A 57,671-nucleotide genomic window follows, 5' to 3' on the forward strand; every position below is an offset into this window, starting at 1 on the left:
AGTCATGCGCAACAGAGTAGGGGGTGGCCCGGACCCGACTTCGGGGCAGGCCTAGAGCCAGCCGTGGCGGCGCAGCGCGCGGTGGATGGTGAAGCAGATGCCGACGATGGTGGCCATCACCATCGGGTAGCCGTACTTCCACTGGAGCTCGGGCATGTGCTCGAAGTTCATCCCGTAGACCCCGCAGATCATCGTCGGCACGGCGATGATCGCCGCCCACGAGGTGATCTTGCGCATGTCCTCGTTCTGCGCGACGGTCGCCTGCGCGAGGTTGGCCTGGAGGATCGAGTTCAGCAGCTCGTCGAAGCCGATGACCTGCTCGTGCACGCGCGCCAGGTGGTCGGCGACGTCACGGAAGTACTTCTGGATGTCCGGGTCCACCAGCCGCATCGGACGCTCGCTCAGCAGCTCCATCGGCCGCAGCAGCGGGGAGACGGCCCGCTTGAACTCCAGTACCTCGCGCTTGAGCTGGTAGATGCGGCCCGCGTCGCCGCCGCGCGCACCGCCCTTGGCGGGCGCCGCGAACACGGCGTTCTCCACCTCGTCGATGTCGTCCTGTACGGCAGCCGCGACCGCGATGTACCCGTCGACGACGTGGTCGGCGATGGAGTGCAGGACGGCCGAGGGGCCCTTGGCGAGCAGCTCGGGGTCGTCCTGGAGGCGGTGGCGCAGGGACCGCAGGGAGCCCTGGCCGCCGTGCCGGACCGTGATGACGAAGTCGGGGCCGGTGAAGCACATCACCTCGCCGGTCTCCACCACCTCGCTGGTGGCGGTCAGTTCGGCGTGCTCCACGTAGTGGATCGTCTTGAAGACGGTGAAGAGCGTGTCGTCGTAGCGCTCCAGCTTCGGCCGCTGGTGCGCGTGCACCGCGTCCTCCACGGCGAGCGGGTGCAGCCCGAAGGTCGCGGCGATCCCCGCGAACTCGGCCTCGGTCGGCTCGTGCAGGCCGATCCAGGCGAACCCGCCGCTCTCGCGGACGCGGGCCATGGCCTCACGCGGGGTCAGACAGGCCGATCCCAGGGCGCGTCGGCCGTCGCGGTACACGGCGCAGTCGACGACCGCGCTGCTCGCGGACGGGTCGCGGGTGGTGTCGTAGCCGGGCTGGGACGGGGTGGACCTGCGCAGGGCCGGACGTACGGCGGCACGCAGGTAGGGCAGCATCGACATGGCAGGCTCCTTCGCACGCACGGCTGCGGACCGTACGGGTGGGAGGTCCCTTCCGGGTGGCACGGCCGCGGCAGGCGGGCAGGCCCGGGGCGGACGGAAGGAACAGGACGGGAGGACAAAGTTCCGCCGTCGCTCTTCTACTGATCAGATGATCAAACGGGCGGGAACGTGTCCGCGGTGCCCGTACAGGAAGTGGAAGAGCGGTTGGTACTGCACGATCGACTTCGATCCATTGCAGCCCCACCTCCTCCGGCCGGTCCTCCGTGGAGGACGTCCTGTCGTCGGCTGCCCCGAAACAGCTCTTCAAGAGTGTGGCCCCGACCAGCGGTCAACATTATCAGCCGACGGATGGTCAAGACCCGCCCTTTACCCGCCTCATACGAGTTCTATGCTCGGTTCATGGCACAAATTCTGGCTCTCGTCGAAGCCCGGCTGCGCAGCGCGCTCGGCGAACCCGACGCCCGCGCCGCCGTCACCTTCCTCGGCACCGACCGCATCGAAGTGCTCCGCTTCGCCGAGGGGGACCTCGTGCGGTACGCGACCCTCGGCATGTCCGCGCATCCGATGACCGACCCGACCGCCGTGGTCGCCGACCCGCTGCGCGGGCCGCGCGCCGAGCTCGTGCTGACCGTACGGGCGGGACTCGCGCCCACCGACAAGCTGCTGCGGCCGCTCGCGGTGCTGGGGGCCGCGCCGCAGGTGGAGGGACTGGTCGTGGCCCCCGGCGCCTCGCTCGACGTGGGCGCGCCGCTGTGGGACGGGGCGCCGTTCACCTCCGTACTCGTCGCGGAGCCCGGCGGACTGGTGGAGGACCTGGAACTCGACGAGCCCATGGACCCGGTGCACTTCCTCCCGCTCCTGCCGATGACGGCGAACGAGGCCGCCTGGAAGCGGGTGCACGGCGCGGCGGCCCTCCAGGAACGCTGGCTGTCGCACGGCACGGATCTGCGGGATCCTCTTCGTACCGCTGTGCCGCTGGACTGAGACATCCGGACCGGGGCATCCGGACGGGTGATCGTGTCTTGACGGGGCGCCGGGCGGGGAGGAGCGTGGCTTCTTATGAGGGGCGAACCAACTTGCCCGAAGTGCGGTGGCCGGGTCAGGGCGCCCGGGCTCTTCTCCGATTCGTGGCAGTGCGCGGTGCATGGCACGGTGCACCCCTTGCAGCCCGTCATCCCGCCCAGCGTCGAAGGGCTGGGCGTGGTGGTGAACCGGGCGAAGGTGCCGGTGTGGATGCCGTGGCCGCTGCCGGTGGGGTGGCTGTTCACCGGAGTGGCGGCGGCCGGTGACGACCGCAGCGGGGGCCGGGCGACGGCGGTGGCCTGCTCGGGTCCCGGTCCGCTCGGCGGGATCGGCGAGCTGCTCCTGGTCGCGGAGGAGTTGGGGGTCGGCCTCGGCGCGCGGTACGCGGGCATCGACGGACCCGACCCCGGCACGTACATGGACGTCTCGACGCCGCCGCACGTGAAGGTCGTCGCGGCGGGCCGCCCGACACCGCTGTGGCACGTGAAGGGAGCCCCCGACGACCGGGCCGTGTTCGCCGGCGAGGCGCGCGGGCTGTGGCTGTGGGCCGTCGTCTGGCCGGAGCAGTCGGGCCTGCTGATGTACGACGAACTGGTGCTGACGGACCTGCGGGACGCGGGCTCCGAGGTCGAACTCCTGCCGTGCGGCGCGCTGAGCCCGCGCGTCCTCGGTCCGTAGCCGGATCCCCCCGACCCCCTCGCCCCGCGGGCCCGTGGCGGGGCCGGGCGGCGGGTGGCGTGGCGCCCGGACGGCGGGCGGGCGTTATCCTGGGGTGTCCCCCCGTACCCGCGAGACCCCTGGAGCACCGGCCGTGCGCATCGATCTGCACGCCCACTCCACGGCCTCCGACGGGACCGACACCCCGGCAGAGCTGGTCCGTAACGCGGCCGCCGCCGGGCTGGACGTGGTCGCGCTGACCGACCACGACACCGTCGGGGGATACGCCGAAGCCCTCGCCGCACTGCCGCAGGGGCTCACCCTCGTCACCGGCATGGAGCTCTCCTGCCGGCTCGACGGCATCGGGATGCACCTGCTCGCATACCTCTTCGACCCCGAGGAGCCCGAGCTCGCCCGTGAGCGGGAGCTCGTCCGCGACGACCGCACCCCGCGCGCCCACGCCATGATCGCCAAGCTCCGGGAGCTCGGCGTCGACGTCACCTGGGAGCAGGTGGCCCGGATCGCCGGCGAAGGCTCCGTCGGGCGGCCGCACATCGCCACCGCGCTCGTCGAGCTCGGCGTCGTCCCCACCGTGTCCGACGCGTTCACGAAGGACTGGATCGCCGACGGCGGCCGCGCGCACGCCGAGAAGCACGAGCTCGACCCCTTCGACGCCATCCGCCTGGTCAAGGCGGCCGGAGGGGTCACCGTCTTCGCCCACCCCGCCGCCGTCAAGCGCGGCCGGTGCGTCCCCGAGTCCGCGATAGCCGAGCTCGCGTCCGCCGGCCTGGACGGCATCGAGGTGGACCACATGGACCACGACACCGACACGCGCGGGCGGCTGCGCGCCCTGGCCGGCGAGCTCGGACTCCTCACGACCGGGTCCAGCGACTACCACGGCAGCCGCAAGACGTGCCGCCTCGGGGAGTACACGACCGACCCCGAGATCTACGGCGAGATCACGCGCCGCGCGACGGGGGCCTTCCCCGTTCCGGGCGCCGGCGGAGCGACCGGCGCGTAACGCGCCAACCGGCGCGCGAGCGCGCCTGCACGCCCCTTCTTCCTTTCTTCGAAACACCCCTCTCTCCTGCAAGGCATCACTGTGTTCGACTTCGCCGTCTTCGGATCCCTATTTCTCACGCTTTTCGTGATTATGGACCCCCCGGGGATCACGCCGATCTTCCTCGCCCTGACCTCGGGCCGACCCGCCAAGGTGCAGCGCCGCATGGCCTGGCAGGCCGTCTGCGTGGCCTTCGGCGTCATCGCCGTCTTCGGCATCTGCGGCCAGCAGATCCTGGACTACCTGCACGTCTCCGTCCCCGCGCTGATGATCGCGGGCGGTCTGCTGCTCCTGCTCATCGCGCTCGACCTGCTCACCGGCAAGAACGACGAGCCCAAGCAGACCAAGGACGTGAACGTCGCCCTCGTGCCGCTCGGCATGCCGCTGCTCGCCGGTCCCGGTGCGATCGTCTCCGTCATCCTCGCCGTGCAGAAGGCGGACGGGGTCAGCGGGCAGGTCTCGGTCTGGCTGGCGATCATCGCCATGCACCTCGTGCTGTGGACCGCCATGCGCTACTCGCTGGTGATCATCCGGGTCATCAAGGACGGCGGCGTCGTCCTCGTGACGCGCCTCGCCGGCATGATGCTCTCCGCGATCGCCGTCCAGCAGATCATCAACGGCGTGCTCCAGGTCATCCACACGGCCTGACCGCCGTCCGGCCTGCCCCCGCGCACGCGAACGCCCCCGCACCGGATCGGTGCGGGGGCGTCGACGTCTTTGTGCGGATGGTGCGGAAGCGTCAGGAGGACGCACTCTCGGCCGGTCGGATCAGAATGCGCTGGCCTACGGCGGCCGCCTGCTGCACGATCCGGTTGACGGAGGCCGCGTCCACGACGGTGCTGTCCACGGCAGATCCGTCGACATCGTCCAGGCGCAGAATCTCGAAGCGCATGGGGCTTCTCCCTTCGTCAGTGTTCTCCTTGCACTGTTCCAACGAAGTGTAAGAGGCAAACATTCCCTACGCTAAAGAAATTTTTTCACTCGCTAACTAACCTTGCGGGTGTGCGTCCCAGAACGAGGCCAGTGCACCCGCCGTGACCTGCGGATTCTCCGCATTGGGGGAGTGCTCGGTACCCGCCACGATCACCCGGGCCGCACCCAGTCGCCGTGTCATCTCGTCCATCAGCGGGACCGGCCACGCGTAGTCGACCTCGCCGGACAGCACCAGCTTCGGCAGCTCCACGGCGCTCAGCCCGTCCACCCGGTCCGGCTCGGAGACCAGGATCCGGCCCGTGGAGATCAGCTGCTCGGGCACCGTGGCCAGCCACCGCCCGCGCAGGAACTCGGCGAGCTCGGGGGAGTCGGGCACCGCGTCCTCGGGGTCGAAGGACCGCATCGCCGTCCAGACGCCGGGCATGTCCTCGCGCATCGCCTCCAACGCGGCGACCAGCAGCTTCGTACGCTCCTGCTGGTCCTCGGCGATCGCGGCCGGCCCGCTGCTCATCAGCGTGAGGGAGGCGAAGGGCGCCGAGTCGCGCATCACGGCGGCCCGCGCGATCAGCCCGCCCAGCGAGTGGCCGACCAGGTGGACCGGACCCCCGTCCACGGCGGCGGCCTGGGCGAGTACGTCCTGCGCGAGCTCCGCCAGCGCGTACGCCGACTCCTCGCGCGGGCCGGGGCTCTCGTGCTGCCCCCGCCCGTCGACCGCGAGCACCCGGTACCCGGCGGCGGCCAGCGGTTCCAGGAGGCCGATGAAGTCCTCCTTGCTGCCCGTGAACCCGGGGACCAGCAGGGCGGTGCCGCGGACCGGCTCGCCGGCCTCGTGCACGGCGAAATCGCCGCGGGCGGTGGACAGGAGGTACGCGCGGGCACCGGAGGGCAGCGTGAGGCGGGGCGGCTTGCTCATGGGCCAGAGGCTACCGGCCCGAGGTTACCGGCGCGTAGGGGCGGTGTGTACGGCCCGGACACGCCGGTGGCCCGGACCCCTCGGAAGGGGACCGGGCCACCGGACGGCGCAGCGGGGATCAGGCCTCCGTGGTCTCCGCGGCGGGAGCGACGGCCTTGCGGGTCCGCGTGCGCTTCGGCTTCGCGGGGGCCTCCTCGGCCACCGGCGCCGCCGGAGCCTCGACGACGGCAGCGGCGGCCTTGCGGGTCCGGGTGCGCTTCGGCTTGGCCGCGGCCTCCTCGGTCACCGCGACGGCCTCGGCGGCCGGAGCGGCCACCGCGGCCTTGCGGGTCCGCGTGGTGGGCGCGCTGCGGCGGACCTTGACCGGGGGCTCCACGGGCGGGGCCACCTGGAAGTCCGGCTCCGGGGCCGCGTCGACGACCTTGCGGGTCCGGGTCCGGCGGGCCTTGACCACGGTCTCCGCGGCCGGAGCCTCGGCGATCGGGGTCACCTGGGCGAGGACGGGCTTCTGGGTCGGGACCCGGCGGGCCCGGACCGGCTCGGTCTTGACCGGCTCGGCCTTGACGGGCTCGGCCTGCTGGAACTCCGGCTCCGCGAAGACCGGGGCCTCCGCGACCTTGCGGGTGCGGGTACGGCGGGCCTTGACCGGGGCCTCCTCGGCCGGAGCCTCGGCGACGGCGACGGCGACGGGGGCGGCCTCGACGACCGGAGCGACCGGGGCCGCCTCGGCCACGGCGGCGGCCGCGGCAGCAGCGGTGGTCACCGAACGCGTCCGGCGGCGCCGCGGCTTGCGGGCCTCGTCGCCGGCCGGGGCCTCGGGGGCCTCGGCCACCGGCGTCACGGCAGCGGCCTCGGCGCCGAGATCGGCACCGCCCCGCGTACGGCGGCGCTGGCGCGGGGTGCGCGTCCGGGCCTCACGCTCCTCGACCGGAGCGGCGGCGGCCGGACCGCGGTCACCGCGACCGCCACGGCCACCGCGGCCGCCGGTCTCGCCCAGGTCCTCGAGCTCCTCGGCCTTCAGGCCGGCCCGCACGCGCTCGGCGCGCGGCAGGATGCCCTTGGTGCCGGCCGGGATGTGCAGCTCCTCGAACAGGTGCGCAGACGTGGAGTACGTCTCGACCGGGTCGTGGAAGTCCAGCTCCAGCGCCTTGTTGATCAGCTGCCAGCGCGGGATGTCGTCCCAGTCGACCAGGGTGACGGCGGTGCCCTTGTTGCCCGCGCGGCCGGTGCGGCCCACGCGGTGCAGGAAGGTCTTCTCGTCTTCCGGCGTCTGGTAGTTGATGACGTGGGTGACACCCTCGACGTCGATGCCGCGCGCGGCGACGTCGGTGCACACCAGGACGTCGACCTTGCCGTTGCGGAACGCGCGCAGCGCCTGCTCGCGCGCACCCTGGCCCAGGTCGCCGTGGACGGCGCCGGACGCGAAGCCGCGCTTCTCCAGCTGCTCGGCGATGTCGGCCGCCGTGCGCTTGGTACGGCAGAAGATCATGGCCAGCCCGCGGCCCTCGGCCTGCAGGATGCGGGAGACCAGCTCCGGCTTGTCCATGTTGTGCGCACGGAAGACGTGCTGCTTGATGTTGGCGACGGTCACGCCCTCGCCCTCGGGCGAGGTGGCGCGGATGTGCGTCGGCTGCGTCATGTACCGGCGGGCCAGGCCGATGACCGCGCCCGGCATGGTCGCCGAGAACAGCATGGTCTGACGCTTCGGCGGCAGGTAGTTGATGATCTTCTCGACGTCGGGCAGGAAGCCCAGGTCGAGCATCTCGTCGGCCTCGTCCAGGACGAGGGCCTTGACGTGCGACAGGTCGAGCTTGCGCTGGCCGGCCAGGTCGAGCAGGCGGCCCGGGGTGCCGACGATCACGTCGACGCCCTTCTTGAGCGCCTCGACCTGCGGCTCGTACGCGCGGCCGCCGTATATGGCGAGGACGCGGACGTTGCGGACCTTGCCCGCGGTCAGCAGGTCGTTGGTGACCTGGGTGCACAGCTCGCGCGTCGGGACGACGACGAGGGCCTGCGGGGCGTCGGTCAGCTGCTCGGGCGTTGCCCGGCCGGCCTCGACGTCCGCGGGGACGACGACCCGCTCCAGCAGCGGAAGGCCGAAACCGAGCGTCTTGCCGGTTCCGGTCTTGGCCTGGCCGATGACGTCCGTGCCGGAAAGGGCGACGGGGAGGGTCATCTCCTGGATCGGGAAGGGGGACACAATGCCGACGGCCTCAAGGGCTTCGGCCGTCTCGGGAAAGATCCCGAGGTCTCGGAACGTAGTCAGGGTGCTGCCTCTTCTGTGAGACGCGGCGCGAGGCGGCGAGGGGGGTCGTACCGTGCCTGGCTTGCAGTACTGCGCCCTCCCAGAAATCGGGAGAGCCATTACGAAGCTGCGCGGGACCACTGGCCTTCGCTCAAGCGCTTGTGCCGCTGAGGGGGCCCCTCGTGGAGAGGTCGTACGCATGGACGTACGCATCACGCCGAGGGCGGTCGGGTGGAGCCGATCGGGCCACCGACCGGGCATCCTCATTCGGATGGCCCGCCGAGTATCCGGCAGGCGCATTACCACTGTACCCCGGAATCGCGCAGGTGTGTCGGGTGAATTCACCTGGTAGTCGCGTTTAGGCGGACCCGTAGTGACCTGATGCGGTGCCTTGAGCGGGGTTCCGGCGGGCTATTGTGCGGAGCATGTCGACCGTTGAAAACGCATCGCCCTCCGACGACAGCGCCGGCGCCGAGGCGACCGGGATCGCCGCCCAGGACTGGGTCACCGCCTCCGCCTCGCCGCAGTACCGGGCAGCCGTCGTGGACCTGCTGGGAGCGCTCGCGTACGGAGAGCTCGCGGCCTTCGAGCGCCTGGCGGAGGACGCGAAGCTCGCGCCCACCCTCGACGACAAGGCCGAGCTCGCGAAGATGGCCTCCGCGGAGTTCCACCACTTCGAGCGGCTGCGCGACCGCCTCGCGGCGATCGACGCCGAGCCCACCGCCGCCATGGAGCCCTTCGCCAAGGGCGTCGACGACTTCCACCGCCAGACCGCGCCCTCGGACTGGCTGGAGGGCCTGGTCAAGGCCTACGTCGGCGACTCCATCGCCAGCGACTTCTACCGCGAGGTCGCCACCCACCTGGACACCGACACCCGCGCCCTCGTCGTGAGCGTGCTCGACGACACCGGCCACGGCGGCTTCGCCGTCGAGAAGGTGCGCGCCGCCATCGAGGCCGACCCGCGCTGCGGCGGCCGGCTCGCGCTGTGGGCCCGCCGGCTGATGGGCGAGGCGCTCTCGCAGGCGCAGCGCGTGGTCGCCGAGCGCGACGCGCTCTCCACGATGCTGGTGGGCGGTGTGGACGGGATGGCGGCCGGCTTCGACCTGGCGGCCGTCGGCGAGATGTTCACCCGGATCACCAAGGCGCACACCAAGCGCATGGCCGCACTGGGCCTCGCCGCCTGATCGTTTTACCTGCCGGTCCTCACCTGCTCGTACGTCGGCCCCGGCGCGGAATCCCGCGCCGGGGCCGACGTACGAGGTGACGTAGTACGGGTGCGGCCGGGCGCACGGGCCCGGCCGGAGGGCCGGTCAGCCCTGCGAGGGGAGCGAAAACGGAGCCCTGCGGGATGAGCGCCGGGCTCCCGTGCCCGGGCGCAGCAGCAGCGACAGCACCACCGCGGACACCAGCACCGAGCCGACCAGGGTCGCGAAGAGCGTGTTGTGCCCCGGGCCGAGCGCGAACTGTGTCAGGTACGCCCCGAAGAGGGCGCCCAGGACCCCGCTGACCAGCACCATCCTCGGGGACGGCAGCCGCCGGGCCAGCACTCGCAGGGCCACTCCGGCAAGGGCGAGGCCCAGGAGGGCGGAGCCGAGCGCTTCCAACAGCAGCATGGGGGTCTCCCGCAGGTCAGGGGCAAACCGGTTCACTGCGGTCCTACCCGAAGCGGAGGAAAGGGAAACGGCCCGGTGGAATCAACCACCGGGCCGTTTCACCCAGTTCTTCCGAATGCCGGTCGCGATGCGTCAGAGCGCGCCGAATCCGACCTTGCGCACGCTCGGCTCGCCCAGGTCGACGTACGACAGGCGGTCGGCCGGCACCAGGACCTTGCGGCCCTTGTTGTCGGTGAGGCTCAGCAGCGGCTCCGAACCGGTCAGCGCGGCGGTGACGATGCGCTCCAGCTCCTCGGCGCTCAAGTCGCTCTCCAGCACGATCTCCCGGGGTGCGTGCTGCACGCCGATCTTGACCTCCACGGCTTTGTCCCTCCGATGGTCGGTTGTGCGCGATCAGCCGCGCCGTACCCGGACCACATTAGCCCGGAGAGGGGACCCGGATGCGGCGCTCCGGACACGCTCGCAGCGAACACCGGCGGGTCAGGCGCCCCCGGTCGTGCCGAGGTCAGGCCCGCGCCGCCCGGTCAGGCCCGCGCCGCCCGCGCGCCCGGTCAGGCCTGCGGTGCCTGGCCGCCCTCCGTGCCGTGCAGCGGGAAGCCGGCGATGCCGCGCCAGGCCAGCGAGGTCAGCAGGCCCACCGCCGTGTCCCGGGCGACCGGGCTCTCGCTGGAGAGCCAGTACCGGGCGACGACCTGCGAGACCCCGCCCAGGCCCACGGCCAGCAGCATCGACTCGTCCTTGGACAGGCCGGTGTCCTCGGCGATGACGTCGGAGATGGCCTCGGCGCACTGGAGCGAGACGCGGTCGACGCGCTCGCGCACCGCCGGCTCGTTCGTCAGGTCGGACTCGAAGACCAGCCGGAACGCGCCGCCCTCGTCCTCCACGTACGCGAAGTAGGCGTCCATGGTCGCGGCCACGCGCAGCTTGTTGTCCGTCGTCGACGCGAGCGCCGTGCGCACGGCGAGCAGCAGGGCCTCGCAGTGCTGGTCCAGCAGCGCCAGGTAGAGGTCGAGCTTGCCCGGGAAGTGCTGGTACAGCACGGGCTTGCTGACGCCGGCCCGCTCCGCGATGTCGTCCATCGCGGCCGCGTGGTAACCCTGCGCGACGAAGACCTCCTGGGCCGCGCCCAGGAGCTGATTGCGTCGGGCTCGGCGCGGCAGTCGCGTGCCCCGGGGACGCGCTGCCTCCGTCTGCTCGATGGCTGTCACGCCGCCTCCCACTTTCTCTCAGAACACAGTGCGCCATGCGCCGCGCGGCCATCGTACTTTTCGGTAACCGAATCTGTAGGGTCCAAGCCGAGTTTTCTCGCTGTGCGGACCGTGTACGGACTGCCCGGAGACGCTGGTCAGCGGTAGTCGTCCTCGTCCAGGGTCACCACCCGCGCCTGCTCGGCGGCGTCCCCGTCCGCGGCTTCGTCGCGGTCCACCCCGGTGACCCGGTCGTCGTCGTCCGGCTGCAACTCGGCCAGCTGTTCCGCCGCATCGGCCTCGGGCGCCTCGGCGTCGAGGGTCTCCGGGAAGCGCTCCTGGAAGGTTTCCGGCTCCGCGGGGTCGACGGTCATGTGGATCCCCTTCTTCCCTCGCCCCTCCTGGGCCTGCCTCGTCGGTGGCCTGCCTCATCTATGAGCGTAGGAGGATCGCGGATACCCCGCTACGCGGATCCCCAAGCATCTGTGACGCCGAACACAAGAGTCCGGACGTGATCGTCTCGTAACATTGGCCGCATGTCTTCGACCGAGCTGCCGGGTGTGCGATCCGCATCCGAAGCGTCCCCCCAGGTGGGAGCCGTCCACGTCGCCGAGGGGGAGCAACTGCGCACCGCGGTGCTGCCCGGACTGGAGCTCGCCGTCCGGTCCCGGCCCCCGCTGCGCACGGGTCTGCCGCCCGCGCTGTTCGTGCACGGACTCGGCGGTTCGTCGACGAACTGGACGGACCTCATGGCACAGCTGGAGGACAGCGTCGACGGCGAGGCCCTCGACCTGCCCGGCTTCGGCTGGTCCCCGCCGCCCGCCGACCGGGACTACTCGGTCACGGCGCTGGCCCGCGCTGTCATCCGGCACCTCGACGCCGCCGACCGCGGCCCCGTCCACCTCTTCGGGAACTCCCTCGGCGGCGCCGTCTCCACCCGCGTCGCGGCCGTCCGCCCCGACCTGGTGCGCACGCTCACGCTGATCTCGCCCGCGCTGCCCGAGCTGCGCGTGCAGAAGTCGGCCGTGCCGACCGCCCTGCTCGCCGTACCCGGGATGGCCTCGCTGGTCGGCCGGCTCACCCGCGGGCTGAGCGCCGAGGAGCGCACCCGCGGGGTGACGGCCCTCTGCTACGGGGACCCCTCCCGGGTGTCGCAGGAGGGCTTCGCGCACGCCGTCGCGGAGATGGAGCGGCGGATGGCCCTGCCGTACTTCTGGGACGCGATGACCCGCTCCTCGCGCGGCATCGTCGACGCGTACACCCTCGGCGGCCAGCACGGGCTGTGGCGCCAGGCGCAGCGGGTGCTCGCCCCGACCCTGCTGGTCTACGGTGGCCGGGACCAACTGGTCTCGTACCGTATGGCGCGCAAGGCGGCTGCGGCCTTCCGGGGTTCGCGGCTCCTGACCCTGCCCGAGGCCGGGCACGTGGCGATGATGGAGTACCCGGAGCTGGTGGCGCAGGCCTTCCGGGAGCTGCTGCACGACACCGACCCGGACACGTACGACACGCGTGACACGCGCGATACGCCGGGCATCCGGGACACCGAAGACGGCAGAGGCTGAGGACCGTGGGACGACATAGTCGCAAGGGGCCCGCTCCGGCCCCCGCCCCTGTCCGCCCGGAGCCGGCACCGGAGGCGGAGCCCGCGCAGGCGTTCCCGTACGAGGAGCGGGCCCCGTACGCGGAGCGCCTGCCGTACGAGGAGTACCCGCCGTACGAGGAGCAGGCCCGGTACGAGGAGCAGGCCCCGTACGCGGAGCAGTCGGTCTTCGAGGAGCGCCGCCCTTACGGGGAGCAGCGCGCGTACGGCAACGGGAACCGGCCGTACGAAGAGCAGTGGCCCTCCGGCGGGTACCCCGCGTACGAGGAGCCGCGCGGCGGCCACCCCGAGCAGCGCGAGCCCGGCGGCGCGTGGGGCGCGGGGTCCGACGCGGTGTACGGGGACTGGCGCGGCGTACCGCGGGCGCGGCAGTCCCCGTACAACGCGTCGGCCGCCACCGTGCTGGACAGTGACACCCCGGCCTTCGGCACCCCCGCGGTCGGCTTCCCGCAGGTGACCATCCCGCAGCCCGCGGCCGCGCCCGACCCCCTGACCTCCACCGGAGCGCAGCGCCTGGTGCCGGGGCCGCGTGCGCCGATGGCCGCGGCGGCCGCGGCCCCGGCCGCTCCCGCCGAGCCGCTCGCGCCGGCCGGGCCCACCGCTCCCACCGCTCCCGACGAGGAGCCGCCCGCCTCCGGGCGCGGGCGGAAGGCCCGTACGTACACCGGGATGGCCGCGGCGGCCCTCACCACCGCGCTCGCCGTCGTCGTCGCCGTGCAGATGGCCAGCGACGGCGACAGCACCTCCTCGCCCACCGCACGCTCCGCCGGCGACACCCAGAAGCGCGCCGAGCCCGGCAAGTCCGCCGCGTCCCGCTCCGACGGCCGGGCGACCCCGGCGGCGTCCGCCGCGCCGGCCGCGCCGGCGGTGGAGCTGTCGTACGAGCAGAAGATGGCCCAGCAACTGCCCATCGACGAGAAACTGAAGGGGCCCGGCACCTTCGACACCGTCCCCGGGGTGGCGCCGGCGCCCGGCAAGGGCAAGAAGATCCGCTACCGGGTCGACGTCGAGCAGGGGCTCGGCCTGGACGCGCAGCTGTTCGCCGAGGCCGTCCACCGCACCCTCAACGACGACCGCAGCTGGGGCCACGGCGGGACGAAGACCTTCGAGCGGGTGCCGGGCGGCGAGGCCGACTTCGTCATCACGCTGGCCAGCCCCGGCACCACCGGCGTGTGGTGCGCGAAGTCCGATCTGGACACCACCGTCGACAACGTCAGCTGCGACTCCGCGTCCACCGAACGGGTCATGATCAACGCGTTCCGCTGGGCGCAGGGCTCGGCGACGTACGGCGCGGACCAGATGTTCGCGTACCGGCAGATGCTCATCAACCACGAGGTCGGCCACCGGCTCGGGCACGGGCACGTGAACTGCCAGACCCCGGGAGCGCTCGCGCCGATCATGCAGCAGCAGACGAAGTCCCTCGACATCGGCGGGATCCAGTGCAAGCCCAACCCCTGGGTGTTCCCGGGGAGTTGACGGGAAAGGGTGGTGAATGGCGCGATACCGCGTTGACAACTTGTCCGATGATCGGTAATTGTTCTCCGCATGTCGCACCGCCACACCACCGCCGCGAGCGCCGCCATTGAGCTGGCGCTGCTTGGTGTGACCGCGCACAGCGTGGCCGACATCCTCTGTCGCTGACGCCCACCCGATCGCGCCGCGACTTCTCCTTTTCGCTTCCCTCGCCGCGCCCGGGTGCATCCATGCCCGCGGGCGCGGCTTTCTCATTCCACCGGCCACCGGCATGCAGCCATGCAGGCGTGCTGCCGGTTTCCGACTGCTGACCGCTGCCCCTCGCGTGGCTCTTTCCGTCATTCCATTCGGTGCCCAACGCCGAGCAATCCACGCCGAGAGGTCCCTTTTCCCATGCTCCGTCAGTCCCAGACATCGCGCCGCGTGGCCGCGGTCGCCGTCAGCCTCGTCCTGGCCGGAGGCGCCGCGGCGTGCGGGCCCAAGGACGCGGCGGACCAGTCCTCCGGCAAGGCGGGCGCCGCGGGCGGCGCCCCGCAGAAGGGCGGCACCCTGACCGTCCTCAACTCCGAGCCGCAGAACGACTTCGACCCGGCCCGCCTCTACACCTCCGGCGGCGGCAACATCCCCTCGCTGGTCTTCCGTACCCTCACCACCCGCAACCGCGAGGACGGCGCCGCCGGCACCAAGGTCGTGCCCGACCTGGCCACCGACACCGGCAGGCCCAACGCCGACGCCACCGAGTGGACGTACACGCTCAAGGACGGGCTGACGTACGAGGACGGCACCCCGATCACCAGCGCCGACATCAAGTACGGCATCGAGCGGTCCTTCGCCGCCGAGCTGTCGGGCGGAGCCCCGTACCTGCGGGACTGGCTCGTCGGCGGGGAGAGCTACGAGGGCCCGTACAAGGACGGCGGCAAGGGCCTCGACTCGATCCTCGTGCCCGACGCGAAGACGATCACCTTCAAACTGCGCAAGCCCGAGGGCGAGTTCCCCTTCGTGGCCACGCAGACGCAGTTCGCGCCCGTCCCCAAGGCCAAGGACACCGGGGTGAAGTACGAGGAGCACCCCGTCTCCTCCGGCCCGTACAAGGTCGTCAAGAACGAGAACGACGGCGAGCACCTCACCCTGGAGCGCAACGAGAACTGGGACCCGAAGACCGACGAGGAGCGCAAGGCCTACCCGGACCGCATCGACGTCCGCTCCGGGCTCGACGCCGCGGTCATCAACCAGCGGCTGTCCACCAGCTCGGGCGCCGACGCGGCCGCCGTCACCACCGACACCAACCTGGGGCCGGCGGAGCTCGCCCAGATCGGTGACAACAAGGAGCTGGCCGGCCGCGTCGGCACCGGGCACTTCGGCTACGTCAACTACCTCGCCTTCAACCCGAAGGTCGCCCCCTTCGACAACCCGAAGGTGCGCCAGGCCATCTCGTACGCGATCAACCGCACCAGCGTGATCAACGCGGCCGGCGGCTCCGCGCTCGCCGAGCCGGCCACCACCTTCCTGCCCTCGCAGAAGGCCTTCGGCCACACCCCGTACGACCACTTCCCGGCGGGCAAGGCGGGCGACCCGGCCAAGGCCAAGGAGCTGCTGAAGGAGGCCGGCTTCCCGGACGGGCTGAGCATCACCCTCACCCACTCCACCGCGCAGAACCGGCAGACCAGCCCCGAGGTCGCGACCGCCGTCCAGCAGGCGCTCGCCGCCGCCGGGATCACCGTCAAGCTGGAGGGCCTGGAGAACAACGCGTTCAACGAGAAGCGCTGGGACGCCAAGAACACCCCCGGCTTCTTCCTCTCCCGCTGGGGAGCCGACTGGCCCTCCGGCGGCCCCTTCCTCGCGCCGATCTTCGACGGCCGGCAGATCGTCACCAACGGCACCAACTACAACCACGCGCAGCTGAACGACCCGGCCGTCAACGCCGAGATCGACGAGATCGCCAAGCTGACCGACCTCGCCGAGGCGGGCAAGCGCTGGGGCGCGCTCGACAAGAAGATCGGTGAGCAGGCCCTCGACGTGCCGCTCTTCCACCCGGTCTACAAGCGGCTCGTCGGCAAGGACGTCAAGAACGTCGTGATCAGCGACTGGACCGGCGTCCTCGACGTCTCGCAGGTCTCCGTCAAGTGACCGCGACCCTCCGGCAGCCGGCGGCGCCCCTCCTCGCCCGGCTGACCGGCCAGGACCCGAACGCGTACCACGACGGGCTCGTGGACTCGGCGCGCGGCGGCGTCCCGCTCGGCTCCCTCGGCGGGATCTCCGCCGACCACTGGCTCGGCGTCGAACCAGGCACCGGACGCGACCTGTTCGTCCGGCTGCTGTACGGAGCCCGGATCTCCCTGCTCGTCGCGCTCGGCGCCACCGGCGTGCAGATCCTCGTCGGAGTCGCCGCCGGACTGGCCGCCGCCCTCGGCAACCGCTTCACGGGCCAGCTCATCGGCCGGCTCACCGACGTGATGATCGCCCTGCCCGCGCTGGTGTTCGCCATCGCGCTCACCGCCGTCGTCCCCGGCGACTTCCCGCGCCCGCTGCTGCTGATCCTGGTCATCGGCCTGCTGGGCTGGGGCTCGACCGCCCGGATGGTCCGGGCCCAGACCCTGGCCCTGCGCGAGCTGGACTTCGTCGCCGCCGCCCGGCTGTCCGGCAACAGCACCCTGCGCATCGCGCGCCGCGAACTGCTGCCGTCCCTGGCCGCGCCCGTCATCACGTACGCGGCGATCCAGGTGCCCACCAACATCGTCGCCGAGGCCTCGCTGTCCTTCCTGGGCGTCGGCGTGAAGCCGCCGACCCCCTCCTGGGGGCAGATGCTGTCCAGCGCCCAGACCTGGTTCCGCGCCGACCCCCTCTACGTCCTGCTCCCGGCCGGGCTGCTCTTCGTCACCGTGCTCGCGTTCACCGTGCTCGGCGACGCCGTCCGCACGGCCCTCGACCCGCGCGAAGGCTCCCGCCTGCGGATCGGCACCGGAAAGGAGGCCGCGGCGTGACCCGCTTCGTCCTCGGCCGGATCGGGGGAGCGCTCGTCGTGCTGCTCGCCCTGTCCGTCACCGTCTACCTCCTCTTCTACGTCGCCCCCGGCGACCCCGCCCGGCTCGCCTGCGGCGAGCGCTGCAATCCGGTGCAGGTCGCCCAGGTGCGCGAGCAGCTCGGCCTGAACGACTCGGTGGTCGTCCAGTACCTGCACTTCCTCCAGGGGCTGTTCACCGGCCGGGACTACTCCGGCGGCGCCGGGCTGGTGCTGCACTGCGACGCGCCCTGCCTGGGGTTCTCGTACCAGAACGACCAGCAGGTCACCGAGCTGCTGCTGGACCGGCTGCCGGCCACCCTGTCGCTGGCGCTCGGCGCCCTGGTGATCTGGCTCGTCGTCGGCGTCGGCACCGGACTGCTGTCCGCGCTGCGCCGCGGGGGGCTGACGGAACGCGCCCTGACCGTGCTGACCCTGGCCGGGACCGGGACGCCCGTGTTCATCCTCGGACTGCTGCTGCTCATGGCGGTCTGCGCCTACCTGCAATGGCTGCCTTTCCCGACGTACGTGCCGCTCGGCGAGGACCCCGAGCAATGGGCCTGGAACATGCTGCTGCCCTGGATCACGCTCGGCGTCTTCGAGAGTGCCAAGTACGCCAGGCTCACCCGCAGTTCCACCCTGGAGACGCTCGCCGAGGACCACATCCGCACCTTCCGCGCCTACGGGGTGGGCGAGCGCGCGATCGTCACCCGGCACGCGGTGCGCGGGGCGGTGGCCCCCGTGATCGCACTCAGCGCCGTGGACTTCGGCACGATGATCGGCGGCGCCGTGCTCACCGAGTCGCTGTTCGGGATCCCCGGGCTCGGCAAGACGCTGATCGACGGGGTGCGGGTCGTGGACCTGCCGGTGGTGGTCGGCGTCGTCCTGGCCATCGGCGCGGCCGTGGTCGTCGCGGGAGCCGTGGCCGACCTGCTGTACGCACTCGCGGACCGAAGGGTGGCGCTGACATGAGCGGGTTGCTGGTGGAGGTCGCCGGTCTCGCGGTCGACTTCCCGGTCGACGGGCCCGCGCAGTACGTACGGGCCGTCGACGGGGTCTCCTTCACTCTGGAGGCGGGCGGCGCCCTGGGCATCGTCGGCGAGTCCGGCAGCGGCAAGTCCACCGTCGCCGCGGCCCTGCTGGGACTGCACCGCGGGACCGGCGCCCGGATCGGCGGCTCGGTCCGGGTCGGCGGCACGGACGTCGGCGCGGCCCCGGCCGCGGAACTGCGCGCGCTGCGCGGGGGCACCGCCGCCATGGTCTTCCAGGACCCGCTCAGCTCCCTGGACCCGTACTACGCCGTCGGCGACCAGATCGCCGAGGTGTACCGGATCCACGCGGACGTCTCGCGGCGCGCCGCGCGGGCGCGGGCGGTCGAGGTGCTGGACCGGGTGGGCATCCCCGACGCGGTGCGCCGCGCGCGGGCGCGCCCGCACGAGTTCAGCGGCGGCATGCGGCAGCGGGCGCTGATCGCCATGGCGCTGGCCTGCGAGCCGCGGCTGCTGATCGCCGACGAGCCGACCACCGCGCTCGACGTCACCGTGCAGGCCCAGATCCTGGAGCTGCTGCACGGGCTGCGCGAGGAGCGCGGGCTCGGGCTGGTCCTGGTCACGCACGACGTGGGCGTGGCGGCGCAGAGCGTGGACGAACTGCTGGTCATGCGGGACGGCGCCGCCGTGGAACGCGGCCCGGTGGGGCGGGTCCTGACCGCGCCGGCCCATGCGTACACGAAGGATCTGCTGGCGGCCGTACCGAGGCTGGACGGTCCGCGGGAGCCGCGGCCGGCCGGCCCGGCAGCCGGCGCCGAGCCGGGCGTGCCCGTCGTCGAAGCCGTCTCGCTGCGGCGGGAGTTCGGGCGGGGCAAGCGGCGCGTCGCCGCCGTCGGAGGGGTCTCGCTCTCCGTACGGGCGGGGGAGACGCTGGGCATCGTGGGGGAGAGCGGCAGCGGCAAGAGCACCCTGGGACGGATGCTCGTCGGCCTGCTGGAACCCGGCTCCGGGCAGGTCCGCCACGACGGCCGGGCGACCGCGGGCGTGGTCCCCGGAGTCCAGATGGTGTTCCAGGACCCCGCGTCCTCCCTCAACCCGCGCCGCACCGTCGGCGAGTCCATCGCCGACCCGCTGCGTGCGGCGGGGGAGCGCGACGAGGCCGCGATCCGGGCCCGGGTCGGGGAACTCCTGGTCCGCGTCGGGCTGGAGGCCGGGCACCGCGACCGCTACCCGCACGAGTTCAGCGGCGGCCAGCGCCAGCGGGTCGGCATCGCCCGGGCCCTGGCGCCGCGGCCGCGGCTGATCGTCTGCGACGAGCCCGTCTCCGCGCTCGACGTGACCACGCAGGCACAGGTCACGGCCCTGCTGGCCGAGCTCCAGCGGGAGCTGGGGATCGCGCTGGTCTTCATCGCGCACGACCTCGCCGTGGTCCGGCAGGTCAGCGACCGGGTCGCCGTCATGCGTGGCGGTCTGGTGGTCGAGGAGGGCCCGGCGGACGAGGTGTACGACCGCCCCCGGCACGCGTACACGCGGCAACTGCTGGCCGCCGTACCGGCCTTGGCGGCCGCCGTGCCCGCCCTGGGGGGCGCTGTGCCTGCCCTGGGGGGCGCGGGAGGCGCGGTGGGTACGGGAGGCGCGGGAGGCGCCTGAGGTACGAGGGCCGCAGGCCCTTTCTAGCGCGCTCGAACGCGGACCGTGGGCGAAAGTTACGACTCTTCACCCCTTCCGGTGGCGCGACGGACAACCGTCCGTCGCGCCTTCGGCATATCCGCTTGAGTTTCCCGCGGCGGGTCACCGGTCCACGGCGACCGCCTGAACGGGAGATCGGGGGTGCCACTCGTGCGGATCGGACTGCTCACGGAAGGTGGTTATCCGTATGTCACGGGAGAGGCGCGGCTGTGGTGCGACCGGCTGGTCCGCGGGCTGCCGCAGCACGAGTTCGAGCTCTACGCGCTGAGCCGCAGCGCCGAGCAGGAGGAGCGCGGCCGGGTCGTCCTGCCCGAGCACGTCACCCGTGTCTGGACCGCCCCGCTCTGGGCCCCGGCGGACGACGGGCGCACGTACTCCCGGCGTGAGCGCCGGCGCTTCGCCGACAGCTTCAAGGAGCTGGTCCGCGGGATCTGCGCGGGCGAGCCGGATCCCGAGGCCTTCGCCGCCGGGCTGTACGGGCTGGCCGAACTCGCCCGTGAACAGGGCGGACTGTACGCGGCCCTGCGCTCCGAGACCGCGGTGCGGGCGGTGGAGTCCGGCTGCCGGGCCCCCGGCGCGCGCCGCTCCGTGCAGCGCGCCCAGGTGGCCGACCTGCTGGACTTCGTCGACGAACTGGAGCGGCTGCTGCGGCCGTTGTCCCTCGACTGGTACGAGGATCTGCGCGAGGTCGACGTCTGCCACGCGGCGGCGGGCGGGATCGCCGCGCTCCCCGGCCTGTTGGCCAAACGCTTCTTCCGGGTTCCACTGCTGGTCACGGAGTACGGGGTCCAGCTCCGGGCCCACTACTTGGAGCACGCGGCGGACCCTCCGGCCCCCGGCGGGATCGGTGGGACGGGCGGGACCGCCGGGATTGGTGGGGCAGGTGAGGCAGGTGGGACCGGCGGGCGGGGAACTGCGCCGCGGCCCGCCGTACGGGCCCTGCTCGCGGCCTTCCACATGCGGCTGGCCGGCGAGATCTACGCCGAGGCCGACCTCCTCACCCCCGGCAACGCGCACGCCCGGCGCTGGCAGGAGCGCTGCGGCGCCACCCGCGACCGGCTGCGGACGGTGTACCCGGGGATGGAGGCGGACCGATTCGCCACCATCGGCGAGGACCCGGACTGCGGGGACCCCGACACCCTGGTCTGGGTCGGCCGGATAGAGCCCGCCAAGGACCTGATCGCCCTGCTGCACGCCTTCGCCGAGGTGCGCCGAGCCGCGCCGGACACCCGGCTGCGGATCTTCGCGACCGCCGTGGTCCCCGGCTACCTCGCCGACTGCCGCTCGCTCGCCGCGCAGCTCTTCCCCGACGAGGCCGCCGACGCCGTCACGGTCGGGGAGAACCCCGTCACCTTCGAGGAGATCGGCGGGCCCGAGGCCCCCACGCCGGCCCACGCGTACGGCTCCGGGCGGGTGGTCGTGCTGTCCTCGGTGATCGAGGGCTTCCCGATCACGCTGGCCGAGGCGATGCTCTGCGGCCGGGCCACCGTCTCCACCGACGTCGGCGCCGTGTGTGAAGTCATCGGCGGTACGGGCCTGGTCGTCCCCCCGCGCAACCCGCGGGCGCTGGCCGACGCCTGCCTGTCGCTGCTGCGGGACCCCGAGCGGGCCCACCGGCTCGGCGCGGCAGCCCGGGCGCGGGCCCTGGAGCTGTTCACCGTCGAGCAGAACGTGGCCGCCTTCCGGGAGATCTACCTCCAGCTGCTGGCCCGCGGACCGGCCCGGGCGGAGGGCGGGATCCCGTTCGAACAGCCCCTGGAGGCCCGGGTTCCGGGGCACTGGACGAGCCCGACGTGGGCGGGGCAGGGGGTGGACCGGGCGGTCGTCCCCGGGCGGGGTGCGGGTGCCGCTTCAGCGCGGAGGGAGAGCGCGACGGCCCCGGGCGCGCCGATCGTGACCGAGATGCCCCCGGGCGGACATGCCGCGGGCGAGCAGGCCGAGGCCGCGATGGGCCCGGGCGGGATGGCCCGGGGAGCGCAGGCCCTGACCGCGATGGGCCCGGGCGCGCAGGCCGTGACCGCGTTGGGCCCGGGCTCGATGGCCCCGGGCGTGCAGGACCCGAGTACGACCACCACCACGGCCACGGAGGCGACCGTATGACCCTGGACGAAGCCGCCCCCGTCGCCTCGGCCCCCCGCCGCAGGTCCGCCGGGGATCCCGTCAAGACGCTGCTGCACCGCCACCGGGCGCTCTGCGAGCGCGCCGTGGACCCGCTGGAGATCGCCGCCGGGCTGGAGGTGCAGGGCATCACCGACCGCACCGCCGCGCGCTTCCGGCACCGGGACGTGTTCTCGCTCGCCGAGGAGCTGTACGCCCGCACCCCGCGCGGGGACGAGCCGGCCGCGCCCCGCGTCGTCCGGCCCTCCGACGCCCGGGCGTTACGGGGCTTCGGCTACGCCGTGCTCCCCGGGGCGCTCGCGCTCGGGGCCGGCGCCGCCGGGGTGCCGTTCGCCGGGCCCGTCGCCGTGCTCGTCACCGTCGCCGCCCTGGTGTGGCCCGCCAGGCCCGGGCGGCCCGCCGCGGGGCGTTTCCCGTACGCCGTGCTCCTGCTCGCCGCGGCCGCCGTCGGCTGGGCGGTGTACCGCGATGGCACCCCGCTCGGGGTCGGCCTCGCACTGGCCGCGGCCCCCGGGCACCTGGTCGGCGCCGTGTTCGCCGCCCGCGCCCGGAGCCGGCTCGCCGGGAGCCGGGCCCTGGAGGACTTCGCCGACCGGGCCCGGCCGCTGCTCGTCGCGGCCGTCCTGGCCTTCGGCGCGGCCGCCGCGGGGGCGGCCGCGCTCGCCGGGACCCCCCTCGCCGCCGCCGTACCGCTCGCCGTGCTGCTGTTCCTGACCCGCCTGCTGCTCGGGCACGGGGCCCCGCGCGGGCCCGTCGCCGCAGCCCTGGCCCTCGCCCTGGTCCCGACCCCGCTGGCGGTGCCCGCCGCCGCCGCGGGGCTCCTCGTACACGCCGTCCTCGCGCTGTCCCGCGCGTCCGCGCACGCCCGGCCCTGAGCCCGGCCGCCCCGCCCCCCTTCCCGCCGCCGCTCTTCGGAGCCGTACCCACCCCTACCCCCGACCCCCGATCCCCGCCCACCGACCAAGGAGACACAGGATGACCGGCCAGCCAACCAACCAAGGGGACGCGCGATGAGGGTGTTGCTGATCGGAGCCAACGGATACCTCGGCCGCTACGTCGCCGACCGGCTGCTCGCCGACCCCGCCGTGCAGCTCACCGCGCTCGGCCGCGGCGACGACGCGGACGTCCGTTTCGACCTCGCCACCGGCAGCCCCGGCGCCCTCACCCGGTTCCTCGACGCCGTCCACCCCGGCGTCGTCATCAACTGCGCCGGGGCCACCCGCGGCGGGGCCCGGGAGCTGACCCGGCACAACACCGTCGCCGTGGCCACCATCTGCGAGTCCCTGCGGCGCAGCGGCTGCGGTGCCCGTCTCGTCCAGCTGGGCTGCGCCGCCGAGTACGGTCCCAGCCAGCCCGGATCGTCCACGGCCGAGGACGCCGTGCCGAGACCCGGTGGCCCGTACGGCGTCAGCAAGCTGGCCGCCACCGAGCTGGTGCTCGGGTCGGGGCTGGACGCGGTCGTCCTGCGGATCTTCTCGCCCGTCGGTCCCGGCACCCCCGCCGGATCCCCGCTCGGCCGCCTCGCCGAGGCCATGCGCCGCGCGATGCAGAACGGGGACGGCGAGCTCAAGCTCAGCGGACTCGGCGTGCAGCGCGACTTCGTGGACGTACGGGACGTGGCGCGGGCCGTGCACGCCGCCTCGCTCTCCGCCGCCCAGGGCGTCGTCAACATCGGCACCGGGCGCGCGGTCCGGCTGCGCGACGCGGCGGCGGTGCTGGCCCGGGTCGCCGGGTACGGGGGCGCCCTGCACGAGCTGGACCTGCCGCAGCAGGGCCAGCACGGGCCGGGACACGGGCCCGGGCACGGCCACGGACCGGGTCACGGGCCCGGACAGGGGCACGGCCACGGCCTCCAGGGCGGCGGCCGGCCGCCGGGGCTCGCCGCCATCGGCTCCCCGCGCTCCGAGGCGACGGCCGAGCAGCTCGCCGCCGGTGCGGTGACGCCCCCGTACCCGTACCCCGACGGCTGCGGCGCCTGGCAGCAGGCCGATGTGCGCACGGCCCGGGACCGGCTGGGCTGGCGGCCCCGGATCGGCCTGGAGGAGTCCCTCGCGGACATCTGGATGGAGGCGGCGTGCCGCATCTGACGACCGCGGCCACGGCGGCCGCCGCGACCGAGGCGGGCCGTCTCGGCCTCGGCGTCCCCGGGTACGCCCACCCGCTGCTCGCGCCGGTCGAGTGGGCCGAGCTGACCCGGCCCGGGACCCCGCTGCACTGGACGGTGCTCAACGTCACGGACGGGCCGGGCGGCCGGCCCGACCCGCACTGCACGGAGGCCGCGGGCAAGCTCCGGGAGGCCGGCGGGACCGTGCTCGGCCATCTCGCGATGCGAGACGGTTCCCGCTCGTTCGGTGAGCTGGTCTCCGACGCCCACCGCTTCCTCGACTGGTACCGGGTCGGCGGCTTCTACCTGGCCGAGGCCCCGGCGGACCGGGCCGAGCTGGCCGCCGTGCGCCGGGTCGCCGACACCCTGCGCGGCCTCGGCGAGGGCCTCCGTATCGTGCTGGGACACGGCACGCACCCGTACGAGGGCTACGCGGAGGCCGCCGACCAACTGGTCACCTTCTCCGGGGCGTGGGCCGACTACCGGTGGTCGCAGGTGGCGGAGTGGACCGCCGAGCACCCGCCCGAGCGCTTCTGCCACCTGGTCCACGGGGTGCCGCGGACGCATCTGGAGGAGGCCGTCCGGATCGCCCGCTGGCAGGGCGCCGGCACGATCTGGTTCACCGACCGGGGCGGCGCCGCGGGCCGCGATCCGTGGGCCTCGATGCCCGCGTACTGGGACGAAATCGTCTCGCGGATCGGACCGGGTGTCTCGGAATGAAGAAGGGCGTGGCAGTGTTACGGCAAGAACCACCGTTACGACGTAACCATCTACGGAGTCCCCGTGTCGCTGCCACCCCTGGTCGAGCCAGCTGCTGAGCTCACCGTTGACGAGGTCCGTCGGTACTCCCGCCACCTGATCATCCCGGACGTCGGGATGGACGGCCAGAAGCGCCTGAAGAACGCCAAGGTGCTGGCCGTGGGCGCGGGCGGCCTCGGCTCCCCCGCCCTCATGTACCTGGCCGCGGCCGGCGTCGGCACGCTGGGGATCGTGGAGTTCGACGAGGTCGACGAGTCGAACCTCCAGCGCCAGATCATCCACAGCCAGTCGGACATCGGCCGCTCCAAGGCCGAGTCCGCGCGCGACAGCGTGCTGGGCATCAACCCGTACGTGAACGTGGTCCTTCACGAAGAGCGGCTCGAAGCCGAGAACGTGATGGAGATCTTCAGCCAGTACGACCTCATCGTCGACGGCACGGACAACTTCGCCACGCGCTACCTCGTCAACGACGCCTGCGTGCTGCTGAACAAGCCGTACGTGTGGGGCTCGATCTACCGCTTCGACGGCCAGGCCTCGGTGTTCTGGTCCGAGCACGGGCCGTGCTACCGCTGCCTGTACCCGGAGCCCCCGCCGCCGGGCATGGTCCCGAGCTGCGCCGAGGGCGGCGTGCTGGGCGTGCTCTGCGCGTCCATCGGGTCCATCCAGGTGACGGAGGCCATCAAGGTCCTCACGGGCGTCGGCGAGCCGCTGGTCGGCCGTCTGATGATCTACGACGCCCTGGAGATGCAGTACCGGCAGGTCAAGGTCCGCAAGGACCCCGACTGCGCGGTCTGCGGTCCGAACGCGACGGTCACCGAGCTCATCGACTACGAGGCCTTCTGCGGCGTCGTGTCGGAGGAGGCCCAGGAGGCGGCGCTCGGCTCCACGATCACTCCGAAGCAGCTCAAGGAGTGGATCGACAACGACGAGCCGATCGAGATCATCGACGTCCGTGAGAAGAACGAGTACGAGATCGTCTCGATCCCCGGCGCGAAGCTGATCCCCAAGGGCGAGTTCCTGATGGGCACCGCCCTCCAGGACCTCCCGCAGGACAAGCGCATCGTCTTGCACTGCAAGACGGGTGTCCGCAGTGCGGAAGTCCTCGCGGTCCTGAAGTCCGCGGGCTTCGCGGACGCGGTGCACGTGGGCGGCGGCGTGATCGGCTGGGTCCACCAGATCGAGCCCGAGAAGCCGGTCTACTAGATCTACTAGATCTACTGGATCTACTGGAACGCTCGAGGAGGCCCTTACCCCACAGCCGGGGTAAGGGCCTCCTGTCGTCACGCAGGGGTACAGACGGTGTTGCCGGGGGGCACCTTCCCGTCGAGCAGGTAGTTGTTCACCGCGGCCTGCACGCACTTGTCGCCGCTGTTGTAGGCGCCGTGCCCCTCGCCCTTGTACGTGAGCTCCACGCCGACACCGGGCCCGAGCCGCTCCACCATCTTTCGGGCGCCCTCGTACGGGGTGGCCGGGTCGCCGGTGTTGCCGATCACCAGGATGGGCGCGGAGCCGGGGGCGGAGACGTCCGGGGTCTCCCAGGCGCCCGGGACGGGCCAGTCGGTGCAGCTCATCAGGGCCCAGCCGAGGAAGTCCCCGAAGACGGGGGAGGCGGCGCGGAAGCCGGGCAGCTTCGCCTTCGTCTGCTCCAGCGTGAACCGCCCCTTGGAGTCGGCGCAGTTGATCGCCGTGTTGGCCGCGCCGATGTTGCTGTAATGCCCTTGCTGGTCGCGGCCGTTGAGCGCGTCGGAAAGCGCCATCAGCAGCTGCCCCTGGCCGCCGTCGGCCTCGTCGAGCCCCTGCTCCAGCAGCGGCCACAGCTCCTGGGAGTACAGGGCCTGGGCGATGCCGTTGGTGGCGGCGGAGTCGGTGAGCATCCGGCCGCCGATGCCGGGGATGGGCTTGTCCGCCAGGCGCTTCTGGAGCTTGATGATGTTGTCCTCGATCTCCTTGGCGGTGCTGCCCTGGAGCCGGCACTCGTCGCCGCGGTTCACGCAGTCCTGCGCGAAGTTGCCGAGGGCGAGCTGGAACCCCTTGGCCTGGCCGAGCGAGCCCTCCTCGGAGGTCTGGGTCGGATCGACGACGGCGTCGAAGACGGCCCGGCCGACGTTCTTGGGGAAGAGGTGGGCGTAGACCCCGCCGAGCTCGGTGCCGTAGGAGATCCCGAAGTAGTTCAGCTTCTCGTCGCCGAGGGCCTGCCGGATCCGGTCGAGGTCGCGGGCGGCGTTCTCGGTGCCGACGTAGGGCAGCAGGTGCCCGGACTTGTCCTTGCAGGCCTTCTGGTACTTCTCGAGGTTCCCCACGAAGGCCTTTTCCTCCTGGGGCGTCTCGGGTGAGGAATCCTGCGCGTAATAGGCATCGAGCTGCTTGTCGTCCTCGCACAGGACGGGGGCGCTGCGCCCCACGCCGCGCGGGTCGAAGCTCACGAGGTCGTACCGCGCGCGCAGGGCCTCGTACTCCTTGGCGGCGCCGGGCAGCGTACTGATCCCGGACCCGCCGGGCCCGCCGAAGTTGAACACGAGCGAGCCGAGCCGCTTGCTCTTGTCCCGGGCCTTGGCCCGGATCAGGGAGAGCGGAATGGTCTCGCCCTCGGGCTTGGCGTAGTCGAGGGGCACGTGGAGCGTGGCGCACTCCCAGTCCTTGGGCGGCGCCTGCCCCCCGCCTTCGGCAACGTCGGGAGCCTCGCACTCCCCCCACTTCAGCGGCGCGGCCCCCTTGGTCCCCCCGGCCTCGGGCGTGCCTTCGCCACTGTCGGAACACCCGCTGACCCCGGCCAGCCCGAGAGCAACGACAACGGCAACGGCACCCCGCACGACGTTCTTGGCCATGCCCCCATCCTGCGACCCCCACCCCCACCCCGCCCCCGCGCTGACCCGTTCGGGTCTACCCCTTGGGTACGCGCTTCGAGGTGGGAGTGGGAAGCCTCAATATCCGTGGACGACAAGTCGAAAGCTGTCGAGGGCGCCCATATAGTCGTCTCTGACGCCGTCGGGAGGCAGGGAATCCAGGTGCTTCCGGGCCAGTTCCTCCGTCGCCGAAAGTGCCGTCTGTGCAAGTTCGGCGGCGCCGATAAGCGCGACCAGCCCCCATCGGGATGTCACGCTGACACCCTTCTTTGTTGATCTGAACGTCAACCCGAAGGACGTGTCGGCGCCTGTGAACGACGCGGTCTTGACGCTCCCCTTCAGTATCTCGCTGAGGCAGTCAAGGAGCTGTGTCACGGAAATGTAGATCATCATTCCCTGATCGGGTACCTGCCCTGACGAGTCGATCTCGCCGAGTTCTCCACGCCAGATCATGTCTCCGAGGTCGAATCCACTGGGATCGCCCTGGTCCGGCCGGATGCTGAATGTCGCGATCATGGAATATGGCTCTTTCTCATAGGGAAGAGTCATTCGCTTCTCGAAAGTCTGAATGCGGCGAGCGGGGTCGGAAGCGCGATTCCCCTTCTCGATCATCTTCACGACTGCCTGGACGCCTCCTAGATGGCTTCCTTCCGGGTCAGGTAGTTGAAGGACAGCCAGCCCGGCAGTACCGGCAGCCAGAACGTCATCAGGCGGAACAGCAGCACCGCCGAGATGGCGACCTCCTTCTCCAGGCCCGCCGCGATCAGCCCCAGCGTCAGCGTCGTCTCCACCGCGCCGATACCGCCCGGCGTCGGCGCCGCCGACCCCAGCGCGTTGCCCGCCAGGAACACCACCGCGATGCTCGCGTAGCTGATGGCCTGGCCGCCGCCGAACGCCCGGATCGACGCGTCCAGGCACATCACGAAGCAGCCGGTCAGCAGCAGCATGCCGCCGATGCCCGTCATCAGCTTCTGCGGCCGCTGGAGCACGTCCAGCATGCGCGGCACCACACCCGCGAACAGCGCCCGCACCCGGGTCGCCACGAACTTCCGCAGGAGCGGCACCGCCGTCACCACCAGCACCAGCACCGCCACCGTCAGCAGACCCGCGATGACCGTCCGGGACGGGGTCATCTCCGGGGTCTTCTCGGTGCCCGTCAGGTAGCCGAAGGCCAGCAGCAGCAGGACGTGGCTCGCCAGACCGAACAGCTGCGAGGCACCCACGCTCGCCACCGCAAGCCCCGGCCGGATCCCGGCCCGCTGCAGGAACCGCGTGTTCAGCGCGACACCGCCGACCGCCGCCGGCGCCACCAGCTTCACGAACGACCCCGCCACCTGCGCGACCACCGTCCGCAGGAACGGCACCCGCTCCGGCACGAACCCCAGCAGGCTCATCGCCGCCGCGAAGTAGGTGAGCGCAGAGAAGGCCAGCGCGGCCCCCACCCAGCCCCACTGCGCCTCGCCGACGACCGTCGCGAAGTCCACGTGCGCCAGCTGCGTGAGCAGGAAGTACGCACCGAACGCGCCCGCGATGAACGACACCAGCGTGCGCGGCCGGATCCGCTCCAGCCGGGCCGGCTCCACCGGCGCCTGCGGGCGGATCAGCAGCACCTGCCGGCGGATCTGGCTCAGCAGATCCTCCTCGCGGGCCCCGTCCAGGGCGTCGTCCAGCGCCTTCTTCTCGGCCTTCTTGTCCGCGGCCGTGGTCGCCGCCGACTTGGCACCCGCCGACTTGGCACTCGCCTCGCGCGCCGCCTTCGCCGCCCGCGAGGACTCTAGTACGGCCTCCCGCTGCCGGTCGGCCCGCTCCCGCGCCAGCCTGCGCAGCGTCGCCCGCGTGGAGCGGCTCAGCGCGATCGGCTGGAGCAGCGGCAGGCAGTCCGCCACCGCGTCCGGGCCGAGCACCGACACCGCCGAGGCCACCGAGCGCTCCGCGCCGATCCGCAGCCCGAGCGTGGTCAGCAGCTGCGCGATGTCCATCCGGAGCACCAGGTCCCCGGCCGCGATCTCGCCGCCGCGCAGGTCGGTGAGGACGACATTGCCGGAACGATCCACCACGAGCGCGTCGCCGGTCAGCCGCCGGTGGGCGATCCGCCGCGACTGGAGGGCCCGTACCTGCTTCCACGTGTTGCGGGTCAGGTCGTCGGTGATCTCCTCGTCGGCGAGCGCGTCGAGGGGCCGGCCGTCCAGGTGCTCGTACACGAGCATCACGGCGTCCGGGCCGAGTTCGGAGGTGGCGATCAGCTTCGGCGCGTTGGCCCCGGCCGCGATGGCCGCGTACGCGAGGAGCGCCTCCTGCTCCAGCGCCTGGCGGAGCGACTGGAGGCTGCGCCGCGTCGTGATGCCACGCAGGGTGAGCCGGCGCCAGACCCGGTAGAAGAACCCGTGCGCCTGCTGCTCGCGGTCGACGACGGTGACGTCGAGCGGCGGGCCGTCCTCCAGCGTGACGTGGTAGCGCCGGCCCCGGTCGCTGACCTCCGAGGCGTCGGCGCCGTCCGGGAGTTCCGCGCGCATGGCGCTGACCGGCTTGAAGCCGACCCGGCGCAGGCCGGCCAGCAGGGTCTGCCCGGTGGGGCGGACGTTCGGCGAGCCGACGGCGTACAGGGTCCCGTACGCGACGCTCCAGCCGATCAGCACGGTCAGGATGATCGAGAACGGGGTGGTGTACCCGCTGACCAGCATCGCGAAGGCGTCGAGCAGCAGGACCACCCACAGCGCGACCCGCCAGCGCGGCCTGCGGGTCATGCCGACGGCGGTCATGTACGCGATGACGGGCGCGAGGTAGCCGTGCACCGGGTCGGTGATGGGGCCGCCGACGCTGGTGGCACGGGTGAGTGCGTCCTGGATGGTGTCGGAGGCGGCCTGGGAGACCCACAGGTCGGTGGCCAGGGTCACGCCGTGCGCGAGGACGGCGGCGAGCACGCCGTCGGCGATGCGCAGCCCGTCCCGCTTGATCAGCCGCTCGATGGCGAAGGCCACCGGTACGAGCAGCACGGCGATGCTGGACACCAGCCCGGCGACCTTGATCAGCAGATCGGGGGCGGCGCCGGTGCCCTGGGTGATGTCGGCTTCGAGGCCGGCGGTGGTGCGGTGGGCGAACGCGGCGATGGCGAGGACGACGGCGATGCCGAGGATGCCGACGAGGAGGCGTACGAGGTCGGAGGGGCGGTGGACGCGGGCGGCGAGCAGCGGCTCGTCGACCTCGACCTGGTCGGCGGACGCGGAGGCGCGCCCGTGCGGCCCGTCGGCGTCCGCCGCGGGCGCGGGCGTCTTCCCGGCCTTGGCCCGGGCCCGGGGTCCGCCCGTGACGCCGGCCTCGGCCTCGGGCTCGGCCTTGGCCTCGGGCTCGGGCTTGGCCTCGGCTTCGGCTTCGGGCTTGGCCTCGGGCTCGGGTGTGCCTCCGGTCCCGGGCGCGGGCGTGGCCCGGCCGGGGGGCTCGTCGGGGAGCTTCCCGGACCCGGGGTGCGGGTCTGGGCGCGTGCTGTCGTCCTCAGCCGCGCCGTCCGGAGGGCTCACACCCTGCTCCTTCGTCGTCACTTCCGTCTCTTCTTGATCACGTATCACCAGTCACCGCCCGGAAGATGGTGGCACGGACCGACGTACGGGCGGGGCATCAGGGTGCGCGCCGGTACGGAAGGAAACCTTCCGGGAACCGGTCCGTGATGTACGGCACCATGGGCGCAATGAGCGAAGAGCTGCCCGCGTACGCGGAGCGGGTGCTGGAGGTGGCCGAGCGGATTCCGCCCGGCCGGGTGATGACGTACGGGGACGTCGCCGAATGGCTCGGCGAGGGCGGACCGCGCCAAGTCGGGCGCGTGATGGCCCTGTACGGGGGAGCCGTGCCCTGGTGGCGCGTGGTCCGGGCGGACGGCCGGCCGCTGCCCGGCAGCGAGATCCGGGCCCTGGAGCACTACCGCGGGGAGGCCACCCCGCTGCGACTGACCGCCGGCGGCGAGGCCCGGCTGAACATGCCGCGGGCGCGCTGGGACGGCCGGGAGCAGAGCGCCGCAGGGGACGAGGGTCACATCTGACAGCTTCGGCCATGCGGGGCCCGGGCGGGCGGTCGGGCGCCCGGACGGGCGACGGTACGCGGCCGCTCCGTCCCCACCTCGGGGAACTGCGCGGGACCCGGCGGTTGCCGTAGCGTTGCCTCTTCGGCTCCCGCGGGCACGGCGGTGACCGCGGCTCCCACGACACCCGGAGCAACGGCAGGAACCGCAGGAACCGCAGCAACGGCAGGAACCGCAGGAACCGCAGCATCCGCAGACCCACCAGGACCGGCACCCCACGTGATCACCTCTCCATCCGACCGCACCGAGCGGCGGCGTACGCGGACCCCTGACGCGTACCGCCTCGTACGCACCGGGCCGCAGCGGGTGGATCCCCCTGTTCTGGACGCAGCGCAGCAGGCGGTGGTTGACCACACCGACGGCCCGCTCCTCGTCCTGGCCGGACCGGGTACCGGGAAGACGACCACGCTGGTCGAGGCGGCCGCGGCCCGGGTCGAGGCCGGGGTGGACCCGGCCCGGATCCTGATCCTCACCTTCAGCCGCAAGGCGGCGGTGGAACTGCGCGACCGGGCCGCCCTGCGGCTCGGCGGGGCGCGGGCCCCGCAGGCCACCACCTTCCACTCCTTCTGCTACGGACTGGTCCGCGCCCACCAGGACACCGACCTGTTCGCGGATCCGCTGCGCCTGCTGTCGGGCCCGGAGCAGGACGTGATGGTCCGCACCCTGCTGGACGGCCAGCGCCAGATCCGCTCCATCCGCTGGCCGGACGACCTGCGGGCCGCGCTGACCACGCGCGGCTTCGCCGACGAGGTCCGCGCGGTGCTCGCCCGCGCCCGCGAGCTGGGCCTCGGCCCGGCGGCGCTGGACGCGTTCGCGACCCGGCTGGGCCGCCCGGACTGGAAGGCGGCGGCCGCGTTCCTGTCGGAGTACCTGGACGTCCTGGACATGCAGGGCACGCTGGACTACGCCGAGCTCGTGCACCGGGCCGTCCTCCTGGCCGAACGCACCGCGTCACTCACGGGGTCCTACGACGTGATCTACGTGGACGAGTACCAGGACACGGACGCCTCCCAGCTGCGGCTGCTGCGGGCCCTGGCCGGCCCGGCGGGCACGCTGGTCGCCTTCGGCGACCCGGACCAGTCGATCTACGCCTTCCGCGGCGCCGACATCAACAACATCCTGGACTTCGAGGGCTCCTTCCCGGGGGCGGCCGTCCACGCCCTGACGGTGGGCCGCCGCTCGGCCGCGAACCTCCTGGCGGCGACCCGCCTCCTGACCACCCGTATGCCGGTCCCGCGCCTCCCGTCGGCGGCGGTCCGCGCCCACCGGGCCCTGACCCCGGTCCGCGAGGGCGGCGGGGTGGAGGTGTTCACGTACCCCACGGCCGGCGCCGAACTGGACAACATCGCCGACATCCTGCGCCGGGCGCACCTGGAGGACGGCGTGCCGTGGCAGGACATGGCCGTCCTGGTCCGCTCCGGGGGCCGCACCCTCCCGGCGATGCGCCGAGCCCTGATCTCGGCGGGAGTCCCGGCGGAAACGGACGGTACGGACACCCCCCTCCGCCACGAACCGGCGATCACCCCCCTCCTGACGGCCCTCCGCACGGCCGCCACCCCGGTCCCGGCGCCCGCGGAGCGCGAGCCCGACGCCGACGCCGACGCCGCGCCCGCCGCAGGCACCGACGAAGGCGCCGACGAAGGCGAAGGGTGGGTCGGGGTCGAGGCGGCGCTGACGCTGCTCACCTCGCCGCTCGGGGGAATGGACGCCGCCGACCTGCGGCGGCTCGGGCGGGCCCTGCGCGACGAGGAGCGGGCCGCCGGCAACAAGGTCCCGGCCCCCTCCGACGTCCTGCTCGCCCGCGCCCTCGCCGAGCCCGAACGGCTCACCGCCCACGATCCCGCGTACGCCCGCGGAGCGCAGCGCCTCGGACTGCTCCTGCGCAAGGCCCGCGAGCTCCTCCAGGGCGGCGGCACCGCCGAAGAGGCCCTCTGGACCCTCTGGGAGGGCACCCCTTGGCCCCAGCGGCTGGAGCGCGGCGCCCGGCGCGGCGGCGCGGCCGGCCGCAACGCGGACCGCGACCTCGACGCCGTCTGCGCGCTCTTCGACACCGCCGCCCGCGCCGAGGACCGCACCGGCGGACGCGGCGCCCTCAACTTCCTCGAACAGCTCGAAGCCGAGGACATCGCCGCCGACACCCTCACCACCCGCGCCACCCGCTCCGAGGCCGTCCGCCTCATGACCGCCCACCGCTCCAAGGGCCTGGAGTGGTCCCTCGTCGTCGTGGCCGGCGTACAGGAAGGGCTCTGGCCCGACCTGCGCCGCCGCGGCTCCCTCCTCGAAGCGGACCGCATCGGCCGGGACGGCCTCGCCGAGCCCCTCACCCCCGGCGCGCTCCTCGCCGAGGAGCGCCGCCTCTTCTACGTCGCCGCCACCCGCGCGCGCGAGCGCCTCGTCGTCACCGCCGTCAAGGCCCCCGCCGAGGACGGCGACCAGCCCTCCCGCTTCCTCACCGAGCTCGGCGTCACCCCGAAGGACGTCACCGGCCGTCCCCGCCGCCCCCTCGCCGTCCCCGCGCTCGTCGCCGAACTGCGCGCCACCACCGTCGACCCCGACGCCACGCCCGCGCTCCGCGAGGCGGCCGCCCGGCGCCTCGCCCGCCTCGCCGCGCTCACCGACCAGGACGACCGCCCGCTGGTCCCCGCCGCGCACCCGCAGCGCTGGTGGGGGCTGTACGAGCCCACCGCCTCGGCCGTCCCGCTGCGCGACCGGGACCGGCCCGTCGCCCTGTCCGGCTCCGCCCTGGACCAGCTCGCCAACACCTGCTCCCTCCAGTGGTTCCTCGGCCGCGAGGTGAAGGCCGACGCCCCCTCCACCGCCGCCCAGGGCTTCGGCAACGTCGTCCATGTCCTCGCCGACGAGGTCGCCTCCGGCCGGACCCCCGCCGACCTGGCCGTCCTGATGGAACGCCTCGACTCCGTCTGGGACGCCCTCGCCTTCGACGCCCCCTGGAAATCCCGCCAGGAGAAGGACAACGCCCGCGCCGCCCTGGAGCGCTTCCTGCGCTGGCACACCACCGACCGCGGGGGCAGGGAGGCCGTGGCCACGGAGCACGCGTTCGACGTCACGCTCGAAGCGGGTGACCACACCGTCCGGATCCGGGGTTCCATGGACCGGGTCGAATCGGACCCCCAGGGGCGCGCGTACGTCGTCGACTTCAAGACCGGCAAGGCCGCGCCCACGAAGGACGAGGTCGCCCGGCACCCCCAGCTCGCCGTCTACCAGCTCGCCGTACGCGAAGGCGCCGTCGACGAGGTCTTCGACGGGGTGCGCCCCGAGGCGGGCGGAGCCGAGCTCGTGCAGCTGCGCCAGGGCGCCGCCCAGCGGGAAGGCGGCGAGACGGTGCCCAAGATCCAGGCGCAGCAGCCGCTGCACGGCGAATGGGTCGGCGACCTCCTCGCCACCGCCGCCGGCCGGGTCCTGGACGAGCGTTTCGCGCCCGCCACCGGCAAGCACTGCGACCACTGCTCCTTCCGCAGCGCGTGCAGCGCGCGCCCGGAGGGCCGCCAGACGGTGGAGTGAAGCGGGCCGTTCGGCGGCCGGCGGCCGCCGGTGATCGACCGCTCCGGTGCCGACCCGCCGGTGATCGACCCGCCGGTGATCGACCGGCCGGTGAGACGGCGGCCGGGAGTGTCGGTGGGTCCGGCTAGCCTTTTCACGTGTCCGCGCGTCCGTCCGTCCTCACCGACCCCGAGCAGCTCAAGGAGCTCCTCGGCATCCCTTTCACGCCCGAACAGCTGGCCTGCATCACCGCCCCCGCCGCCCCACAGGTCATCGTGGCCGGCGCCGGCTCCGGCAAGACCACCGTCATGGCCGCCCGCGTCGTCTGGCTGGTCGGAACCGGAGCGGTCGCCCCCGAGCAGGTCCTCGGCCTGACCTTCACCAACAAGGCCGCCGCCGAGCTCGCCGAGCGCGTGCGCAAGGCCCTCGCCCGGGCCGGCATCACCGACCCGGACCCTTCCCCGGCCGAGGCCGACGCGGCCGGCGGCGAGCCGCGCATCTCCACGTACCACGCCTTCGCCGGTCAGCTCCTGAAGGACCACGGCCTGCGCATCGGCCTGGAGCCCAGCGCCCGCCTCCTCGCCGACGCCACCCGCTTCCAGCTCGCCGCGCGCGTGCTGCGCGAGGCCCCCGGCCCGTACCCGGCGCTCACCAAATCCGTCCCCGACCTGGTCAGCGACCTGCTCGCGCTCGACGGCGAACTCTCCGAGCACCTGGTCACCCCGGCCGAGCTGCGCGCGTACGACACGGAGCTCCTCGACGCCCTCGCCGGCGCCAAGCTCACCAACGACGACCTGCGCAAGGTCCCCGAGGCCGTGCGCGGCCGCCTCGAACTGCTGGAGCTGACCGAGCGCTACCGCACCGCCAAACGCTCCCGAGACCTGCTCGACTTCAGCGACCAGATAGCCCTGTCCGCGCAGCTCGCCACCACCCGGCCCGAGGTGGGGGCGCTGCTGCGCGAGGAGTTCCGGGTGGTCCTGCTCGACGAGTACCAGGACACCTCCGTGGCCCAGCGGCTGCTGCTGTCCGGCCTGTTCGGCGGGGGCAGCGGGCACGCGGTGACCGCCGTCGGCGACCCCTGCCAGGCGATCTACGGCTGGCGCGGCGCGTCCGTGGCCAACCTGGACGACTTCCCCGAGCACTTCCCGCATGCCGACGGCCGCCCCGCGACCCGGTTCTCGCTGAGCGAGAACCGGCGCAGCGGCGGCCGCCTCCTCGACCTGGCCAACGAGCTGGCCGCGCCGCTGCGCTCGATGCACGAGGGCGTGGAGGCGCTGCGCGCGGCGCCGGGGGAGGAGCGGGCCGGCTCGGTCCGCTGCGCGCTGCTGGACACGCACGCCGAGGAGCTGGAGTGGCTCGCGGACTCGGTCGCGCACCTGGTCCGTACGGGGACGGAGCCGCGCGAGATCGCGGTGCTGTGCCGGTCGGCGCGGGACTTCGCGCAGATCCAGGCCGTCCTGGTGGCCCGGGACGTGCCGGTGGAGGTCGTCGGGCTGTCCGGGCTGCTGCACCTGCCGGAGGTCGCGGACCTGGTCGCGGTGTGCGAGGTGCTCCAGGACCCGGGCGCCAACGCCTCCCTCGTCCGGCTGCTCATCGGCCCGCGCTGGCGGATCGGCGCGCGCGACCTGGCGCTGCTGGGGCGCCGGGCCCGCCAGCTGATCGGCCGCGCGCCGGGCGAGGTGGACCCGCAGGAGCGCCTCGCGGCGGCGGTGGAGGGCGTGGACCCGGCGGAGGTCGTCTCCCTGGCGGACGCGCTGGAGACGTTCCTGGACGGTTCCGCGGCCGCGTCGGACGACCTGCCGTTCTCTGCCGCGGCCAGGGTCCGCTTCGCCCACCTCGCCCAGGAGCTGCGCGACCTGCGGCGCTCGCTCGCGGACCCGCTGATGGACGTACTGCACCGGGTGCTGGCCGCGACCGGCCTGGACGTGGAGCTGTCGGCGTCGCCGCACGCGCTGGCGGCCCGGCGGCGCGAGTCGCTCTCCGGCTTCCTGGACGTGGCGGCCGGCTTCGCGTCCCTCGACGGCGAGGCGACCCTGCTGGCCTTCCTGGGCTTCCTGCGCACGGCGGTCCAGTACGAGAAGGGCCTGGACCACGCCCTCCCCGGCGGGGAGAACACGGTGAAGGTGCTCACCGCCCACAAGTCCAAGGGGCTGGAGTGGGACGTGGTGGTGGTCCCGGACCTGAGCGCGGGCTCGTTCCCGAAGGAGAAGGCCCCGGAGCCGTGGACCTCGTACGCCAAGGTCCTGCCGTACGGTTTGCGCGGTGACGCGGCCACCCTTCCCGCCGATCCGGCGTGGACCTCGGCGGGCCTGAAGTCCTTCAAGGCCTCCTTGAGGGAGCACAAGGCGGTGGAGGAACTCCGCCTGGGCTATGTGACGTTCACCCGCCCCCGCAAGCTCCTCCTGGCCTCGGCGCACTGGTGGGGCCCGACGCAGAAGAAGCGCCGGGGCCCGTCCCCGTTCCTGTCCTCGCTGTACGCGCACTGCGCGGCGGGGCACGGCGAGATCGAAGCCTGGGCGCAGGAGCCGGCCCCGGACGCGGAGAACCCGTCCCTGGCCACGGAGTCCACCCCGGACCAGTCCTGGCCCCTGCCCCTGGACCCGGCGTCCCTGACCCTGCGCCGCGCGGCGGCCGCCCTGGTCGAGTCCCACCTCGCCGCCCCGCAGCCGGAGCCCGCCCCGGAGCCGGACCAGGACCCCTACCTGTGGCCCCCGGACTGCGAGGACCCGTCGTACGCGGAGGAGCCCGCCGCCGGTGCGCCGGACGGCGATGACCTGTGGGCCCCGGACGAGGCCACCGTGTCCCCGCCGGGCGCAGTCGCAGCGATCCCGCACGCGCGTGCCGAGCCCGGTTCCGGCGCGCCGGGCGGTGAGGACCTGCGGGCCGCAGGACCGACGCACGGGGGCCGGGGCGGAGCCCCGGTTTCGGGAAGGGGCGGGGCGGGGGAAGACTCCGCACCCCACGACGACCCCTGGCCGGACGGCCCCTCGCCGGACGACCCCTGGCCGGACGACACCCCCTGGCCGCACGACGAGCCCTGGGCCGACGGTCCCTGGGCCGGCGAGCCCACGCGCACGCCCGTGCCACGCCCCACCCCACCGCCCGCGGTCACCGGCCCGTACGGCGACGACCGGGGTACGGCCCGTGGTGGCGGACGGCGTACCGCGGGAAGCGCCGCCCTCACCCCCGAAGAGGCCCGGGCCATCGCCTCCTGGGACCGGGACCTCGACGCCCTCGAGGGCGAGCTCCGGCGCGCCCGCGCCGCCGTGCGCGACGTCGAGCTCCCGGCCGCCCTCTCGGCCAGCCAGCTCCTGCGCCTCGCCGCGGACGAGCAGGGCTTCGCCCGCGACCTCGCCCGCCCCATGCCGAAGCCCCCGCAGCCCGCAGCGCGCCAGGGCACGCGCTTCCACGCCTGGGTCGAGTCCCGCTTCGACGAGCTCCCGCTGCCGCTCCTCGACGTCCTCGACCCCGCCACCGAGCTGCCCGGCTCCGACCAGGACATCGTCGACGAGGCCGATCTCGACTCCCTCAAGGCCGCCTTCGAGCGGAGCGAGTACGCCGAGCGCACCCCGTACCGCATGGAGGTCCCGGTCCAGCTCACCCTCGCCGGCCGCGTCGTCCGCGGCCGGATCGACGCCGTGTACCGGACCGAGGACGGCGGCTACGAGATCGTCGACTGGAAGACCGGCCGCACCACCGAAGCCGACCCCCTCCAGCTCGCCGTCTACCGCCTGGGCTGGGCGGAAGCCACCGGCACCCCCCTCGACCGCGTCACCGCCGCCTTCCTCCACGTCCGCAGCGGCCGCGTGATCCGCCCCCGCGACCTCCCCGGCCGGGACCGTCTTGAGCGGATCCTCCAAGGCAAAACGGACACGGACAGTGACCGGCACCCCGGCAGTTAGGCTCGTAGGCATGAGCGAAGCCCCGGCGGACAGTGTCGTCCGCACGTACATCGACACCCACCGCGCCGCGTTCCTCGACGACCTCGCCGAGTGGCTGCGCATCCCCTCCGTCTCGGCCCAGCCCGAGCACGCGGACGACGTACGTCGCAGCGCCGAGTGGCTCGCCGCGAAGCTCAAGGAGACCGGCTTCCCGGTCACGGAGATCTGGCCCACCCCCGGCGCGCCCGCCGTCTTCGCCGAGTGGCCGAGCGCCGACCCGGCCGCCCCGACCGTCCTCGTCTACGGGCACCACGACGTGCAGCCCGCCGCGGTCGCCGACGGCTGGCACACCGACCCGTTCGAGCCCGTGGTCCAGGGCGGCCGCATGTACGCGCGCGGCGCCGCCGACGACAAGGGCCAGGTCTTCTTCCACACCCTCGGCGTACGGGCCCACCTGGCCGCCACCGGCGCCGAGGCCCCGGCCGTGCACCTCAAGCTGCTCATCGAGGGGGAGGAGGAGTCGGGTTCGCCGAACTTCCGCGCCCTGGTCGAGCGCGAGGCGCAGCGCCTCGCCGCCGACATCGTGATCGTCTCCGACACCGGCATGTGGTCCGAGACCACCCCCACCGTCTGCACCGGCATGCGCGGCGTCGCCGACTGCGAGATCGACCTGTACGGGCCCGACCAGGACATCCACTCCGGCGCCTTCGGCGGGGCCGTCCCCAACCCGGCCACCGTCGCCGCCCGTCTGGTCGCGGCACTGCACGACGCCGACGAGCGGGTCACGATCCCGGGCTTCTACGACAACATCGCCGAGCTCACGGACGAGGAGCGGGCGCTGATCGCCGAGCTGCCGTTCGACGAGTCCGAGTGGCTGCGTACGGCCAAGTCGCACGCCGCCGCGGGCGAGAAGGGCTACTCCACCCTGGAGCGGGTCTGGGCCCGCCCGACCGCCGAGGTCAACGGCATCGGCGGCGGCTACCAGGGCCCCGGCGGCAAGACCATCGTGCCCGCCTCCGCCCACCTGAAGCTGTCGTTCCGCCTGGTCTCCGGGCAGGACCCGTACGAGGTCGAGGCGGCCGTCCGGGACTGGGTCGCGGCACGGATCCCGGACGGGATCCGGCACTCCATCGTCTTCGGCGCCCCCACCCGGCCCTGCCTGACCCCGCTGGACCACCCGGCGCTGCAGTCCGTCGTACGGGCCATGGGCCGGGCGTTCGGCGAGAAGGTCCGCTTCACCCGCGAGGGCGGCTCCGGACCGGCGGCGGACCTCCAGGACGTACTGGACGCGCCCGTCCTGTTCCTCGGCATCTCCGTGCCGTCCGACGGCTGGCACTCGCCGAACGAGAAGGTCGAGCTGGACCTGCTCCTCAAGGGCGTCGAGACGGCCGCCTACCTGTGGGGCGACCTGGCCGCCTCCCACGGGAAGCCCGCCTGACGCACCCACAGCCGTACCGAGCCACCGAGTCACCGAGTCATCGAGTCATCGAGTCACACGAGTCATCGAGTCATGAGTCACGAGAGTCACGAGAGTCACTGAGCCTGCCTGTCCCACCACCGGGGGAGTTGGAAGTACCTGTGAGCACCCATACCGAGCACCCGATCTCGCTCGCCGCGCCCAGCGGAATCGATCGCGCCGCGCACCACCGCCTCGACGAGGCCTGGCTCGCGGCCGCCTGGAGCCACCCGACGACCCGCGTCTTCGTGGTCTCCGGCGGTCAGGTCCTGATCGACGACACCCCCGACGGCGGGACCGGCATCGTGATGACCCCGGCCTTCGAGGCCCCGGTCACCGAGACGCACCGCTACTTCCTGGGCACCGACGACGACGGCGTACGGTACTTCGCGCTCCAGAAGGACTCCCTGCCCGGCCGGATGGACCAGTCGGCCCGCCCGGCCGGCCTGCGCGAGGCCGGGCTGCTGCTGTCCCCGCGCGACGCCGGGCTGATGGTGCACGCCGTGGCGCTGGAGAACTGGCAGCGGATGCACCGCTTCTGCTCCCGCTGCGGCGAACGCACGGTGGTCGCGGCCGCGGGGCACATCCGCCGCTGCCCGGGCTGCGGCGCCGAGCACTACCCGCGCACCGACCCGGCGGTGATCATGCTGGTCACCGACGAGCACGACCGCGCGCTGCTGGGCCGCCAGGTGCACTGGCCGGAGGGGCGGTTCTCGACGCTGGCCGGGTTCGTGGAGCCGGGCGAGTCGATCGAGCAGTCGGTCGTGCGCGAGGTGTGGGAGGAGGCGGGCATCAAGGTCGGCGAGGTCGAGTACGTCGCCAGCCAGCCCTGGCCGTTCCCGTACAGCCTGATGCTCGGCTTCACGGCGCGCGCCACGACCACCGAGATCACGGTCGACGGCGAGGAGATCCAGGAGGCCCGCTGGTTCTCCCGCGAGGAGCTGCGCGCCGCGTTCGAGTCGGGCGAGATGCTGCCGCCGTCGGGGATCTCCATCGCGGCCCGCCTGGTCGAGCGCTGGTACGGGGAGCCGCTGCCGCGCGCGGCCGGGTGAGGCTCGTCACACGGCGGCGCGCAAGGCTCGTCGGACAGCAGAAGGCCCCCGCCGCGGCGGGGGCCTTTCTGTGCGCGCAGCGCGCGGCGCCGGCGCCCGGCGCCGCAGTGCGCCGGGCCGCGGATCAGACGGCGAGGGCCTGCTTGACCTGGGCCAGGCTCGGGTTCGTCATGACCGACTCGGCGCCGGCGGCGGACTTCACGAGCACGGTCGGGACCGTCTGGTTGCCGCCGTTCGCCTTCTCGACGAACGCCGCGGACTCGGGGTCCAGCTCGATGTTGATCTCGTTGTACGCGATGCCTTCCCGGTCCAGCTGCGTCTTCAGCCGGCGGCAGTAGCCGCACCAGGTCGTGCTGTACATCGTGACGGAACCCGTGTCCTGCATGCTGCGCTCTCCTCTGTGGGGTCTGGGTGGTCCGAGTACTCGAACGTACGGGACCGCGGGGCCATTCCCGCACCCGCGATACGGCCGTGACGTCCAAGTACGTCAAGTGCGACCGGTAAGCCCATGCGATGAACGCGCGCACCCTGTGGACAACTTTCCCGCCCGCCCCGCGGGACCTGGCAGCATGTTGGGGTGACATCAGCAACGCACCTCTCATCCTTCCCCGCCGGCGCGGACTCGGCCGACGCGGTGCTCCTGGGCCTGGACCCGGAGCAGCGCGAGGTCGCGACGACCCTGCGCGGGCCGGTGTGCGTGCTGGCGGGCGCGGGCACGGGCAAGACCCGGGCGATCACCCACCGGATCGCCTACGGGGTCCGCTCCGGCCAGCTGATGCCGGCCAGTGTGCTGGCCGTCACGTTCACCAACCGCGCCGCCGGAGAGATGCGCGGCCGCCTGCGCTCCCTCGGCGCGGGCGGGGTGCAGGCGCGGACGTTCCACTCCGCCGCCCTGCGCCAGCTCCAGTACTTCTGGCCCAAGGCGATCGGCGGCGAGGTGCCCCGGCTCGTCGAGCGCAAGATCCAGCTCGTCGCCGAGGCCGGCGCCCGCTGCCGCATCCGGCTCGACCGGGGCGAGCTGCGCGATGTCACCGGTGAGATCGAGTGGGCGAAGGTCACCCAGACCGTGCCCTCCGACTATCCGGCGGCCGCCCTGAAGGCGGGCCGCGAAGCCCCCCGGGACATGGCGGAGATCGCCCAGATCTACGGGACGTACGAGCAGCTCAAGCGCGACCGCGGCATGATCGACTTCGAGGACGTGCTGCTGCTCACGGTCGGCATCCTCCAGGACCGCCACGACATCGCCGAGCAGATCCGCACCCAGTACCAGCACTTCGTGGTGGACGAGTACCAGGACGTCAGCCCGCTCCAGCAGCGGCTGCTGGACCTGTGGCTCGGCGAGCGCGACAGCCTCTGCGTCGTCGGCGACGCCAGCCAGACGATCTACTCCTTCACCGGCGCCACCCCGGACCACCTGCTGAACTTCCGCACCCGCTACCCGCAGGCCACCCTGGTCAAGCTGGTCCGCGACTACCGCTCCACCCCCCAGGTGGTCCACCTCGCCAACGGGCTCCTCGCCCAGGCCAAGGGCCGCGCCGCCGAGCACCGCCTGGAGCTGGTCTCCCAGCGCGAGCCCGGCCCCGACCCGGTCTACGCCGAGTACCCGGACGAGCCCGCCGAGGCCGAGGGCGTCGCCCTGCGCATCCGGGACCTGATCGCGGCGGGCGTCCCGGCCGGCGAGATCGCCGTGCTCTACCGCATCAACGCCCAGTCCGAGGTCTACGAGCAGGCCCTCGCCGACGCCGGGGTCCCCTACCAGCTGCGCGGCGCCGAGCGCTTCTTCGAGCGCGGCGAGGTGCAGAAGGCGATCCTCGCCCTGCGCGGCGCCGCCCGCTCCGGGGGCAACGACCCGCTGCTCGACGACGTCGTCGAGCTCGGCTCCCAGGTCCGGGCCGTGCTCAGCTCCACCGGCTGGACGGCCGAGCCGCCCGCCGGCTCCGGCGCCGTGCGCGACCAGTGGGAGTCGGTGGCCGCCCTGGTCCGGCTCGCCGAGGACTTCGCCCGCAGCCGGCCCGGGGCCACCCTGGCGGACCTGACCGTCGAGCTGGACGAGCGCAGGGCCGCCCAGCACGCCCCGACCGTCCAGGGCGTCACCCTCGCCTCGCTGCACGCCGCCAAGGGCCTGGAGTGGGACGCCGTGTTCCTGGCCGGCCTCACCGACGGCATGCTGCCGATCACGTACGCCAAGACCGACGAGCAGGTGGAGGAGGAGCGCCGGCTGCTCTACGTCGGCGTCACGCGGGCCCGGCTGCACCTGACGCTCTCCTGGGCGCTCTCCCGGGCTCCGGGCGGCCGGGCCTCCCGACGCCCCAGCCGCTTCCTGAACGGGCTGCGGCCGGGCTCTGCGGCCCCGGGAAGCCGGCCGGGAGCCCCGGCCGAGAGAGCGGTCCGGGCGCGCGGCCGCCGCGGACCGGCCCGGTGCCGGGTCTGCGGCAAGACCCTCACCGAGGCCGGTGAGCTGAAACTGATGCGCTGCGAGGACTGCCCGTCCGACATGGACGAGGGCCTCTACGAGCGGCTGCGGGAGTGGCGCGCGGGCCAGGCGAAGGAGCAGGGACTGCCCGCGTACTGCGTGTTCACGGACAAGACGCTCGTCGCGATCGCGGAGGCCCAGCCGTCCGAGGAGGGCGAGCTCTCGATGATCTCTGGAGTCGGCGGCCGCAAGCTCGACCGGTACGGAGCCGATGTCCTGGCCATCTGCGCAGGTCAGGAGCGCGGGGGCGCAGATTCTGACGACGCGTAGAAACTCGTCGGAAAAATAGTTTGCGCATGCCCAGCGAATCCCCATAGGTTCTTAGCAACGGAAACGGTGGCTTCTCCGAAGCTCCGGATCCGTGCTGTACTTATCCGAATACGTATGGGACAGGCCCCCGGGCCCCCGTCCCCGAGACGCCGAGAGGAGGCGAGACCAGTGACCAGCTTCATCACCACCACCAAAATGACCGATCGCTCGGTCGCCGCTTCCTGCACGCTCGGCTCCTCCTCGCTCCTCCCGCTCCTGGGTACCGGTCTGTCCGCGATTTCCGCTGACAGCCGCGCCCTGCTGGCCGCGCCCTCCGCGCTGCTGGCGAGCGAGCGGAATGAGCGACCGACCCAGGCACCGGTGGCAGTACTGGAAGCCCAGGCGCATGGCGCCTATGGGTTTGCGGCCGCAGCCGGTGCCGGATCCAAGACGACGCAGACGAAGCAGCAGCACCACCTGATGTGGGCCTTCCGTGGGCTCGAACCCTGGAGTGATCCAGCCTGATTCCAAGATCAGGCCGGCGCCTTCAGGGCCGCGGAACCCCACCCGGGATCCGCGGCCCTTCTGTTTGTCCCCGACCGGGGACGGACGGCACGAAGGAGCCTCGGGACTGGCAAGACCAGGTACCAGCCGCCCCCGGCCGAACCCGGCCGGAACGACTAGCCAACCAAGACGAGGAAGAAAACACCGTGCAACTCGAAGCGCACGCCCCGTCCGTACCGCAGACCCAGACGATCTCCCCGCCCGCAGTCCCGGAGGACTCCACCTTGACTCCCCTCACCGCGCTGACCGCGCTCGACGACGCCATCGAGAACCTCGGCGTACCCGTCGCCTGCCGTACCTACGACCCCGAGGTCTTCTTCGCCGAGTCCCCGGCGGACGTCGAGTACGCCAAGTCCCTGTGCGCCACCTGCCCGCTGGTCGAGGCCTGCCTCGCCGGTGCGCTCGAGCGCCGCGAGCCCTGGGGTGTCTGGGGTGGCGAGCTGTTCGTCCAGGGCGTTGTCGTAGCCCGGAAGCGGCCCCGTGGCCGTCCGCGCAAGAACCCGGTTGTCGCGGCATGACCGCCATCGGAACCATCGACCGCCCCGTGACGCACGACCCCTTGAAGCAGGCCCTCATGACCGCCCACACGACGAGCGAGCAGCCGCACGGCTCCGCCCACGCAGACTTCATCACCGCCGGCGCGATCACCTCGCGTCAGAACAGGACCCGAGAAATGCAACTCATCCCAGAAGCCCTGGCCCGTGCCCATATGGACGACCGCATGCGCGAGGTCGACGCCGAGCGTCGCGCCCTGCGCCTGGTCGCCGCCCGCCGCATGCAGCGGCGAGCCGAGCGCGTCTCGCTGCGCGCCCGGCGGGCGCTCGCCATGGCCGTCATGCACTGATCAGCGGCTGAACCGCCGCTGACCAGCGGCGCAGCAGCGTACGGGGGACCGGTCCGAACGGACCGGTCCCCCCGGTGCGTTGCGGACGGCTCTCCGGCCCTCGCGGGGATATCGTCTGGAGGTGGACCAGCCGAATCCCCACCCCGCCCCGTCGGGAGCCGAGGCCCAGCCCGTCGTCTGCGCGCGCTGCGGCAAGAAGGCCCCCGACGGCGCCCCGCCCACCTGGACCTGCTCGGTGGAGAACGGGACCAGACAGTACTTCTGCGTCGACTGCGCGCGAGCCAACCTCAGGGCGATCGAGGGCCGCCTCGACTCGTCCTGGTGGTGACCCCGGGCCCGTAGGCCCGCAGGCCCACGCGCTCACTCCTCGGGCAGGAACCCCGGGAGCCAGGACTCCAGTTCGTCCCGCAGCCGTACCGTCGCGCCCAGCTGGCAGAGCACCCCGATGGTGCTCAGCGTCACCCGGTGGATCAGCAGGTACGAGGGCGGCAGATTGATCTGCCGGCCCAACTGGTGTGCGGGGGAGCGGGGATCTGCGATCCGGGCCGCCTGACCGCGCAGCCACGGCCGGGTGAAGGTGAACTCCTCGGCCTGGGCCGGCTCGATGATGGGCAGCAGATAGTCCAGCACCGCCTCCGGATCCAGTTCGATGGACTCCCTCACGAACCCCTCGGCGCACAGGTGTCCGTAGATCCCCTCGGCGTCGCCCTCCAGCGTCATCCGCAGCGAGGTGCCGATGGGCTTGGGCCAGCCGCCGGGCAGCCGGTCGACGGTGCCGAAGTCCAGCACGCCCAGCCGCATCCGGCCGTCAGCCCCGGCCAGCAGACGGAAGTTGCCCGGGTGCGGATCGGCGTGCAGCAGCCCGGTGCGCGCGGGCCCCGAGAAGAGGAACCGGGCCAGCAGCTGCCCGGCGCGGTCACGCTCCTCCTGGGTGCCGTCCGCTATCACCTCCGACAGCGGGGTCCCCTCCATCCACTCGGTCACCAGCACCTCGTCACCCTGGTGCACGACGTCCGGTACGACCACGTCCTCGTCGCCCTCGAACGCGTCCGCGTGGATCCGCTGGGCCTCCGCCTCCAGCTCGTAGTCCAGCTCCTCCGAGACCCGGTCGCGCAACTCCTTGATCAGCGGCTTGACGTCCATACCGGGGATCAGCGGCCCCAGCAGCCCCGCGAACCGGCCCAGTTGCTTGAGGTCCGACAGCAGCGCCTCGCCGGCCCCCGGGTACTGGACCTTGACCGCGACCTGCCGGCCGTCGTGCCACACCGCCCGGTGCACCTGCCCGATCGAGGCGGCCGCGGCCGGCTTGTCCTCGAACTCCTCGAACAGGTCCCGCCAGTCGGCTCCCAGCCGGTCCGCCAGCACCTGGTGCACGGTCTGGGCGGGCAGTGGCGGGGCCGCTTCCTGGAGCTTGGTCAGCGCCGCCCGGTACGGCCCGGCGACCTCCTCGGGCAGGGCCGACTCGAAGACCGAGAGCGCCTGCCCGAACTTCATGGCACCGCCCTTCAACTCCCCGAGCGTGCGGAACAGCTGCTCGGCGGTGCGCTGCTGGAGCTCGCGCGCCACTATCTCCGCCGACTTGCCCCCGATCCGCTTCCCCAGCCCCCAGGTGACCCGGCCCGCGAAGCCGAGCGGCAGCGCGGCCAGCTTGACGGTACGGGTGACCGCCTTCCGGGGAAGATCAGACATGCGCCCCTCCAATTCCCAGACAGCTGTGCCGCAAGCGGCGGTTCAGGATGACCCCTCGTTCCCTCGCATCCTGTCACGGCTCTTCCGGCCCGCCCCGGCCGAGGCGCCCGCCTCCGATGTGGCAGGAATCCAGCCCTTGCCAGACAGCATCGCCCCCCATGGGACAGCATGACCGGACAGCGGATTGAGTCGTCGGTGGGAAAGGGCTGCGGATGGCGGGGCGGGGGCCTTCGAGGCAGGAGCTGATCCGGCGACGGCGCTCCAGCGGTTTCATCGGGCGCCAGGGAGAGATCGCGGCCTTCCGGGACGCCCTCCGCCAGCCCCCGGACGAGGCGGCGCAGTTCCTCTTCCACGTACGCGGCCCGGCCGGCGTCGGCAAGTCCACCCTGGTGCGCCAGCTGGAGACCGTCGCCCGCGAGGGGCAGGCGGTCACGGCGTACGTCGACGAGTCGGTCGCGGACGTCGTCGAGACGATGGAGGTCATCAGCGCGCAGTTCGCCCAGCAAGGCGTGGCACTGAAGGGCTTCGACAAGCTGCTGGCCACCTATCGGCAGCGCCGGCACGAGGCGGACGCCGGGATGGCCACGGCCGCCGCCGGGGCCGACGCGGCAGCCGGTGGCTCCCCGGCGCCGTCGCCGTCGAGCGTGATCGCCTCGCAGCTGGGCCTCGTCGGACTGGGCATGCTTCCGGGAGTCGGTGCTTTCACGGGAGCGGTCGACCCGAACCAGGTCGCCGCGGGCGCGGACCGGGTCAAAGCCCTCCTCAGCACCCGCCTGCGCAGCCACGGCGATGTCGAACTGGTGCTGTCCCCGCTGGACGCCTTGACCCCGGTGTTCCTGGAGGAGCTCGGGGAGGCGGCCCGCAAGCATCCGTGGATCACGCTGTTCTTCGACACCTACGAGCGCACCGGACCGATGCTGGACACCTGGCTGCGCGACGTGCTGGGCAGCGACCGCTATGGCGAGCTGCCCGCGAACGTGCTGGTCACCCTGGCCGGTCAGTCGCGGCTGGCCGCCCGCTGCTGGGAGGACTGGCACGACCTGGTCACGGACTGGCCGCTGGAGGTGTTCACGGACGCCGAGGCACGCCGGCTCCTCGCGGGAAAGGACGTGACGAACGAGCGCGTTGTAGAGGTGATCCTCCAGCTGTCGGGACGGCTTCCGGTCCTGGTCTCGACACTGGCCGAGACGCAGCCGGGCAGTGTGGAGGAGATCGGAGACCCCAGCGGTACCGCCGTCGAGCGCTTCCTCAAGTGGGAGGCCGATCCGGCTCGCAGGGCCGCAGCCCTGGCCTGTGCTTTCCCTCAGGAACTGGACGAGGACGTGTTCCGGGCGGCCGTCGAGGAGGAAGCCGCCGAACTGTTCGGCTGGCTGCGGTCGATGCCCTTCGTCACCGACCGGTCGGGGCACTGCCGCTACCACGAGGTGGTCCGCAGTGCGATGCTCCGGCTCCAGCGCAGGCAGTCCCCGGCCCGCTGGGAGCTGTTGCACACCCGGCTGGCCGACGCCTTCCGGCTGCGCCGGGAGCGCCTGGAGGAGACTGCCGCCCCTGCCGACGGCTGGTGGTCGGACGAGACCTGGCGGGGACACCGGCTCCAGGAGACGTACCACCGGCTGTGCGCCGACCCGCGCGCCGCCCTCCCGGCTGCGATGCGGGAGCTCGTCGACGCCTATGACCACGGCGTCACCACCCTCCGCCGCTGGGTCCAGGTCTTGATCCAGGCCGGCCGGGACACACAAGGCACGGAACTCACCGACTGGGGTGAGCGCCTCCGGACGGCCCTGGAGCACCGCGACGCCGGCGTCGCCACCCTGACGCTCCTGCTGTCCCGGGGCGCACTCGACACCACGGGCCAGGCCCACGCCCTGACCCTGCGCGGCCGCGACCACCGCAAGGCCGAGCGGTACCCGGAGGCCCTGGCCGACTACGCACGGGCGCTCGCCCTCGACCCCGGGGCCAAGCGCGCGCACTTCGGCCGCGGCCGAACCCACGAGCTCACTGAACGCTTCGAGGAAGCGATCGGGGACTACACCCGCGCCATCGCGCTCGATCCCGGCCATGCCTGGAGCATCGGCAGCCGCGGGGTGTGCCACCGCAACACCGGCCGGTACGAGGAAGCGCTGGCCGACTTCGACCGAGTCCTCGACCTCACACCGGACGACCACAGGACGTTCACCCACCGCGGTGTCCTCCACCGCATCACGGAGCGGTACGACGAGGCCCTCGCCGACTTCACCCGCGCCATCGAGATCAAACCGAACAGCGCCTGGGCCTTGGCGAATCGGGGTTACGTGCTCTCCAGCACGGGGCGGCACGAGGAGGCATCGGCCGACCTCGACCGGGCGATCGAGATCTTCCCGGACTATGCCTGGCCCTACGTCATCCGGGGCCGCAACCACCGGGGTCGCGCACGGTACGAGGAAGCGCTGATCGACTACACGCGCGCCATCGAGCTGAGACCCGACTACTCCTCGGCACTCGCAGGCCGGGGCGAGGTCTTCCGCCTGACGGCGCGGTACGAGAAGGCCATGGGCGACTTGACCCGGGCCATCGCACTTCGGGCTGACTACGCCTGGGCCCTCGCCAGCCGGGGTGCGATACACGGACTGATGCAGCGGCACGAGCAGGCGCTGGAAGACTTCGACCGGGCGATCGAGCTCGATCCGACCTATGGGTGGGCCCTCAAGCGGCGTGGACTGGCTCTTCTGCTGCTCGGCCGACACGAGGCGGCCTTGGCCGACCTCACCCGTGCCATCGAGCTCGGAGCCGACGATGCCTGGGTTCTCTCCAGGCGTGGGGACGTCTTTCGCAGGCTGGGCCGATGCGAGGAAGCTCTCGCCGACTACACCCGCGCCGACGAGCTCGAGCCCGGCAGTGTCGAGACGCTGGCCCGCCAAGGCCTCACCCGGCGGCTGCTCGGCCAGTACGAGGAGGCCTTGGCCGACCTCACCCGCGCGATCGCACTTGAACCCGACCAGGCCTGGACGCATTACGAGACGGCCGTCGTGCTGCACGCCCTGGGGCATCCGGACCGGGACCGGCACCTGGCCCGTGCGGTCGAGCTCCTCACCCCCAACGGGGCACCCACCGTGGGTGGTTCTGCCGCCGACATCGGCAACCTCGTTCTCGCCCACTGCGTATGGCCCCACTGGGAGCAAGCCGGACAGCATTTCGCCGAGTTTCTGGCCAAGGCCCCGCCCCCTGGGCAGATGCACGAGCTGCTCGTCGCCCTGCGCAGCTTGATCCCGGTGATTCCGTCGGCCGAGTCCCGGATCGAGGAGCTCTGCCGCGCTGTGGAGGGGCGGCTTGACGCGCCTTCGTAAGAGCTTCACGACGGCACCGCCTGTTCGGCCGGGATCCGGGCCGCCGCGCAAGGACAGTCGGGGTGGGGGCGTACGGGGGTCTGCTCCCAGTGGAGGCCCGGGAGGGCGGCTTCCCAGCGGGAGGCCGTGGAGGCGGGGAGCTCGCCGTCGAGGAAGGCCAGGGCGTGGGCCGCGGCCAGGCCGGCCACCGCCGTGGCCAGGCCCACGTCGCAGGCCGCGGTGGCCCGGCGGCGGTGCGCCGAGCGCCATTGGACCAGCATCCGGGGCCAGGCCGGATCCGCCGCGACCCGGTCGCGTTCCATGCAGCCCGCGCACGCCGTGGCCCCCGGCAGCACCAGCGGCCCCACCAGCCCGGTGCCCTCCAGCACCCCGGCGTACAGGTGAGGGGTGCCGGCGGTGATCCAGTCGGCCGCGGTGCCCGGATCCGGGGCCCACGCCTGCAGCCCGTCCCGGGGCGCGACCACCACCAGGGACACCCTCGGCTCGGGCCCCTCGTGCTCCGCGGTCCGCGGCGGGCGCCCCGGGGCCGATGCGCGGACCAGCGCGGCGGCGGCCTCCGCCCGCAGCCGGCCCACGCTGCCGGGCCCGAGCCCGCCCGGCGCCACATCCGCCGGCTCGACCCGGCCGCCGTCGAGGACCTCGACCCGGCCCACGCCCGCTGCCGCCAGGACCCCGGCGATCACCCCGCCCACCCGGCCGCTCCCGCGCACCTGGACCCGTATGGCCCGCCGCGCCGCGACCCCCCGCAAGTCGCCCCCCGGCTCGCGGTGCACCAGCGACAGCGAGCCCAGATCGGGCCCGAGCCGCTCCAGGGCCTCCGGCCGTTTGCGCACGGCCTGGGCCCGCGGGCCGCCCGCCGTGGCGTCGTCCAGCAGCCCGGCCGCCGCCAGCCGCCGCACCAGCGCGTCCACCTGCCCCTCCGGCAGCCCCACCGCCACCGCCTCCGCGCGCAGCAGCTCCATCCCCCGCGTCCCGTCGATCCGGTCGATGAGCGATCCCGTCGCCGTGTCCACCGGGCCGAGCACCACCGCGTGCGCGGGCGTCACCCCGAACTGCACCGTCTGCAGATCCCGCCACGCCCTCGCCAGCGCCGGCTTCACCTTCGGATACATGGCCTTCCCCCTCCTGCGAACCCCGCCTCATTCCCGTCCCTCGCAGAATGACCGCCCGCCGCATTCCGTGCGCGCATTTGTCCACAGGCAAGGGTTATTAGGCATATGAGATGGAGAAAGGGGGTGCTTCCTGTGCCGCCTTCGAGTCGATCATGTTCGAACCGCGGAGCGGGGGGACTTCGGCCAGGCGAGCGGGTACGGTCTTGGGCGTGTCCGCCGACCCACAGCAGCGCGCCGTCGAAGTCCGCCGGAGCGCGCGCCGCCGCAGGACCGTATCCGCCTACCGCGAGGGTGACCGTACGGTCGTCCTCATCCCTGCCCGGATGTCCGAGGCCGAGGAGCAGCGCTGGGTGGGGGTCATGCTCGACAAGCTGGCCGCGCAGGAGAGCAAACGCACCCTCGGGGACGCGGAACTCACCGAACGCGCCGAGCGTTTGTCCGAGCAGTACTTCGCAGCCCGGGCCCGCCCCCGCTCGGTGCGCTGGGTCACCAACCAGAACACCCGCTGGGGCTCCTGCACCCCCGCCGAAGGCAGCATCCGGCTCTCCCACCGCCTCCAGGGGATGCCGGAGTACGTCGTCGACTACGTGCTGCTCCACGAGCTGGCCCACCTCCTCGTGCCCGGCCACGGCCCCCGCTTCTGGGAACTGCTCGAGGCCTACCCGCGCACCGAGCGGGCCCGCGGCTACCTGGAGGGAGTGGTCGCCGCCGAGCGCCTCCCCAAGGTCCCCGCGGCCCGCGAGGAGTGACCCGCCCCGCACACCCCGCCCCGCGCACCCCGCCCCCCCCGGGCGGCTCACGTCTCGATATGTACCGGGTCGGTACCGACTTGGCCGGATGTCGGCGGATGCGGCTAGCCTGAGCGGCACGCAATTCACTGTCGGGATGGGGGACGGTCGTTACGTATGGCCAGGGAATTCCAACGCGGTCACAAGGCCAGGATCAGCGATCTGACGGCAGGCACGGATCTGTACGTGGGCGTGCAGATCGCCGGGCCGGGACTCGCCTTCGACATCAGCTGCTTCGGCCTTGACGCCAACGAGCAGCTGTCGGACGACCGGTACTTCGTCTTCTACAACCAGCCGAAGTCGCCGGAGGAGTCGATCCAGCAGCTCGGCGCGCAGGCCGGCGACACCGAATCCTTCCGGGTGACGCTGGACCGCGTTCCGGCGAGCATCCACAAGCTGTCCTTCACCGCCACGATCGACGGCGCCGGACAGATGTCGCAGATCGGACCGGGCTACATCCGGATCGTGGCCGGCGGCGAGGAAGTCGTCCGGTACTCCTTCACGGGCGCGGAGTTCAGCACCGAGCGCGCGGTCATGCTCGGCGACTTCTACCTCAAGGACGTGTGGCGCTTCGCCGCCGTGGGCCAGGGCTTCGACGGCGGGCTCGCCGCGCTGCTGAAGAACTTCGGCGGCGAGGTCGCCGAGGAGGACGAACAGCAGGCCCCGCAGCAGCCGCAGGCCCCCGCCCCCGCCCCGGCCCAGGCCGGCGCCGCGCCGGGATTCGCCCCGCCGCCGCAGGCCGCCGCCCCGGCGCCGTCCTTCGGCGCCCCGGCCCAGGCCCCGCAGGCCCCCCAGGCCCCGTACGTCCCGCAGCCCGCGCCCGCGCCCGCCCCGGCCCCCGCCCCGCAGTACCAGCAGCCCGCCCCGCCCGCCCCGGTGCACTCGGCCCCGACCATGGTCGGCCCGCTCACCACCCCGCCGGCCCCCGCGCCCTACGGCCAGCCGCCGCACGCCCCGCAGCCGCCCGGCCCGCCCGCGTACGGGCAGCAGCCGCAGCCCTCGTACGGCCAGATGCCCGGCTACGGCGGCCAGGTCCCGCCGCCGGCCCCGGCCCCCGCGCCCTACGGGCAGGTCCCCGGCCAGCAGCCGCTGCCCCCGTACGGCCAGCAGATGCCCGGCCAGCAGCCCGGCTACGGCCAGGGCGCCCCGCAGGCCGCCGGCGCCGGCCTCGCCGCCGCCCTCCAGCCGTACAAGGAAGTCCCCACCGGCACCCGCTGGACCGCGCAGAACCAGCAGCTCATGCGCGTCGACCTGGCGATGGGCGGCCAGCCCGTCCTCGCCCGCCAGGGCAGCATGGTCCTCTACCAGGGCAAGGTCGACTTCAGCTACAAGGGCGCGGGCTTCGCCGGCCGCATCGTCGGCAACGCCACCGGCCAGGAGATGCAGCTGATGCGCTGCAGCGGCCGCGGCCAGGTCTTCCTCGCCGAGGACGGCGCCCACCTGCACGCCATCGAGCTCCAGGGCGACGGGATCTGCGTCTCCGCCGAGTCCGTCCTCGCCTTCGACGAGAGCCTCCAGCACGAGGTCCGCCGCATCGAGGGCCACGGCATCCCCGGCGGCGCCCTGTTCACGATGCTGTTCCAGGGATCCGGCACGGTGATCGTCAAGACGCACGGCACGCCCGTCGTGCTGCCCGTCACCCCGACCACCTTCGCCGACAGCAACGCCATCGTCGCGTGGTCGGCGGCCTCCCAGGTGATCGTCTCCAGCCAGGTCCGGCTGCGGCGCAACGCCTACCCCGGCCACAGCGGGGAGACCGTGAACCTCCAGTTCCGCGGCGCCCCCGGCAACTTCATCGTCGTCCAGCCGTACGAGGTCTGAGGGAGCCCCACATGAATGCCATGAACGCAATGAACCAGCAGCTCGCGGGCTACGCCCCCACCCCCGTCACGGCCCGCATGGAGAACCACGGCAGGGCCATGCTCAAGGTCGCCATGCAGAGCGGCCAGGACCTCTTCGCGCGCACCGGATCGATGGTCGCGTACGAGGGCTTCGTCCAGTACGAGCCCAACCCGCCGGCCCTGCGCCAGATGGCCTCGCAGTGGCTGACGGGCGAAGGCGCCCCGCTGATGAAGTGCACCGGAGACGGCCTGCTCTACCTCGCCGACTACGGCGCCGACGTCGTCGTGATCAACCTCAACAACGACGCCCTCTCGGTCAACGGCACCAACCTGCTCGCCTTCGACGCCCACCTCCAGTGGGGCGTCGAACGGGTCAAGGGCATGGCCAAGTTCGCCGGCCAGGGCCTGTTCAACGTGCAGATCTCCGGCACCGGATGGGTCGCGATCACCTCCCGCGGCACCCCGATCGTGGTCGACTGCGGCCGCGGCGACGACGAGACGTACGTCGACCCGGACGCGCTCGTCGCCTGGTCCCCGAACCTCAAGGTGAAGGGCAAGCGCAGCTTCAAGGCCTCGTCGATGATCGGCCGGGGCAGTGGGGAGGCCTACCAGATGGGCTTCTCCGGCCAGGGCATCGTCGTCGTACAGCCCAGCGAGGACAGCACCGACCGGCTCCGGACCCGGGGCTGAGGGGGAGCGGACACATCATGCAGAGCGCACTTTTCGCCCACGCCGAGGCGCAGTCCCAGGAGCGGTACGCCGTCCAGAACCCGCAGCTGCTGCGGGTCACGCTGGCCGGCTCCGACGACGTGCTCGCCCGCAAGGGCGCCATGGTCGCCTACCAGGGCATCATCGACTTCGACGGCGAGTACCAGAGCACCACGCAGCGCACCGCCCGCGCCCGCACCGGCGAGGGCCTCGACCTGATGCGCTGCTCCGGGCAGGGCACGGTCTACCTGGCCAACCTCGCCCAGTACGTGCACGTCGTGGACGTGGACCAGGACGGCCTCACCGTCGACAGCAGCTACGTGCTGGCCCTGGACTCGACCCTGCACACCGAGGCGATCGCGGTGGACAGCCAGTACGGGATCTCCGGCTCCGGCAAGTACCAGCTCAACATCACCGGCCGCGGCAAGGTCGCGCTGATGACCTCCGGGCAGCCGCTGATGATGCAGGTCACGCCCGACAAGTACGTGAACGCCGACGCGGACGCGATCGTCGCCTGGTCCACCTCGCTGCGCGTGCAGATGCAGGCCCAGACGCACTCCAGCGGCGTCTGGCGGCGGCGCGGCAACACCGGCGAGGGCTGGGAGCTCAGCTTCCTCGGCACCGGCTTCGCGCTGGTGCAGCCGAGCGAGGTGCTGCCGCCGCAGAACGCCCAGCTCGGACAGGGCATGGCCGCGCAGTACGGGATGGGCCAGCACGGCGTCCAGGCCCAGAACCAGAACAACGCCTGGAACTAGCCCGCGCCCCCAACACACGGAAGGGGCGGCTCCGCGGATGCGGGGCCGCCCCTTCCGGGCTGTCCGGAGAGCGTCAGAGCCGCGCCCGCGTCGCCTCCATCAGCCGGACGACCGAGGTGTCGGCCACCGCCGCCACCTCCTCGTACGGGAACCAGCGCAGGTCCAGCGACTCCTCGCTGATCTCCGCCACCGCGTCGGCCGGAGCCAGCGCCGCGTACTGCACGTCCAGGTGCCAGTTGCACGGCGCCGGGATCGGGTGCCGGTCCAGCCGTACGGGGCCGCCCGGGAGCAGGGTCAGCCCGGAGGCGATGCCCGACTCCTCGACGGCCTCGCGCAGCGCGGCCCCGGCGAGGGTGGTGTCCTCGGACTCGCAGTGCCCGCCCATCTGGAGCCAGATGCCGAGCTTCTTGTGCAGGGTCAGCAGGACGCGCCCGCCCGCCGGGTCGATGACCAGCGCGCTGCCCGTGATGTGCCCGGCCTGGCAGGGCTTGTAGACCCCGTCCGGGTGGGCGGCCAGGTGTTCCAGATACAAGTCGCGCAGCTCGGGCTGGGCCTCGTACCCCTTGAGGACCAGCACCGCGTCGTCGTAAAGGCTCACTTCTTCGTTTCACCCTCGCCGTCGGAGTCACCGTCGGAGCCGGAGCCGGAGCCGGAGCCGGAGCCTGAGCCGGGAGCGGAGTCGCCGGGCCGGCCCTGGTCGCCCTTGTCGCGCTTCTCCGCCGCCTCGCCGAGCATCTTGTCGATCTCGGAGAAGTCCAGCTGCTCGCGGTGCACGAACCCGTCCGGATCGTCCAGGTCGGAGGCGGTCGGCAGCATGTCCGGGTGCTCCCACAGCCCGTCCCGGCCGTCCACGCCGCGCGCGTCGGTCAGCGAGGCCCACAGCCGCGAGGCGTCCCGCAGCCGGCGCGGGCGCAGCTCCAGCCCGATCAGCGTCGCGAAGGTCTGCTCCGCCGGGCCGCCCGAGGCGCGCCGCCGGCGCATGGTCTCGCGCAGGGCGTCCGCCGAGGTCAGCCGGGGCTTGGCCGCCTCGTGCACGACCGCGTCCACCCAGCCCTCGACCAGCGCGAGCGCCGTCTCCAGGCGGGCCAGGGCGGCCTTCTGCTCGGGGGTGTCCTGCGGCTGGAACATGCCGCCCTGGAGCGCCTCCTGCAGCTGCTCCGGGTTTGACGGGTCGAGCTGGCCGACCACGTCCTCCAGCTTCGAGGTGTCGATCTTGATGCCGCGCGCATACCCCTCGACCGCGCCGAACAGGTGCGAGCGCAGCCACGGCACGTGCGCGAAGAGCCGGGCGTGGGCCGCCTCGCGCAGGGCCAGGTAGAGCCGGACCTCCTCGGCGGGGACACTCAGGTCCTTGCCGAAGGCCTCGATGTTCAGCGGCAGCAGGGCGGCCTTGCCCGCGGGGCCCAGCGGCAGCCCGATGTCGGTCGAGCCGACGACCTCGCCCGCGAGGGTGCCCACGGCCTGGCCGATCTGCTGGCCGAACATGGCCCCGCCCATGGAGCGCATCATGCCGAGCAGCGGGCCCGCCATGGCCTGCATCTCCTCGGGCAGCACGCTGCCCATGGCCACGCCGACGCGCTCGGCGACCGGGTCCACGAGCTCCTTCCACACCGGGAGGGTCGCCTCGACCCACTCGGCGCGGCTCCACGCGACGGCCGTGGTGGCGCCCGAGGGCAGCGAGGTCACCCCGTCCAGCCAGTGGTCGGCGAGGCGCACGGCCTCCTCGACGGCGGACTTCTCGGAGCTGCCGACGCTGGCGTCCTTCACACCGTCCGCCGTGCCCTGGGCCACGGTCTGGCGGGCGATGTCCTTGGCCATGTCCCAGTTCACGGGACCGCCCTCGTAGCTGAGCATCTGGCCGAGCTGCTGGAAGGCCGCGCCCAGGTCGTTCGGGTTCATCGAGCCGAACATCGCCGCGAACGGGTTGTCCGCGCCGCCCGGGCCGCCGGCGCCGCCGGGCAGGCCCATGCCGGGGAACCCGAACGGATTCGGGCC

49 protein-coding genes (2 of these 49 cut by a window edge) are annotated in these 57,671 nt (G+C 72.9%); 32 read left to right on the forward strand and 17 right to left on the reverse strand.

Translation table 11 applies throughout. The annotated features are described in order from the left end of the window. Together IF02_RS0102535 and IF02_RS0102540 are read right to left on the reverse strand one after the other, a co-directional pair. A protein-coding gene (locus IF02_RS0102535) for a hypothetical protein (RefSeq protein WP_030153449.1) crosses the window boundary here: on the reverse strand, positions 1 to 6 show its 5' end (the start). Its footprint begins 507 nt before the window's first position; the window shows 6 of its 513 coding nt (coding positions 1–6); its start codon is at positions 4 to 6; its stop codon lies beyond the left edge, outside the window. A 45-nt stretch (positions 7 to 51) separates the two neighbouring features. Continuing rightward, positions 52 to 1,167 (reverse strand): magnesium and cobalt transport protein CorA, encoded by a 1,116-nt coding sequence (locus tag IF02_RS0102540; RefSeq protein WP_030153451.1) that lies wholly within the window; start codon positions 1,165 to 1,167, stop codon positions 52 to 54. 399 nt (positions 1,168 to 1,566) lie between these two features. Between IF02_RS0102540 and IF02_RS0102545 the strand changes: the two genes are divergently transcribed. From IF02_RS0102545 to IF02_RS0102560, 4 genes are all read left to right on the forward strand, one after another. Continuing rightward, positions 1,567 to 2,151, forward strand: a complete 585-nt coding sequence (locus IF02_RS0102545) for a suppressor of fused domain protein (protein ID WP_030153453.1) — start codon at positions 1,567 to 1,569, stop codon at positions 2,149 to 2,151. A gap of 75 nt (positions 2,152 to 2,226) precedes the next feature. Then, entirely contained in the window at positions 2,227 to 2,868 is a 642-nt protein-coding gene (locus IF02_RS0102550; protein ID WP_030153455.1) for a DUF6758 family protein, read from the forward strand. A 133-nt stretch (positions 2,869 to 3,001) separates the two neighbouring features. Next, on the forward strand, positions 3,002 to 3,868 hold the full coding sequence (locus IF02_RS0102555) for a PHP domain-containing protein (RefSeq protein WP_030153456.1): 867 nt from the start codon (positions 3,002 to 3,004) through the stop codon (positions 3,866 to 3,868). Between the two features lie 81 nt (positions 3,869 to 3,949). Then, the gene (locus IF02_RS0102560; protein ID WP_030153458.1) at positions 3,950 to 4,555 is read left to right on the forward strand and encodes a MarC family protein; all 606 of its coding nucleotides are present in this window, start codon (positions 3,950 to 3,952) and stop codon (positions 4,553 to 4,555) included. 91 nt (positions 4,556 to 4,646) lie between these two features. Here the strand turns inward: IF02_RS0102560 and IF02_RS35060 are convergent, their stop codons facing one another. From IF02_RS35060 to IF02_RS0102575, 3 genes are all read right to left on the reverse strand, one after another. Continuing rightward, positions 4,647 to 4,799, reverse strand: a complete 153-nt coding sequence (locus IF02_RS35060; RefSeq protein ID WP_166663124.1) for a hypothetical protein — start codon at positions 4,797 to 4,799, stop codon at positions 4,647 to 4,649. Between the two features lie 96 nt (positions 4,800 to 4,895). Beyond that, a complete protein-coding gene (locus IF02_RS0102570; protein ID WP_030153459.1) occupies positions 4,896 to 5,753 on the reverse strand; it encodes an alpha/beta fold hydrolase in 858 nt (285 codons plus the stop codon). Positions 5,754 to 5,871: 118 nt separating this feature from the next. Beyond that, complete coding sequence (locus IF02_RS0102575; RefSeq protein ID WP_234318066.1) at positions 5,872 to 8,118, reverse strand: DEAD/DEAH box helicase; 2,247 nt, start codon at positions 8,116 to 8,118, stop codon at positions 5,872 to 5,874. A gap of 305 nt (positions 8,119 to 8,423) precedes the next feature. On the opposite strand from IF02_RS0102575, the gene IF02_RS0102580 reads away from it, so the two are divergent. Further along, a complete protein-coding gene (locus tag IF02_RS0102580; protein WP_030153463.1) occupies positions 8,424 to 9,182 on the forward strand; it encodes a ferritin-like fold-containing protein in 759 nt (252 codons plus the stop codon). A 126-nt stretch (positions 9,183 to 9,308) separates the two neighbouring features. On the opposite strand, the gene IF02_RS0102585 is transcribed toward IF02_RS0102580, so the two are convergent. The 4 genes from IF02_RS0102585 to IF02_RS0102600 form a co-directional block, all read right to left on the reverse strand. Beyond that, complete coding sequence (locus IF02_RS0102585) at positions 9,309 to 9,611, reverse strand: hypothetical protein (protein ID WP_199809161.1); 303 nt, start codon at positions 9,609 to 9,611, stop codon at positions 9,309 to 9,311. 132 nt (positions 9,612 to 9,743) lie between these two features. Beyond that, on the reverse strand, positions 9,744 to 9,971 hold the full coding sequence (locus IF02_RS0102590) for a DUF3107 domain-containing protein (protein ID WP_030153467.1): 228 nt from the start codon (positions 9,969 to 9,971) through the stop codon (positions 9,744 to 9,746). Between the two features lie 191 nt (positions 9,972 to 10,162). Beyond that, positions 10,163 to 10,819, reverse strand: a complete 657-nt coding sequence (locus tag IF02_RS0102595; protein ID WP_030153469.1) for a TetR/AcrR family transcriptional regulator — start codon at positions 10,817 to 10,819, stop codon at positions 10,163 to 10,165. Between the two features lie 137 nt (positions 10,820 to 10,956). Continuing rightward, positions 10,957 to 11,172 carry a hypothetical protein gene (locus IF02_RS0102600; RefSeq protein WP_030153470.1) on the reverse strand — a complete coding sequence of 72 codons (216 nt, stop codon included), beginning with the start codon at positions 11,170 to 11,172 and terminating at the stop codon, positions 10,957 to 10,959. Between the two features lie 162 nt (positions 11,173 to 11,334). Between IF02_RS0102600 and IF02_RS0102605 the strand changes: the two genes are divergently transcribed. The 12 genes from IF02_RS0102605 to moeZ all read left to right on the forward strand — a co-directional run bounded on the left by IF02_RS0102605 (position 11,335) and on the right by moeZ (position 25,731). Further along, entirely contained in the window at positions 11,335 to 12,360 is a 1,026-nt protein-coding gene (locus IF02_RS0102605; RefSeq protein WP_030153472.1) for an alpha/beta fold hydrolase, read from the forward strand. A gap of 5 nt (positions 12,361 to 12,365) precedes the next feature. Next, positions 12,366 to 13,874 carry a DUF3152 domain-containing protein gene (locus IF02_RS0102610; RefSeq protein ID WP_030153474.1) on the forward strand — a complete coding sequence of 503 codons (1,509 nt, stop codon included), beginning with the start codon at positions 12,366 to 12,368 and terminating at the stop codon, positions 13,872 to 13,874. A 69-nt stretch (positions 13,875 to 13,943) separates the two neighbouring features. Beyond that, a complete protein-coding gene (locus tag IF02_RS36050) occupies positions 13,944 to 14,039 on the forward strand; it encodes an Ms4533A family Cys-rich leader peptide (RefSeq protein ID WP_311318607.1) in 96 nt (31 codons plus the stop codon). A gap of 225 nt (positions 14,040 to 14,264) precedes the next feature. Beyond that, the gene (locus IF02_RS0102620; RefSeq protein ID WP_030153476.1) at positions 14,265 to 15,998 is read left to right on the forward strand and encodes an ABC transporter substrate-binding protein; all 1,734 of its coding nucleotides are present in this window, start codon (positions 14,265 to 14,267) and stop codon (positions 15,996 to 15,998) included. Continuing rightward, the gene (locus tag IF02_RS0102625) at positions 15,995 to 16,852 is read left to right on the forward strand and encodes an ABC transporter permease (protein WP_030153478.1); all 858 of its coding nucleotides are present in this window, start codon (positions 15,995 to 15,997) and stop codon (positions 16,850 to 16,852) included. Before IF02_RS0102620 ends, IF02_RS0102625 begins: the two co-directional genes overlap by 4 nt. Further along, positions 16,849 to 17,841: an ABC transporter permease gene (locus IF02_RS0102630; protein ID WP_030153479.1), complete on the forward strand. Its 993-nt coding sequence runs from the start codon at positions 16,849 to 16,851 to the stop codon at positions 17,839 to 17,841. The genes IF02_RS0102625 and IF02_RS0102630 overlap by 4 nt, the downstream gene beginning before the upstream one ends. After that, a complete protein-coding gene (locus tag IF02_RS0102635) occupies positions 17,838 to 19,508 on the forward strand; it encodes a dipeptide ABC transporter ATP-binding protein (protein WP_078621825.1) in 1,671 nt (556 codons plus the stop codon). The genes IF02_RS0102630 and IF02_RS0102635 overlap by 4 nt, the downstream gene beginning before the upstream one ends. 189 nt (positions 19,509 to 19,697) lie before the next feature. Beyond that, complete coding sequence (locus IF02_RS0102640; RefSeq protein WP_078621826.1) at positions 19,698 to 21,647, forward strand: DUF3492 domain-containing protein; 1,950 nt, start codon at positions 19,698 to 19,700, stop codon at positions 21,645 to 21,647. Then, on the forward strand, positions 21,644 to 22,540 hold the full coding sequence (locus tag IF02_RS0102645) for a hypothetical protein (RefSeq protein WP_051695553.1): 897 nt from the start codon (positions 21,644 to 21,646) through the stop codon (positions 22,538 to 22,540). The genes IF02_RS0102640 and IF02_RS0102645 overlap by 4 nt, the downstream gene beginning before the upstream one ends. 135 nt (positions 22,541 to 22,675) lie before the next feature. After that, positions 22,676 to 23,752, forward strand: a complete 1,077-nt coding sequence (locus tag IF02_RS0102650; protein ID WP_030153485.1) for an NAD-dependent epimerase/dehydratase family protein — start codon at positions 22,676 to 22,678, stop codon at positions 23,750 to 23,752. After that, positions 23,740 to 24,489, forward strand: coding sequence for a spherulation-specific family 4 protein (locus IF02_RS0102655; RefSeq protein WP_030153486.1), 750 nt, complete (start codon positions 23,740 to 23,742; stop codon positions 24,487 to 24,489). Before IF02_RS0102650 ends, IF02_RS0102655 begins: the two co-directional genes overlap by 13 nt. Positions 24,490 to 24,552: 63 nt before the next feature. Continuing rightward, the gene (gene moeZ / locus IF02_RS0102660; protein ID WP_030153487.1) at positions 24,553 to 25,731 is read left to right on the forward strand and encodes an adenylyltransferase/sulfurtransferase MoeZ; all 1,179 of its coding nucleotides are present in this window, start codon (positions 24,553 to 24,555) and stop codon (positions 25,729 to 25,731) included. 77 nt (positions 25,732 to 25,808) lie between these two features. Here moeZ and IF02_RS0102665 read toward each other — a convergent pair whose 3' ends face one another. From IF02_RS0102665 to IF02_RS0102675, 3 genes are all read right to left on the reverse strand, one after another. Then, positions 25,809 to 27,353 carry an alpha/beta hydrolase gene (locus tag IF02_RS0102665; RefSeq protein WP_030153488.1) on the reverse strand — a complete coding sequence of 515 codons (1,545 nt, stop codon included), beginning with the start codon at positions 27,351 to 27,353 and terminating at the stop codon, positions 25,809 to 25,811. Positions 27,354 to 27,449: 96 nt separating this feature from the next. Then, a complete protein-coding gene (locus tag IF02_RS0102670) occupies positions 27,450 to 27,989 on the reverse strand; it encodes a hypothetical protein (protein WP_158708439.1) in 540 nt (179 codons plus the stop codon). Positions 27,990 to 28,006: 17 nt separating this feature from the next. Beyond that, positions 28,007 to 30,934 carry a lysylphosphatidylglycerol synthase transmembrane domain-containing protein gene (locus IF02_RS0102675; protein ID WP_030153491.1) on the reverse strand — a complete coding sequence of 976 codons (2,928 nt, stop codon included), beginning with the start codon at positions 30,932 to 30,934 and terminating at the stop codon, positions 28,007 to 28,009. 110 nt (positions 30,935 to 31,044) lie between these two features. Between IF02_RS0102675 and IF02_RS36055 the strand changes: the two genes are divergently transcribed. The 5 genes from IF02_RS36055 (at position 31,045) to nudC (ending at position 41,330) form a co-directional block, all read left to right on the forward strand. Next, positions 31,045 to 31,401, forward strand: a complete 357-nt coding sequence (locus IF02_RS36055; protein WP_051695638.1) for an MGMT family protein — start codon at positions 31,045 to 31,047, stop codon at positions 31,399 to 31,401. Between the two features lie 258 nt (positions 31,402 to 31,659). Beyond that, positions 31,660 to 34,962: an ATP-dependent helicase gene (locus IF02_RS0102685; protein ID WP_037835386.1), complete on the forward strand. Its 3,303-nt coding sequence runs from the start codon at positions 31,660 to 31,662 to the stop codon at positions 34,960 to 34,962. A 137-nt stretch (positions 34,963 to 35,099) separates the two neighbouring features. Further along, positions 35,100 to 38,843 (forward strand): ATP-dependent DNA helicase, encoded by a 3,744-nt coding sequence (locus tag IF02_RS0102690; RefSeq protein ID WP_030153497.1) that lies wholly within the window; start codon positions 35,100 to 35,102, stop codon positions 38,841 to 38,843. Positions 38,844 to 38,853: 10 nt separating this feature from the next. Beyond that, positions 38,854 to 40,260 carry a dipeptidase gene (locus tag IF02_RS0102695; protein ID WP_030153500.1) on the forward strand — a complete coding sequence of 469 codons (1,407 nt, stop codon included), beginning with the start codon at positions 38,854 to 38,856 and terminating at the stop codon, positions 40,258 to 40,260. A 128-nt stretch (positions 40,261 to 40,388) separates the two neighbouring features. Beyond that, positions 40,389 to 41,330: an NAD(+) diphosphatase gene (nudC, locus tag IF02_RS0102700; protein ID WP_078621827.1), complete on the forward strand. Its 942-nt coding sequence runs from the start codon at positions 40,389 to 40,391 to the stop codon at positions 41,328 to 41,330. 124 nt (positions 41,331 to 41,454) lie between these two features. On the opposite strand, the gene IF02_RS0102705 is transcribed toward nudC, so the two are convergent. Next, the gene (locus IF02_RS0102705) at positions 41,455 to 41,715 is read right to left on the reverse strand and encodes a mycoredoxin (RefSeq protein ID WP_030153502.1); all 261 of its coding nucleotides are present in this window, start codon (positions 41,713 to 41,715) and stop codon (positions 41,455 to 41,457) included. 192 nt (positions 41,716 to 41,907) lie between these two features. Between IF02_RS0102705 and IF02_RS0102710 the strand changes: the two genes are divergently transcribed. The 5 genes from IF02_RS0102710 (at position 41,908) to IF02_RS0102730 (ending at position 45,788) form a co-directional block, all read left to right on the forward strand. Continuing rightward, entirely contained in the window at positions 41,908 to 44,073 is a 2,166-nt protein-coding gene (locus IF02_RS0102710) for an ATP-dependent DNA helicase UvrD2 (protein WP_051695556.1), read from the forward strand. Between the two features lie 168 nt (positions 44,074 to 44,241). Next, entirely contained in the window at positions 44,242 to 44,577 is a 336-nt protein-coding gene (locus IF02_RS0102715) for a hypothetical protein (RefSeq protein WP_030153504.1), read from the forward strand. Between the two features lie 185 nt (positions 44,578 to 44,762). After that, entirely contained in the window at positions 44,763 to 45,134 is a 372-nt protein-coding gene (locus tag IF02_RS0102720; RefSeq protein ID WP_030153506.1) for a WhiB family transcriptional regulator, read from the forward strand. After that, positions 45,131 to 45,460 carry a hypothetical protein gene (locus IF02_RS0102725; protein WP_030153507.1) on the forward strand — a complete coding sequence of 110 codons (330 nt, stop codon included), beginning with the start codon at positions 45,131 to 45,133 and terminating at the stop codon, positions 45,458 to 45,460. Before IF02_RS0102720 ends, IF02_RS0102725 begins: the two co-directional genes overlap by 4 nt. 121 nt (positions 45,461 to 45,581) lie before the next feature. Further along, positions 45,582 to 45,788 carry a hypothetical protein gene (locus IF02_RS0102730; protein ID WP_030153509.1) on the forward strand — a complete coding sequence of 69 codons (207 nt, stop codon included), beginning with the start codon at positions 45,582 to 45,584 and terminating at the stop codon, positions 45,786 to 45,788. Between the two features lie 32 nt (positions 45,789 to 45,820). On the opposite strand, the gene IF02_RS0102735 is transcribed toward IF02_RS0102730, so the two are convergent. Next, positions 45,821 to 47,149 carry an ABC1 kinase family protein gene (locus tag IF02_RS0102735; RefSeq protein ID WP_030153510.1) on the reverse strand — a complete coding sequence of 443 codons (1,329 nt, stop codon included), beginning with the start codon at positions 47,147 to 47,149 and terminating at the stop codon, positions 45,821 to 45,823. Positions 47,150 to 47,361: 212 nt separating this feature from the next. Here IF02_RS0102735 and IF02_RS0102740 point away from each other — a divergent pair, with 212 nt between their 5' ends. After that, positions 47,362 to 50,472 carry a tetratricopeptide repeat protein gene (locus IF02_RS0102740; RefSeq protein WP_051695560.1) on the forward strand — a complete coding sequence of 1,037 codons (3,111 nt, stop codon included), beginning with the start codon at positions 47,362 to 47,364 and terminating at the stop codon, positions 50,470 to 50,472. Positions 50,473 to 50,477: 5 nt separating this feature from the next. Here the strand turns inward: IF02_RS0102740 and IF02_RS0102745 are convergent, their stop codons facing one another. Then, entirely contained in the window at positions 50,478 to 51,584 is a 1,107-nt protein-coding gene (locus IF02_RS0102745) for a ThiF family adenylyltransferase (protein ID WP_030153514.1), read from the reverse strand. A 152-nt stretch (positions 51,585 to 51,736) separates the two neighbouring features. On the opposite strand from IF02_RS0102745, the gene IF02_RS0102750 reads away from it, so the two are divergent. The 4 genes from IF02_RS0102750 to IF02_RS0102765 all read left to right on the forward strand — a co-directional run bounded on the left by IF02_RS0102750 (position 51,737) and on the right by IF02_RS0102765 (position 55,676). Further along, positions 51,737 to 52,333 carry a M48 family metallopeptidase gene (locus IF02_RS0102750; protein ID WP_420708073.1) on the forward strand — a complete coding sequence of 199 codons (597 nt, stop codon included), beginning with the start codon at positions 51,737 to 51,739 and terminating at the stop codon, positions 52,331 to 52,333. Between the two features lie 156 nt (positions 52,334 to 52,489). Continuing rightward, a complete protein-coding gene (locus IF02_RS0102755) occupies positions 52,490 to 54,193 on the forward strand; it encodes a TerD family protein (RefSeq protein WP_030153518.1) in 1,704 nt (567 codons plus the stop codon). A 29-nt stretch (positions 54,194 to 54,222) separates the two neighbouring features. Beyond that, on the forward strand, positions 54,223 to 54,903 hold the full coding sequence (locus IF02_RS0102760) for an AIM24 family protein (RefSeq protein WP_030153520.1): 681 nt from the start codon (positions 54,223 to 54,225) through the stop codon (positions 54,901 to 54,903). A 17-nt stretch (positions 54,904 to 54,920) separates the two neighbouring features. Then, complete coding sequence (locus tag IF02_RS0102765) at positions 54,921 to 55,676, forward strand: AIM24 family protein (protein WP_030153522.1); 756 nt, start codon at positions 54,921 to 54,923, stop codon at positions 55,674 to 55,676. A 73-nt stretch (positions 55,677 to 55,749) separates the two neighbouring features. Here IF02_RS0102765 and IF02_RS0102770 read toward each other — a convergent pair whose 3' ends face one another. Together IF02_RS0102770 and IF02_RS0102775 are read right to left on the reverse strand one after the other, a co-directional pair. After that, positions 55,750 to 56,274 carry an NUDIX hydrolase gene (locus IF02_RS0102770; protein WP_030153523.1) on the reverse strand — a complete coding sequence of 175 codons (525 nt, stop codon included), beginning with the start codon at positions 56,272 to 56,274 and terminating at the stop codon, positions 55,750 to 55,752. After that, on the reverse strand, positions 56,271 to 57,671 hold the 3' portion of the coding sequence (locus IF02_RS0102775; protein ID WP_051695568.1) for a zinc-dependent metalloprotease. 93 nt of this gene lie beyond the right edge of the window; 1,401 of the gene's 1,494 nt are visible here — the last part of the coding sequence; the start codon falls outside the window, past its right edge; its stop codon occupies positions 56,271 to 56,273. The genes IF02_RS0102770 and IF02_RS0102775 overlap by 4 nt, the downstream gene beginning before the upstream one ends.

It is taken from the genome of Streptomyces sp. NRRL S-244, from assembly GCF_000717915.1.
Taxonomy (GTDB): Bacteria; Actinomycetota; Actinomycetes; order Streptomycetales; family Streptomycetaceae; genus Streptomyces.

Coding starts and splice junctions, on each gene's coding strand:
- IF02_RS36050 (WP_311318607.1), top strand. CDS start 13,944: ATGTCGCACCGCCACACCACCGCCGCGAGCGCCGCCATTGAGCTGGCG.
- IF02_RS0102575 (WP_234318066.1), bottom strand. CDS start 8,118: ATGGCTCTCCCGATTTCTGGGAGGGCGCAGTACTGCAAGCCAGGCACG.
- IF02_RS0102740 (WP_051695560.1), top strand. CDS start 47,362: ATGGCGGGGCGGGGGCCTTCGAGGCAGGAGCTGATCCGGCGACGGCGC.
- IF02_RS0102605 (WP_030153472.1), top strand. CDS start 11,335: ATGTCTTCGACCGAGCTGCCGGGTGTGCGATCCGCATCCGAAGCGTCC.
- IF02_RS0102650 (WP_030153485.1), top strand. CDS start 22,676: ATGAGGGTGTTGCTGATCGGAGCCAACGGATACCTCGGCCGCTACGTC.
- IF02_RS0102735 (WP_030153510.1), bottom strand. CDS start 47,149: ATGTCTGATCTTCCCCGGAAGGCGGTCACCCGTACCGTCAAGCTGGCC.
- IF02_RS0102550 (WP_030153455.1), top strand. CDS start 2,227: ATGAGGGGCGAACCAACTTGCCCGAAGTGCGGTGGCCGGGTCAGGGCG.
- IF02_RS0102545 (WP_030153453.1), top strand. CDS start 1,567: ATGGCACAAATTCTGGCTCTCGTCGAAGCCCGGCTGCGCAGCGCGCTC.
- IF02_RS0102745 (WP_030153514.1), bottom strand. CDS start 51,584: ATGTATCCGAAGGTGAAGCCGGCGCTGGCGAGGGCGTGGCGGGATCTG.
- IF02_RS35060 (WP_166663124.1), bottom strand. CDS start 4,799: ATGCGCTTCGAGATTCTGCGCCTGGACGATGTCGACGGATCTGCCGTG.
- IF02_RS0102760 (WP_030153520.1), top strand. CDS start 54,223: ATGAACCAGCAGCTCGCGGGCTACGCCCCCACCCCCGTCACGGCCCGC.
- IF02_RS0102765 (WP_030153522.1), top strand. CDS start 54,921: ATGCAGAGCGCACTTTTCGCCCACGCCGAGGCGCAGTCCCAGGAGCGG.
- IF02_RS0102750 (WP_420708073.1), top strand. CDS start 51,737: ATGTTCGAACCGCGGAGCGGGGGGACTTCGGCCAGGCGAGCGGGTACG.
- IF02_RS0102585 (WP_199809161.1), bottom strand. CDS start 9,611: ATGCTGCTGTTGGAAGCGCTCGGCTCCGCCCTCCTGGGCCTCGCCCTT.
- IF02_RS0102600 (WP_030153470.1), bottom strand. CDS start 11,172: ATGACCGTCGACCCCGCGGAGCCGGAAACCTTCCAGGAGCGCTTCCCG.
- IF02_RS0102695 (WP_030153500.1), top strand. CDS start 38,854: ATGAGCGAAGCCCCGGCGGACAGTGTCGTCCGCACGTACATCGACACC.
- IF02_RS0102540 (WP_030153451.1), bottom strand. CDS start 1,167: ATGTCGATGCTGCCCTACCTGCGTGCCGCCGTACGTCCGGCCCTGCGC.
- IF02_RS0102725 (WP_030153507.1), top strand. CDS start 45,131: ATGACCGCCATCGGAACCATCGACCGCCCCGTGACGCACGACCCCTTG.
- IF02_RS0102580 (WP_030153463.1), top strand. CDS start 8,424: ATGTCGACCGTTGAAAACGCATCGCCCTCCGACGACAGCGCCGGCGCC.
- IF02_RS0102635 (WP_078621825.1), top strand. CDS start 17,838: ATGAGCGGGTTGCTGGTGGAGGTCGCCGGTCTCGCGGTCGACTTCCCG.
- IF02_RS0102755 (WP_030153518.1), top strand. CDS start 52,490: ATGGCCAGGGAATTCCAACGCGGTCACAAGGCCAGGATCAGCGATCTG.
- IF02_RS0102645 (WP_051695553.1), top strand. CDS start 21,644: ATGACCCTGGACGAAGCCGCCCCCGTCGCCTCGGCCCCCCGCCGCAGG.
- IF02_RS0102705 (WP_030153502.1), bottom strand. CDS start 41,715: ATGCAGGACACGGGTTCCGTCACGATGTACAGCACGACCTGGTGCGGC.
- IF02_RS36055 (WP_051695638.1), top strand. CDS start 31,045: ATGGGCGCAATGAGCGAAGAGCTGCCCGCGTACGCGGAGCGGGTGCTG.
- IF02_RS0102620 (WP_030153476.1), top strand. CDS start 14,265: ATGCTCCGTCAGTCCCAGACATCGCGCCGCGTGGCCGCGGTCGCCGTC.
- IF02_RS0102570 (WP_030153459.1), bottom strand. CDS start 5,753: ATGAGCAAGCCGCCCCGCCTCACGCTGCCCTCCGGTGCCCGCGCGTAC.
- IF02_RS0102665 (WP_030153488.1), bottom strand. CDS start 27,353: ATGGCCAAGAACGTCGTGCGGGGTGCCGTTGCCGTTGTCGTTGCTCTC.